This is a genomic window from Amaricoccus sp. W119 (assembly GCF_047275745.1).
GTDB lineage: Bacteria > Pseudomonadota > Alphaproteobacteria > Rhodobacterales > Rhodobacteraceae > Amaricoccus.
The window spans coordinates 1-43484 of the sequence record NZ_JBKQWU010000029.1 but is presented as its reverse complement, the minus strand read 5'-3'; the positions used below and the strand labels follow the sequence as shown (position 1 = coordinate 43484).

Genomic DNA, 43484 nt, shown 5'->3' with positions numbered 1-43484 from the left:
CCCTTTCATCGGCAGTGAGGTGGGCATAATCTGACATGGCAGCACCGTTATCTGTTTGGCGACAGACGGATACCTCATCCGTCAACGGTGTTGCACTTCACGATGGAACTCACCCGGTACCGCGCATACCGCCCATATCACAAACTAGCGCGCGATGGAGGTGTTCCTGTCGTGTATCTTGACCTTATGGATTCTGTCGTGCATCTTGCGCCCGTAGGGTAAAAATAGCCATACTATTATAAATATTTGCTGATCGATCAGTGCTGATCGCAGTGGAGGAAGTTAATGGTCAAGAAATTCGTGGCGTCGGGCGCTCTGCTCATGGCGCTCGCCAGCTCAGCTGTCGCGCAGCCCGTGAGCGGAGAAGACGGAACGACGCAAGGCCACGGCTGCGAATTCTATTCGGACCCAGGCTTCGGCGGTAGTGCGATGAAGATCAACGGAGGCGAAGGAATAGCGTTCTTCGGCCAGTCCTCGATTGCCGGAATGGAGATGACCGTCATCCAGGAAGCCACACGTCTCGGCGTCGCCTCCGTGGCCTCGCTGGCGAACTGCGAGGCCAACGTGGAGTACACCTCCGATGGCCAGTATGTCCCCGACGGCCCGACCGAGACGGTGAGCTACACGAACAACAACGACCTGATCGGTAGCGCCGTCATGGATAAGGAGATCGCGCTCTACTGCACCTGCAACTGATGTCGGAGAGCTGGCGCGAAACTCTACGCCGTACCAATACCTTGCGAGGCGCCTGGCCAGGACGCGGATTTGGGCGATGAATCTCCACGCTTCGACGGAAGCGATAGATTTCTCCCAGTCCTTCGCCAGTCGGCAGCCGGTCGTCGCGATATAGAGGATCGCGTTCAGCACCTCCCGAAGATCCGTCGCCCGAGGGCGACCTACACGACGCGGCGACGGCGGAAGCGTTCCGATCAGCGCCCGGTCCGTCAGATCACTTGCATACCGCGGCCCCCGGCGAGCATAATCACGCCGAGCGGTACCATTCCAGGGCATCCGATCTCCGTCAGTCGGACGGGGCGCCATCTGGAAGGACAACTGGAAGCTGGCCTTCAGCGACCACCCTGGGGGACGGGCGCCTGGGAGCTTTTCGATCTCGCCGAGGGCCCGAACGAACGGGCCGACCTCTCGTCCGGGGAAAGCGAAAGGCTGGCCGAGCTTGTGGGGGATTGGGAGACTTGCGCGGCGCGCAATTCCATCGTCTGGGACCCGGAACTCGCGACGAGCATGGTCTACACCAGCAAGGCTTCCTATCTGCTCCCCGCCCCATTGAAGTGAGTGTCCCTGGGAACAGGGCCGGAGGCCGCGCGCGGCCTCCGCTGAACTCTCCCGGAAGGAGATTTCTTGGAGGGTCAATGCTACCTTGACGAGCGTGTGATCAACTGAAAGATTAAGGTCCGGTGGGTTGCGGATCTATTCTCTGATGGCGGCGAAGGCTCCAACGGATCACGGCACCCATATGTTTGACCGATTTCACCACGCTGCTCCGGCCTCCCCGGAGGAAGTGGCAAGAATATTCAACCTCATCGAGGCGAAGCGGCCCAGCAAGGCGCAGCTGAGGGAAAGGACCGGGCAGCCGATCGACGACATTCTTCGGCGCGCCCTGGGGAGCAGGTTCTTCGCGGAAAGGAAGATACTTCCCCTCTTCCTGTCGGGTGAGCGGGGGAAGGACGAGATCCAGGTTCCGGAAACCGCCATTCGCGATCTCGCCGCGGTGCTGCGCGGCGAGGAGCGGCCCGCCGTGCCGGAGGCGGCGGAAGCGGCGATCCTCTGGGACTGGCGCGAGGCGTTGCGGGTCTTCTTCGAACTGGGCGACGCGGCCGGGAAGGCGCTGCTCCGCGAGAGCGTCGCCCGGTTTCCCGCCGCCGCCGGACAGGTCGGCGCGTTTCAGGACGCGCTCGCGCGCCTGGCCGGGATCGACGCGCATGTCGCGGCCGGCGAGGCCGTGGCCGCCTTCATCCTGGCGCGCGAGGCGGTGGAGGGCGGCGGGGCGTCTTGCACCGGGCGCTACCTCCGGCTTCTCGCCGCGCTCTGCCCGGACCCGGCGCGGATCGAGGCGGAGGCCGAGGCGCGGGGGGAGACATGCACGCCCCGGTTCCTCGCCATGCTGCGCGCCCTGACGCGGGGAGGCGAGGCGCGGTTCGAGGGCATGCTTCCGGCCTGCTACGACGCGCTGCCGGCCCGGGCGGACCCTTCGCCGGCCGGCGCCGCGCTCTGGCACGCGCTCGCGCGCCCCGGGCCTCCTCCCCGGCTTCCCGGAGGGCGGCCGGCCGGCGGTGATCCTCGCCCGGGACGGAGCGGTGGTAATCCCTGCGCGGGACGGCGCGGCGGTGGAACCCGATGGCGCCGCGGCGCGGGAGGAAGCTGGCGGGCCAGTCCTCGTGCTCGACCACGAGGCCGAGATTCCGCCGCTCTGGTTCGAACTCGTCGCGGGCCTCGTCAGCGCGCCCGAGGAAGTGCCCGAGAAAATGTCGGGGGAAGCGCCGGCGGCGGCCTCCGGTGAACGTCACGAGGCGGGGGAGGCGTCGCCCTCGCAGGCCGCCGGGCGCCCGGCCCCGGTCGAGGTACGCCCGGCCGAACTGCTTCCGGTCGAGGCGCTGCCCGTCCTGTTCGAGACCCGGGCGGACTGGAACGCCGGGGTCGCGCATCTGATCGGGCTCGAGGTCGCGCCCATCGGCTTTCTCGCCCGCGACCGGGCCACGGCCCGGGCGCTGCTCGGCGAAGGGGAACGGGCGGCGGCCGTGGCCTGCCGGCTCGCCACCGCGCATGATCCCCTGCGCCTGTTCGGAACCCGGGCGGCGGAGGACAGGATCGCGGCCTTCGCCCCGGTCTCGATCGTCATCGCCCCGCCCGGCGCGGCGGAGACGCGGGACCATCCGGGGCGGCGGGTGCTCGGCCTGCCCGGTACCGCGGGCGCCGCCGAGGTGGCCGCCGCGCTCGAAGCCATGCTCGGCCAGCCCGGGGTCGAGGCGGAGACGCCGGTCGTCCTGATGCGCGCCGACGTTCCCTATCCCGAGGATTACGCGGCGCGGATGATCGGGCGGCACGCCGCGCGGGGCGGCCGTATCCCGATCGCCGCGCGCGGGCTCGTGATCGATCCGGGTGACGGGCGCGTGGCGCTGCGCCGGGGCGGCGAGGGCGGCTTTCACCGGGTGGCACCGCTCGGCCTCGCCTGCCTCGGCCTCACGGAAACCGTCGCCGCGCTCCGCGCGGACCCGGGTCATCCGGCGGAGGATTGCGTCGTCCGCTTCGCCCCCGCCGCCCTCGCCTGGGATGCCGGCGCCTCGAACCTCGGCGGGATCTGGTCCCGGGTTCTCGCCCGCTACGACGCCGATCCGGCGCGCGCGCAGCGCATCCACATGGCGGGCGCGCGGCCGCTCTCCGAGGCGCTGATCTCCGAGTCACTGATCTCCGGGGCGCTCATCTCCGGGGAGCGGCGCGGCGGCACGCCGCCGGCGCCCCATGCGAGCCATCTCCGCGCCCTCGAGACCGCGCGGGCCGCCGCGGCCGCCGCGCTCACCGAGGAGGACCCGCGCGCCGCCTTCGAAACCTTCCTTCCGGCGGGGGCGGAGGCGCTCATGGAGGACGGGCGGGCGGAGGAGGTGCGCGACTTCCTGCTCGGCTTCGCCCCGCGCCTGCCCAGGGTGGTGGAGGCCGAGCCCGAGGCACTGCTGGCCTTTCTCCACCTGCTCACCGACTGCGGCGTCCAGGACCGCTACGGCCCGCTCGTCGCCGCGGTCTTCCCGAAACTCGCGGCCCGGAGCCCGCGGCTCATCCATCCGGCCGCCCAGGTCATGATCAGCGGCGCGCCGACGGCCATGCTGGTCACCGCGCTCACCACCGCCTTTCTCGACCTGATCCGCCGCCGCCGGCGCCCGGTGCGCCAGCTCGCGCGGATCGCCGAGATCCTGGCCGCGCAGGCGGACCCCGAAACCCTGCTCTTCGTGCTCCGGCTCTGCGGCGTCTCCGGCGGCGGAAACGGTGGCGGGGACCTCGGCGGCATCCGCGAGACGCTGCGCCCCTTCGCGCGCCGGCTCGTCATCGACCAGGCGGTACCGACGGAGGAATTCGAGGGCTGGGCCGATCCCGCGGGGCTGCGCGCGGCGCCCGCGCCCAGGGACTGGCTCGTCCGCGCGCTGCGCCTCGGCGACAGGCCCGGCGCGATCCGGGCGCTGCGCGAGATGGTCTCGCACCATGCGCGCCTGCCCGAGCTGCTCGAGACGCTGCGGGTCCTGCCGGCCGAGACGCGCGCGCTCGCGCTCACGGCGCGCGACTGGACCTACCCGGCGCATCTCGGCCCGGAAGAGATCGTGCTGGTCGCAACCCTGCTCGGCGACCGGGAGGTGCTCGCGAGCCATATCGGCCATGCCTCGGACCCCGAGATCCACGCGGTCGCGGCCTCCGCGCTCGGCGATCTCGGCCCGCTCAACGCGCTTTACGCCGGCTGGGCGCGGGCCGAGGGGCTGTCGCCGCTCACCTTCGCGGGATCGGACATCCACGCGCTCTTCGCCGGGCTCGCCGCCTCCGGCCCGGCGCCGGCCAGCCTCCGGGGAGGCCCCCTCGTCTCGGTGCTGATGTCGACCTACGATGTCGATCCGGGGCTTTTCGAACTGTCGCTCGCCTCGCTCGCCGCGCAGAGCTGGGCCGAGGTCGAGATCATCATCGTCGATGACGGCAGCGCCGAGGAAAACCGCGCCGCGGTCGAGCGCCGCGCCGCCGCCGATCCGCGCATCCGCTTCATCGGCCTGCCCCGAAACCAGGGGCCCTACATCGGCCGGAACGCCGGCATCGCCGCCGCCAGGGGGGCCTATGTCGCGATTCAGGACGCGGATGACGTGTCCCATCCGGAGCGCATCGCCTACCAGGTCGCCCTGCTCGAGGCCAATCCCCGGGCGCGGGCCACCGCCTCCGATCATCTGCGCGTCGACCGGGGCGCGCGGCTGCAGTTCCAGCCCGGCTTCGGCGCGCTGGCGGATGGCACCATGACCACGCTCTACCGCCGCTCCGTCTTCGAGGAGCTCGGCGGCTTCGCGCCGGTGCGCTCGCGCGGGGATGTCGAGTTCCGCGCCCGGGTCCGGCAGGCGCTGGGGCCGGAGGCCTATCGCGAGACGCGCTGCCCGCTCGTCGCCTGTTTCGCGGATTCGGGCACGCTCTCGCATGCCACGAAGCGGGACAAGGCGGCGGCGCTCCGGAGCTTCCGCGCGAGTTTCACGCGGCGCCGCTGGATCGGCCTCGATACCCCCCACCCCCGGCCCGTCGGATCGCTCTCGATCCCCGAGCAGCTCCGGCCCTGAGGCGCGCCCATGAAACATCCCCGGATCACGATCAGCCTGACGAGCATCTCGGGCCGGCTGCCGAGCCTCGCGGCCACGCTCGGCTCGCTGCTCGGCCAGGACTATCCCGATTTCCTCATCCGGCTCTATCTCTCGCACGAGCCCTTCCTGCTCGACGAGGGCGTGCGCGTCCCCCCGCCGGATCTCGAGGCGCTCGCGACGGCGGACGACCGGATCGAGATCCGCTTCGTGCCCAATATCGGGCCCTACCGGAAGATCCTGCCCTTCCTCGCGGAGACGGCCGGGCGGCGCTGCCTGGTCGCGACGGCGGACGACGACACGATCTATCCCGCCGACTGGCTCTCCGGGCTCTACCGCGCCTTCCGGGAGCATCACTGTGTCGTCTGCTACCGCGGCCATTTCATGCGGCGCGAGGGGACGCGCTTCGCGCCGTACCGGAACTGGATGCGCAACGCCGTGCCGCGCAACCCCGATCTCTTCAACCTGCCGACCGGCAAGGACGGGGTGCTCTACGACACGGCCCAGTTCCATCCCGATGTGCTCGACCATGCCACCGCGCTCCGCCTCGCGCCCACGGCCGACGATCTCTGGCTGAAATGGCACTATTCGGCGACGGGCAAGATCGCGACCTACATCATCAACGACGACTACAGGACGCTGACCTTCGAACATGCCGACGCCGATGGCGGGCTCTACAGGAACTTCAACAAGGATGGCGGCAACGATGCCACGATCCTGAACCTCGAGCGGCATTTCAAGACGAGCTTCGGCGGAACCTTCGCCTCGCAGTGAGGCGGAGCCCGCTCCCCTCCCACGCCCGCGCCCGCTCCCGCCCGCGCTGACCGGACCCGAGACCATGACGAGACACCAGCAAAGCCCCCTCCCCTCGCTCTACGACATGCTGGAGGATGCGATCCCGAACGATCACGCCCGCCAGTCCTCGGCCCCGGAGGAACTGCGGGCGCGGGTCGCGGCCGGGTTCCGCCCGGACCGGGTGCTCGACCTCGGCTGTGGCGACGGGCGCGGCATCGACCTGTTCCGTTCGCTGCTGCCCGGCGCCGCCTGGACCGGGGTCGATATCGAGATCAGCCCGGAAGTGCTGACCCGGGGACGCACGGACGGAACCTTCGTCACCTTCGACGGCGTAAACCTGCCTTTCGGCCACGGCGCCTTCGATCTCGTCTACAGCTACCAGGTCTTCGAACATGTGCGTCACCCCGAGGCGCTGCTCGCCGAGACGCGCCGCGTGCTCGCGCCGGAGGGGCTCCTGATCGGGCAGACCTCGCAGCTCGAGCCCTATCATTCCTTCAGCTACTGGAACTACACGGTCTTCGGCTTCCGCCGGCTGCTCGAGACGGCGGGGTTCCGGCTGCTCGCGCTCCGGCCGGGGATCGACGGTCCGACGCTGATCGAACGCGCGATCCTGGGGCGGCCGAAGGACTGGTCGAAGTGGTTCTCGCAGGAATCGCCGCGCAATCAGGAGATCGACGCCGGCCCGGCACGCCATCGCTCATGCCGGACGCGCAATTTCCGCAAGCTCATGTTCTGCGGCCAGTTCATCTTCGTCGCGGCCCCTTCCGACGCGCCCCCGCCCGCCTGAGACGCCCCCCGAGACGCCCCCTGGGGCCCCTGGGACGCCCGGGAGCGGCTTCGGAGCCCCGCCAAGGTCGGCGCGGGTCTCAGCCGGCGGAGGGTCCTCCGAGGCGCGCGTCGAGGAAGCCCAGGACGGCCTCGGCGATCCGCCGGGCCGCGGCCGGGTCGAGATGGAAATGATGGTCGCCGGGGAGCTCCATCGTCTCGTAGGTCGCGATCAGCTCGCCCCCGAGCCGGGCCAGATCCGCGACCCCGGGCCGGCTCCGGATACCCTCCGTCGCCCAGATGTTGAGCACCGGGCATTCGATCGATCGCAGCACCGCCTCCACATGCGCCCGCGTCAGCCTGACGGCGGAGCTTGCGAAGAGGCGCGGGTCGGCGCGCATGCGAAATCCGCCTGGAACCTGTTCGAGCGCCCGCTCCGAGAGCGCCTCCGAGGTCCGCCGCGAATTGCCCTGCGCGCTCCGGCGGCGGGCATAATCCTCGATGCTCCCGAAGGTTCTCGGCGGCCCGGCCCTCCGCTCACGGGTCTGCTCGATGAAGGCGCGCAGCGTCGCGACGAAATCATCCGCGGTCGGCTCGGGCGCCAGCGAGTCGAGCGCCACGAAGGCGCGCGCCTTCTCCGGCTGGGCGGCCGCGAACAGGGCCGCGATATTGGCGCCCCGCGAATGCCCGAGGAGCACGCAATCCTGCCATCCGAGCCGGTCCAGCAGCCCGGCGATCTGCGGCAGGTCATCCCAGATATTGTAGGTCGCATGCGCCGCGCGATGCGCGCTCAGGCCCTGGCCGCTGAGGTCGAGTGCGACGACATCGCAGCCGCCGAGCCTCGGGGCCAGTTCGCGGAAGCTCGCGGCATGGTCCATCCAGCCATGCAGCGCCAGGACCGGTCTGCCCTCTTCCGGCCCCCATCTCAGCCCCGCGAGACGCAGGCCGTCCACGTCCCACCGGCATTCCCGCGGAGCCGATTGCTCGATCGCATTCATTCGCATACCCCGGAACCTGCCCCGCGCGGCCTTTCACGCCACCCGGATGGAAGGAGGGCATATTCCGCTTTCGCCGCCTCTCCGACAAGTGCCTCGCCCCGGTCAGGATGCCCGGCCAGAATGCCCCGGTCAATATATCGCGCGGGTGTAGCCAGAGTGACCTGCCGCATGCGATAGTATCAGCCGCGCGCGAACGATTGATGTAATCGGCGGCCATACATGAATCGCGCCCGGCGTCGCCGCTTTTCGGGAGAGGATTCATGCGAGAGTCTTTCGAGCAGGGCGCTTTGACGATCATCAGGCCGGATGCGTTCCAGAGATACGAGACCGATTATTTCTCCCCGCCGATCCTCGCCTACTGGCTCCAGCTGTCGCAGGTCGATCTCGACGCGGGGTCCTCGGGCTTCGAACTGGCGTTTTCCGACATCTCCCAGAACCGCTACGCGCTCCAGACGCTGACGGCGACGGATGATGTCCTGTCGCTGAACGCGCGGGGCATCTTCGGGACCGGCGGGGGCGACGACCGGATCGAGATCCCGCGTCTGACCCTCTTCCCGCCCTCCGAACTCGTGCCCATCACCGTTCTCGCCGGCGCGGGCGACGACGCGCTCCAGGGCGACAGCGCCCGGGCGGGGACGTTCCAGATCCCCATCATCACCGCCTATGGCGGAAGCGGCAACGATACGATGATCGGCGGCACGCAGGATGATCATCTGGAGGGCGACGGGTTCGATTCCGTCATCCAGAACGGCGCGGCGGGCTGGTTCTTTCCCGATGCCCCTTCGCCCGCGGCGGGCGACGACAAGGTCTTCGGCGGGCCGGGAGCGGACACGCTCCTCGGCGGAGGCGGGAACGACCTGCTCTACGGCGGCCCGCGCGCGAGCGGCGATCTGGACCTGCTGACCGGTGGCGAGGGGGCCGATCTCTTCCTCGCGAGCTACAGCCCCGATCAGGGCGCGGTGGGGAGCGAGTTCTGGGGCGCCTATGCCGCGCATGTCGCGGGCAGCCAGGCGGGCGATGACACGCCGCTGCTGATCCAGGAGATCCTGCGCGGCGCGGCCTTCGGCGGCGGCTTCTTCGTTCCGGGGCTGAGCGCCCTCGCCTCGGGGCTCATCCCCGCCTTCCTCAATTCGCTGACCGCGACGGTGGGGGCCGAGAGCGCGGCCGATATCCAGATCGTCACCGATTTCGACCCGACCGAGGATGTGCTGGTCATCCCCTTCGGCGCCTCCACCCTGATCAGCTACGAGGTGGCCTTCGAGGCGAGCGACCCGGATGGCCTGACCGGCTATTACGCCTCCTTCACCACCGCGACGGCCGGCAATCCGGAGCAGGAATTCCTGCGGGTCTTTCTCGACCAGGGCTATCTCGCGCTGATGGGTATCGACGCCGACCCGTCGGACCAGGATGCCGGGGCCGCGATCATCGAGAGCATCCTGGGCCAGACCGTCACCTTCTCCGGCAATGGCGATCTGAGCGGGCTGGTCGCCGCGGATGTCCTCGACGCGCTCGGCGGGCCTTACACGGCGCCCTCCGGCGTCTCGATCCCGGCGGGCAACGCGCTCGTCTACGGCGCCTTCGCCCCCGTCGCCAAGACGCAGAGCGGCGACGACGCGAACACCTATGTCTCGGGCACCGTCTACAGCGACGTGCTGTCGATCAACGAGATGATCGTGGACCCGCTCACGATCACCACCGGCCAGATGAACGACCGCGAGGCCTATCTGCGCGGCTTCGCCGGCGCCGATCTGCTCTACGGGACCGACCAGGCCGATACGCTGATCGGCGACGAGGGCGACGACGCCCTCCATCTCTTCACGACCGGGGTCACCTCGACGGGCTATGTGACCGAGACCGCCGAGGGCGGGGCCGGCGACGACACGATCTACGTCGGCGAAACGGCGGCCACGATCGACGGCGGCGCGGGCACGGATACGCTGGCCTTCCAGTGGGGCGTCTATGGTACGCCGAGGGCCGTCGAGGTCGATCTCACCGCCGCCGAACCGGTGGCGACGGAACTCGACGCGGATGGACAGGCGAGCGGCTTCGTCTATCGCCTCACCGGCATCGAATCCGTCACCACCGGCGATCTCGCCGACACGATCACCGGGACCGGCGGCACCTATGTCGGCAATGGCGGGAACGACACGATCACCGCGGGCGAGGCCGCCCCCGCCCAGAACGCTCCCGGCCCCAACACTCATGGCCGGAAAGCCGACGCCTGCCGTGACGGCGACTCGAACACCGATGCCCCGAACACCAGTGACCCGGGCGCTACCGGCCCCGCCTATGTGATCGAAGGCGGGGCCGGCGACGACCAGCTCAAGGGGACGAGCGACGGGACGATCTCCGGCGGGCCGGGCGCGGATGTGATGACCGTGAGCGGCACGGGCAACCTGCTCGACTATTCCGACTCCCCGGCCGGCGTGGCCGTCAATCTGGTGACCGACACGGCCGCGCGCGGCGACGCGGAGGGCGACCAGATCTCCGGCTTCACCCATCTGACCGGATCGGCGGGCGACGACACCCTCACCGCCGGGAACGGCGCGCGCATCGACGGCGATGGCGGGAGCGACGTCTACGCCGCCGACCTGCGCGGGTCGAACGCCTCGGAGAACACGGTCGACCTCGCGGATTTCACGGCGGGCGATGACCGGATCGACCTCAGGCCCGTCGGCGTCACCGCCTTCTCCGATCTCGATATCGACCCGGAGACCAGCGTCTCCCTCACCACCGCGACCGGGCAGGCGCTGACCTTCGCCTTTCTGCCCGGCACGGAGCCGGTGGGCGCGTTGACAGCCGGCAACTTCATCTTCGCCACCGCCGGCGCGGGCCGCCTCGACGCGAAACCGGCGGGCGACGGTCTCGTCGGCGGCGACGGTCGGGATGTCCTCCGCGGAGGTACCGGCGACGATTTCGCCTTCGGTGGCGGCGGGGATGACCGGCTGGCCGGCGCGGGCGGGAACGACATGCTCCAGGGTCAGCGGGGCTGCGATCTGCTCCGGGGCGGCGCGGGGGACGACCATCTGGTCGGCGGCGCCGGCGACGACCGCCTCCTCGGCGGGCCCGGCGACGACGTGCTCGCGGGGGGAGGTGGCGAGACCTGCCGGGATGCCGGGATCGACCGCCTGACCGGCGGGGCCGGCGCCGACCTCTTCATCCTCGCGGCATCGGGCCTGAGCGTGGTCACGGACTTCCGGCCGGGCAGCGATCGCCTCGGCCTTCCCCCGGCCATCGATCCGGGCCGGGTCTCCCATTCGGGCGACGAGGTGCTGCTCGCCGGCAGGACCATCGCGGTGATTGAAGGGGTCGATACGGCGAGGCTCACCGGGGACGACGTGCTGATCCTCGCCTGACCGGCGCCGCCCCGGCCGGAAGCCCTCCCCGGCCCCTCCTCCGGACTCGGGCGCGTCGCGAGATGCATGGCGCGCGCGCGGGACGCCACCGCCTTCGCCCCATCTCGTCAACCCCCGGCCCATCAAACCCCGTCTCGTCGGGATCGCCTCTCGCCCGGGAGAGCCCCGAGTTGACGGCTGTCAACGTCCCGCGCCGCCCATGCATCTCACGGCGCGCCATGCCTCGAGAACCACGAGGCGCAGAAGCTGGTGAAATGCTTGCCCGGGCGTTTCGGCACAATCTCCTGCTGCCCGCACCAGCGGCGCCATTCGCCTTCGAGATGGCGTACGTCCCAGCCCGGGGCGGCGGCGCGCGCATCCGCGTAGGCCTCCGGGTCGAGCGCGCCCTCGTAGATCTCCTCCGCCGCCGGGACCGAGCCGCGCGAGCGGAAGATCACCGTGTCCTCGTCGAGCTCGATCCCGTAGTCGGGCATGTGGCCATGGGCGCGATCCTCGGTGATGATCGCGCTCAGGAGCCGGCGGAATTCCTTGTCGGTCGAATAGGAGCCGCATTTCGACTTCAGCTTGACGAGCGAGATCCTCCAGGAGGCCGACTGGCCGCAGTGCTTGCGCGCGATCTCGTAGAGCCGCCGTTCGAGCGGCTTGCGCAGCCGGAAATAGTTCCGGTGCAGCGTCAGCACCTCGCGCGCGGTCACCGCGTTCAGCATCCAGTCCGAGAGCGTGATCTCGATATCCTGCATCCGCCCGTCGCGGGTCTCGCGCACGATGCGGAAACTGTCGATCAGGCCGAAACCGTCCAGCACCTCGACATCGCCCGTGGTCACGTTGGTGGTGATCGTCGTGCCGCGCAGCCGCTCCATCGCGGCGCGGAGCTGCTGGTAGCCCCGGCCGTCGGTGCCGCGGTTGGTGGCGGTCAGGAGATCGAAGGCCTTGAAGCGGATCGCACGGCTGACCCCCCTCCCCTCGTTCTGCGCCGCCATCAGCTGGCTGATCACGAAGATCAGCACGTCGCGGTCATGCACGGTCGCGAGCCCCTTCACCGAGGGCGTGATCTCGACGAAGTTCCGCCCGTTCTCGTAGCGGCGCACGTTCCGGTCGGGCTTGGTCGCGATCGAGAAGACCGGATGCTCCATCGAAGCCATGTCCCCCTTGGGCGCCGCGTCGAGGATGTCGCAGACGAAGAAATCCGCCGTCGCCATACGGTCGGGCAGCAGGGGCGAGCGCTCGCGAGCGCTCTCGGCTTTCGTGTTATCACCCACCAGACCGCGCCAATCGTGCTTTCACACACCGCCCTCCCGCGATTCGAGTTTCGCACATCCGTCACAAAGGCTTTCGTGTTATCACCCACCAGTCAAGCGTTTCGTGCTTTCACACACCATCTTTCGTGTTATCACCCACCATTTATCGTGTTATCACACACCGGCAGATCCGGAAACCCGTTTGTTTTCAGGAGGATGCAGATGGTTATCCACAGCTTAACACCTATTTAACCCTTATTAACACCCGCGACCCCCTGTTGACCGCTGTCAACCCTCCGACTCGCGGCCGCTCCTCAGCCAGTTCCGATGGATCTCGGCGAGGTTAGAAGCGAGCCAGTCTCCGAATGCACCGGACCCCTCGCCCCGCAGTTTCAGCATCAGACCGTCACGGCTCCGGGTCACCACGGCGAGCGGCGTCCCATCCATCCCGTTGAGCGTTTCGCTTCGGCTCACCGCCGCGGGAGACCCCCCTGCCCGCCTGTTCCGGCCGTGAAGCCAGTTCCAGAGCGCCTCGAACCGCGCGTCCGACTCCATCGTGCCCGAGATCGCCAGAATGTCGCGCGCATCATCGGGGTCCACCGGCGCGGCCGCATAGAGATCCGCGAAGGCGAGCCAGCGGTCCCGGCCGATGGAAGACGCGGAACCGACCGCGGCGATGACCTCGGCCGGAACGCGGTCGGTGATCGAGAGCATCCGGCTCAGCACCGTCTTGTCGATCGTCAGCGCCTCCATGATCGGCTTGCGCTCGAATCCGGCCTCCGCCATCTGACGGGCGAAATTGGCCTTCTCGATGAAGCTCAGATCGCGCCGGGCGCTGTTCTCCTGGCCCTGTGCCATGACGAGCCCGGTCTCGTCGAGATCGCGCACCAGCGCCTTCACCGGCTGGCCGAGGTCGCGCATCGCCAGGACCCGACGGCGCCCGTAGACGATCTGATAGCGGTCCGGATGACCGGGGCGCGGCCGGACCAGGATCGGCACCTGCTGGCCGTGGATACGCAGCGATTCCATCAGGCGGGCATGATCGGCCTCGTCGTGTTCGAGCCGGTCGGTCAGGCCGCCGGCGTCGATGAGATGCGGATCGAGATCGACCAGCGCGCGCGCCCTGAGATCGGCGATCGACCGGCCGACGGCGCCGATGGCACCCTTGGCCGGTCGGCCCCCGGGTTGACGGCTGTCAACCGCGTCCTCGGGAACCGGGGCGATCGGGGCGGGATTTCGCGGCGCCGGCCCGTCGAGTTGACGGCTGTCAACCCGGGGCGTCTCGGCATCGGCGGGCGCGAGAAGATCGCGGAGCAGGTTCTTGCGGGCCATCAGCGGTTCCAGCCTCCCTGGATCAGACCTTCGATCTCGCGGTTCACCGCGTCGAGCGACTCGATCGCCCGGTCATAGGTCGCGCGGGTGAACTGCCCGCGCTCGACCTCGTAGAGCGTCTGCTTGGTGATGCCCGCGTCCGAGATCGCGGTCGATTTCAGCGCGGCATGGTTCAGCACATGCGCGCCGAAGAGCGCGCGCATGAAGCCGACCATCTGGTTCTGCGGCCCGTCGCCCGGCTCGTAGCGGGTCACGACATAGCGCATCCAGTCGTAGCTCATGTCGCCGCCGGCCTCGGCGACCACGCCGAGCAGGTTCGAGGTCATGAGCAGGAACTGGCACATCGACATGACGTCGAGCATCTGCGGATGCACGGTGACGAGCACCGCCGTCGCGGCGGAGAGCGCCGAGATCGTCAGGAACCCGAGCTGTGGCGGGCAGTCGATGACGACGATGTCGTAATCCGCCTCGACCTCGGCGAGCCGGTCCGCGACGCGGGCGAAGAAGAGCTGGCCGGGATCGTTCGCGCCGGAGCGGTCGGCGAGGATGCGGGGCGTCTCGTGCTCGAATTCCATCAGGTCGAGATTGCCCGGGATGATGTCGAGCCCGGCGAAATAGCTCCGCCGGATCACGGCGGAGAGGGGCAGGGGGTCCTCGTAGCGGATCGCGTCGTAGAGCGTGCCGCCATCGGCGAGGTCGAGCTCGGGCTGGAACCCGTGCAGCGCCGAGAAGGAGGCCTGCGGGTCGAGATCGATCGCCAGCACCCGGTAGCCGTCGAGCACCGCCTTCTGCGCGAGATGCGCCGCCGTCGTGGTCTTGCCCGAGCCGCCCTTGAAATTTATGACGGCGATCACCTGCAGATGATCGCCGTCGCGCCGGCCGGGCAGGTAGGTCCCCGGCACCTTCGCGCCCGCCTCGAGATGGGCGCGGAGCGCGTGGATCTCCTCGAGCGCGTAGAATCGCCGGCCGCCGCGGGTCTCGGGGGAGGGGCCCTTGCCCTCGAGATGCAGCTTGCGCAGGTAGGCGTCCTTGACGCCGAGCAGGGCCGCTACCTCGCCGGAGGTGAATTTCCGGAGCGTCTTCAGGGAATGTGGAGGGAATAGCTGAGTCCGGTGCGCCTCCAGCCGCGCGGATAACCGCGCGGCATGGTCACCGACCAGCTGGTCGAGCCGTTGATGCCTGGTCATGCCTGCCTCTGTCTCGCAGCGTTTCCACCGTAGTTACGGCGCGCGGCGTTATTTTCGGTATTTTCCGTAATTGGATACCGCGGCCGGCGCGGAAAGCAAGCTTTCAGAGCGCCCGAGGCGGCATGAGATGCCCCGACTGAGCGCCCGGATGGCGGGCAAAAACCCGCCATCTGAACCAACCTATTAATATAAAATAACAATCCTGATCGACGACCGGGGTAGGGAGCAACCTGACGATCCCCCACGCTAATCGTCAGCCGAGTGTAAGATTGGCTGTGCGAAGTCGATGGTGCGCCGCAACAAGGACGCGGCCCAGCCCTCAATGGCCCATCGGGCCCTCGACACCGAAGGAAACCTCATGCCCGACCTTCTGAAAGGCATCTCCAGCTTTCGCGGCGGCGTGTTCCCCCACCACGCTTCCCTCTATGCCCGGCTCGCCCGCGAGGGCCAGAAGCCGCAGGCGCTGATGATCTCCTGCGCGGACAGCCGCGTCATGCCCGAGACCATCACCCAGTCCGGCCCGGGCGAACTCTTCGTATGCCGCAACGCTGGCAATATCGTGCCGCCTTTCTCGACCGCGAACGGTGGCGTCTCCTCGGCGATCGAATACGCGGTCGTGGCGCTCGGCGTGCGCGACATTGTCGTGTGTGGTCATTCCGACTGCGGCGCGATGAAGGGGCTCTGCTGTCCGGACCTGCTGGAGCCCATGCCCAATGTCGCGGCCTGGCTCCGTCACGCCCATGCCGCCCGGTCCGTGGTGGCCGAGGCCTATCCCGAGACACTCAGCGAGAAGGACCGGATCCGCGCCGTCGCACTCGAGAACGTGCTGACGCAACTCGACCATCTGCGCACCCATCCTTCCGTGGCCGCCCGGCTCGCGGCGGGAGAGATCACGCTGCACGGCTGGTTCTTCGACATAGAGACCGGCGGCGTGCTGGCCTACGATGGCGCGGCCCAGGCCTTCACCGAGCTGCGCGAAGGCGAGGCCTTGCCGGTCGCCGTGACCGGACGCGGCCGTTCCGCCCTCGCGTTCGCGGCGGAGTGAGCGCCATGCGGTTGCGTGAAACCCTCCCCCGCGATCTCGCCGCCTCGCTCGTGGTCTTCCTCGTTGCCATCCCGCTCTGCCTCGGCATCGCGATCGCCTCCGGCGCGCCAGTCGCCATGGGGCTGATCTCGGGCATCGTGGGCGGCGCCGTCGTCGGCCTGATCGCCGGGTCGCCGCTTCAGGTCACGGGTCCGGCGGCCGGGCTCGCGGTGATCGTCTTCGCCTTCATCCAGGAGCACGGGGTCGCCATGCTCGGTCCGGTGCTGGTGGCCGCGGGAGTCCTGCAGATCCTCGCGGGTCTCCTCGGAATCGGCTCCTGGTTCCGGGCGATCTCGCCCGCCGTGGTGCACGGAATGCTGGCGGGGATCGGCCTGCTCATCATCCTCGGCCAGGTCCATGTGCTGATGGGCGCGCGCCCGGCGGCCGGCGCGATCGAGAACGTGGCGGCGATGGGCGAGACGCTCGATCACCTCGTCGGCGCGGGGAATTCGGCGGAGGGCGCGGCGCTGCTCGTGGGCCTCATCTCGCTTCTCGCCATGCTCGGCTGGGAGAAGGTCCGGCCCGCTGCCCTCACCCTCATGCCCGGCGCGCTGATCGGCGTCGCCGCCGGCACGATGCTGACCGCCGCGCTCGACCTGCCGATCCCGCGCGTCGATCTGCCGGAGTCGCTCTTCGCCGATCTCTCCCTGCCCGGAGCGGCGGATTTCGCGGGCTTGCTCCAGCCCTCGATTCTGATCGCCACGCTGGTGATCGCGGTCATCGCCAGCGCCGAGACGCTGCTCTCCGCCGCCGCGGTCGACCGGATGCACGACGGGCCGCGCACGCGATTCAACCGCGAATTGTTCGCCCAGGGCGTGGGCAACGGCGTTTGCGGGCTGCTCGGCGGTCTGCCGATCACGGGCGTGATCGTGCGATCCTCGGCCAATGTCCAGGCGGGCGCGCGCACCCGGGCCTCGGCGGTCCTGCACGGGATCTGGATCCTCGCGCTCGTCGCCCTCGCGCCGGCGCTTCTGGAACTCGTGCCGCTGACCGCGCTCGCCGCCGTGCTGCTCGTCACGGGCTGGCGGCTCATCGCGCTGCGCCATGTGCGCGAACTCCTGAGCCATCACGGCTTCGTGCCGGTGGCGATCTGGGGCGCGACGGTCACGCTGGTCGTGGTCGAGGATCTGCTCATAGGCGTCGGCGTCGGTCTCGCACTCTCGCTCGTCGAGATCCTGCCGCATCTGCGCCGCCGGCTTGCCATCCGTCACGCCGAGCGCGACGGAGCGATCCGGCTTGGACTGCGCGGCGCCGCGACCTGTCGCGACGTGCCGGCGCTCCTCGGCGCGCTCGAGAGCCTGCCGAAGGGACGCAGGGTCCGGCTGGTCGACCAGGGGCTGCGCTATATCGATCATACGAGCGCGGAAACCATCAGCGAATGGCTCCGTCGCGAGGCGAAGGCGGGCCGCCCGATCGAGGTGGAGCCGCGGCGGACCCGGTCTCACCCCCGCGTTGGACCGGTCTTCGCCCGGCTCTCGTCGGAACTCGCATGAGGGGTGGGCGAAGAGCGGCCTTGCCAGGTGCTCAGTATCTAGCTAGCTATTCAGCTAGCTAGAAGGGTTGAAAGCCATGTGGACGCTTCAGGATGCGAAGAACCAGTTCAGCGCCGTGGTCGCGGCGGCGCTGGCGGGGCAGCCGCAGCGGGTGACCCGGCGGGGCAGGGAGGCGGTGGTCGTGGTCTCGGCCGCGCAGTTCGACCGGCTGCGCCGCGCGGCCGGAGCGGGCGAGGGGTCCTTCGTCGATCACCTCCTCGCCATTCCGTCCGGGGAAACAGTGGCGGGCGACGCGGAGGCCGAGGCGCCCGCCAGGGTCACGCCGCGCGACGTCGCGTTCTGAAATGTACCTGATTGATACCAATGTGCTCTCCGCGCTGCGCCGTCCGGAGCGCAACCCCGCGCTGGTCGCCTGGCTGCGGAACCAGGATGAGGCGCGGCTCTACCTCTCGGTCGTGACGCTCGGCGAGATCGAGCGGGGCATCGCCTCGCAGGCGCGGCGGAATCCCGTCTTCGCCGACGACCTCCGGGCCTGGATCGACCGGACGGTGGCAATCTTCACCGACCGCCTGGTCCCGTTCGGTGCCGGGGAGGCGCGGATCTGGGGGCGGCTCTCGGCCGAGCTCGGCCATGACGGCGCCGATCTCCTGATCGCCGCCACCGCGCTCGCCCGCGGCTGGACCGTCGTGACCGGCAACCGGCGCCATTTCGAGCCGACCGGTGTCGCGCTTCTCGATCCGTTCATCGGCTGAGATGGGTTCGGGCGTTCGCCTGGCACAGAGCACGTGGGCGACGAGGCCAGGTCCGGGCTTGCCGCGCTCGCTGAAGGTCGAACTCGTTCACCAACGGCGATGGATGACCCGCGAAGAGGCCAGACGCGATCTGTTCGACTACATCGAAGGCGATTACAATCGCCGGCGGATCCACTCCGCGCTCCGATACAGGACCCCGGAACAAGCCGAGCGACAATTGCCCAGATCCCTTGTCCACCAAACCGGGGGACCATCATTCCTTCGCCATCTCGCTGCTATCGAACGCGGCGCTCCGAGGCCTTTCGGTCACCCCCATGAAGGCTGATGGATCTCGCGCGCCAAACGAAAACGGCGCGCCCTGGCGCCCCTCCGCGGCTTGTCATCGCCGGAGACGACAGACGCCGCTGGCCCGTCGGCGCTAGCTTCCGATCGATGGCGCCAATGGCCTCCGCGAGAACGGATGGCTTCCGGTGCCTTGGAAAGCGCGACGCGGATCGGGGAAATCGGATGACAGAGACGAAGGACGAGTTTGACGTGATCGTGGCGGGCTCGGGCGCCGGCGGTCTTTCGACCGCCATCACGGCCGCCTATGAGGGCCTCTCGGTACTGGTCATCGAGAAGGCGGAGCAGTTCGGCGGGACCACCTCGCGCTCGGGCGGCTGGATTTGGATTCCGAACAACAGCCAGGGCAAGCGCGAGGGCATTCAGGATTCGCCCGAGAAGGCACGTGCCTACATGCAGGCGGAAGCGGGCAACCAGTTCGACGCCGAGCGGGTCGATGCCTTCCTCAGGCACGGGCCGGAGATGCTCGATTTCTTCGACGCGCATACGCAGGTGAAGTTCACGCTCGGCAGCTATTTCTCCGACTACCATCCCGAGCAGCCCGGCGGGCTCGAAGGCGGGCGGTCCCTGAACGCCGATCCGGTCGACCGTTCGATCCTCGGCAAGGAAGCCGACCGCCTCGCGCCGCCGCTGCCGGAGGCGACCTTTCTCGGAATGATGGTCGGGTCGAACAAGGAGCTGAAGCATTTCTTCGAGGCGACCCGTTCGGTGAAGTCCTTCGGCTATGTCGGCGCGCTGCTGGCCCGCTACGGCTACGAGCGTTTGCGCTACGGCAAGCCGATGCGGCTCACCAATGGCACGGCGATGGTCGCGCGGCTCGCCCGGTCGGCCTTCGATCTCGGCGTGGAGATCCGGACCGGGACGGAGCTTGCCGATCTCATCGTCGAGGATGGCCGGGTGGCGGGCGTCGAGGTCCGGACGGCTTCGGGCACGCGGACCCTGAGGGCCCGGCGCGGCGTCGTGCTCGCGACCGGCGGGTTCCCGTTCGACATGGAAATGCGCAAGAAGCTCTACCGCCACGCGCCGACAGGGGAGGGGCACTATTCCCCGGCGAACCCGCTCAACACCGGCGATGCGATGCGGATCACGTCCCGGCTCAACGCCGCCATCGCCAGCGGCTACCAGCAGCCCGCCGCCTGGGTGCCGGTGTCGCTGGTGCCGCGCAAGGGCGGCGGCCACGGTCCGTTCCCGCATTTCGTGGACCGGGGCAAGCCGGGCGTGATCGCCGTGACGAAGAACGGCCGGCGCTTCGTCAACGAGGCCAATTCGTACCACGACTACGGCTCGGCCCTGATCGCCGCGCATGAGGGCGAAGGCCCGGCGGAATCCTGGCTCATCGTCGATCATCCGACGCTGCGCCACTACGGGCTCGGGCATGTGAAGCCCTATCCGATCCCGCTCGGTCCGGCGCTCCGCTCGGGCTATCTGATGCGCGGCGCGACGCTCGCGGAACTGGCGCGGAATACCGGGATCGACGCGGGTGGCCTCGAAGAGACGGTGGCGAATTTCAACCGCCATGCGAAGGAGACCGGCGAGGATCCCGAGTTCGGCCGGGGCACGACGGGCTACAACCGCTACCTCGGCGATCCGGATCACAAGCCCAACCCCTGCGTGGCACCGATCGAGACCGGGCCGTTCTATGCGATCCGCGTGGTGCTCGGCGATCTCGGCAGCTTCATCGGCCACCGGACCGATGCGACGGCGCGGGTGCTGACCGAGGAGGGCGCGCCGATCCCGGGGCTCTACGCGGTCGGGAACGACGCCGCCAGCATCCTCGGCGGCAATTACGCGGGCGGCGGCGTGACATTGGGGCCGGCGATGACCTTCGGCTATATCGTCGGACGCCATCTCGCCGAGGAAGCGAAGCGGCAAGCGGCCTGAACGATGCGCCGCGCGAGGCCGCGCGGCGCGCATCCGGCATCCGATGCTTCATCCAAGGACAAGCGGAATGATCAAGCGCGTTACCCTGCTTCGCCGCCGCGAAGACCTTTCCGTCGCGGAGTTTCGCGACCACTGGGCCAATCCCCACGCGGCGATCGCGCGGGGATTTCAGGGCCTTCGCCGCTACGATCAGAACCGGGTGGACCGGTGCCTCTGGCGGACCGAGGGCGCCGGGTTCGAGGTCGATGGTATCGTCGAACTCTGGTTCGAGTCGGAGGAAGCCGTGGCCAGTAACGCGACCTCCGGGACTACCAGGGCGCTGATCGAGGACGAGCCGCGCTTCCTCTCCGGACTGACCGCGCTCGCGGTCGGGCCGGCCCCGCTCCCCGACCGTGATCCCGCCCGGCGGAAGGTCATGATCCTGGCACGCGCGGCGGACGCCGATCGTCTCGCGCGCCGCCTCGCGGAACGCGCGGACGACGCCACGATCGAGACCGCGACGCCGGCCTTCACCCGCGACGCGCTCTGGTCGGAGCCCGCGCCGCCGAACCTGATCGCGACGCTGTGGCAGGACGGCTCCGCCGATGCCGAAGCGGGGCTCCCTGGCTTCTTCCGGGACGCCGGAATCCCGGCGGCGGCCTACGCGGTCGACCCGCTCCGCATCGTCTGATCCCTTCGCGCATCGCTCCAGGCAATCCAGAGAGAGTCCAATGGCCAGCACAGTCTTCTCCCCGTTCACCCTGCGCGGCATGACCGTGAAGAACCGGATCGTCATGTCGCCGATGCTCATGTACCGGGGCCAGGACGACGGCATGCTGAACGAATACGTCTACGCCCATTACGCCGCGCGCGCGCTCGGTGGCGCCGGCATGATCGGGACCGAGGTTCTCGCGGTCGAGCCGCGCGGCCGGATCAGTGCGAAGGATCTCGGCATCTGGTCGGACGAACAGGCGGCGGGCCTGCGGCGGCTCACGGATTTCGCCCATGACTGCGACGCGAGGATCTTCGCCCAGCTCGCTCATGCCGGCCGGAAGTCGCATCTGACCGGGACCGCGATCGCGCCTTCGGCGATCGCCTATGACGAGACGCTCGGCGCCCCCGCCGAGGCGACGATCGAGGATATCGAGGCCCTGATCGAGAACTACCGCGCCGCCGCCATCCGCGCGGTCGAGGCCGGATTCGACGCGGTCGAGATCCACGCCGCCAACGGCTATCTGCTGCACGAGTTTCTCGCTCCGGTCTCGAACACGCGCACCGATGATTATGGCGGGTCGCTCGAGAACCGGATGCGGCTGCCGCTCAGGGTGGTCGAGGCGGTGCGCGAGGCCATCCCGACCGGGATGCCGCTGCTCTACCGGATCGTCGCGAGCGACTTCGGCACCGATGGCGTGACGATCGACGAAGCATCGCGGCTCTCGAAGGAGATCCGCGACCGCGGCGTCGACCTGATCGACGTGCAGACCGGCAACATTCTTCCCGGTTACGAAGGGCCGGTCTATCCCGGCTACCAGGCGCCCTATGGTACGCGGATCAAGGCCGAGACCGGGCTCGCCATCGGTGCGACCGGGTCGATCGCCTCGCTCGACCTCGCGGAATTTCTCCTCGCCAGCGGACAGGCCGATCTGGTGATGATGGGCCGCGCGCTGCTGCGCGATCCGTTCTGGCCGATCCGTGCCGCGAAGGAAGCCGGGGTCGAGGTCGATTTCCCGATCCCGACCTATGCCCGCGCCACCGGACCCTTCGAGCGCGGCTTCTGAGCGGCAAACCGGGCCAGAAAAACCGGTCAGAAAAGGCGGCGCCGCATGCGGCGCCGCCTTTTCGTGTTCTGCGCGGCGCCATCGCGCCCGCGGCTTCCCTCAGGTCGCGAGATAGCCGCCGTCGACGGGCAGCATCACCCCGGTCACGTAGGAGGACATCGGTGAGGCGAGGAAGAGCACCGGGCCGATCAGTTCCCCGGCATCGCCGAAGCGGTTGAGCGGGATGCGTTCCAGGTACTTGTTCGCCGTGCCGGCATTGGTGCGCGTCGGCTCCGTCATCGGGGTTATCATCACGCCCGGAGCCACGCCGTTGACACGGATGCCGAAGGGCGCGAGCTCGGCCGCCAGCGTCTTCGTCATCATCAGGACGCCGCCCTTCGAAAGCCCGTAACCGACCCCACCGGTTGTCGCCGAGAAGCTCGCGATGGAGCCGACGTTGATGACGCGACCCTTCGTGCGCCGAAGCTGGGGGAGAAAGGCGCGCACCACATGGGCGGAGCCGAGCGCGTTGATGGTGAACTGGCTCTCGACCGAGGCGACGAACTGGTCCTCCTCGATCCCGACCCGGCGCACGATGCCGGCGTTGTTCACGATCACCGAGACCGGGCCAAATCGCTCCTCGACTTCGCCGGCGGCGCGCTCGCAGCTCGCGAGATCCGCGACGTCGATCCCGAAGCCCGCGATCTCGCCGCCTTCCGCGCGGATCGCCTCCACCGTCGAGGCGAGCGCGGCGGTGTCGCGGTCAGCGGCGGCGATGCTGGCACCGCTCGCCGCGAGCCCGCGCGCGATCGCCGCGCCATTCCCCATCGCCGCGCCGGTGACGAGCACGACCTCGCCCGCCATCAGGCGCGGCGTGGAGGCGGGTTCGAAGCGGGGGGATTCAATACCGGATTCGGTTGTCATCCGTCGGGATCTCCTTCTCGGTTTCGGCGTCCGGGAGACCACGCGGATCTCCCGGACGCGCCGGGGGTCATTCGTCGACGCCGTAGACGGCGGGATCGACCTTGCTCATCAGGTGCTCGTCCACGACGGCGAGCACCGCCGCCTCGTTCTTCCGGTCGACGGTCGCGAGCAGCCCGGTCCACTTCTCCTGAAGCGCCGCGTATTCGTCGGCGAGGCCCCTCGCATCGGGCACGAGCCTGGGGTTCACATTCGCCACGAGAGTGTCGACGTAGCGGGCCTGGATCTCGGCGACATGCTGGGCGAGATCGGGTTCGGGCTCATGGACCTCGATGCCGCGGGTCGCGGCGTCGGCGAAGGTTTCCTCCACGCTCGCCGTGAACTGCTGTTGCTGCCGGATCAGACTGAGGGCCATCTCATCGAGAAACAGGGTCCGCTGCTCGGTGGTCAGCCCGGTCCAGAAGTCCTCGGAATAGGCCCAGGTCGCGCCGGGGACGAGGCCGACGTTCACCATGGTCACATCCGTCACCACGTCGCGAAGCGAGGCGGTCAGCATGTTCGTCGGATCGGCGATCGTGCATTCGAGCGACCCGCGCTGCATCCCGCTATAGGCGTCGCCGATCGGCACCGACACCGCCGTCCCGCCGAGCGAGGTGACGAGCCCGGTGAAGGAGCCGCCGGCGGTGCGCATGCGCTTGCCCCTCGCCTGCGCGAGATCGGTGACGGGGGTGTTGCACAGAAACTGATAGGCCGGCGTGGCGAAGGCGCCACCGAAGACGATGTTGAAGCGGTGCCATTCCTCGCGGAGCGCGGCGCTCGTGTAGTTGATCTCGGTATAGGCGAGCGCCGCGACCAGCGAGTCCGAGCTCTTGAAGCTCAGGTTGCCGAGGAAGTCGCTGATCGGCAGTTCGGCGGGCGTATAGGGCGGGTAGACGATCCCGACCTCGGCGACCCCGAAACGGATGCCGGTCAGAGTCGTGCGTCCCGGCAGCAGCGAGCCGCCGAAATGCGTCTCGAACTCGAACGCGCCATTCGTTGCTTCGCGGATCCGCTCGAACATCTGGGTGTAGCCCTGTTCCGGCTGCGGATACGGCGGTGGCAGGTAGGAGTTCGCGATATAGAGGTCCGCGAGGGCCGCGCCGGGGCTGAGCATGAGCGCGGCGGCGGCGAGGCCCCGGGTCAGGCACCGGGTCTTGAGCGTGCGTTTCATCTGTTCCTCCATCGGTTCAGCTCGCGAGCTCCGGCAACCAGAGCGACATGATCGGGAAGGCGATGATGAGGCCGAGCGTCACGAAATCGGACATCAGGAACCCGAAGGTCCCGCGGAAGACCTGGCCGAGCGACACCCTGTCGCCAAGCGCCCCCTTCACCACGAAGACGTTCATCCCCATCGGGGGCGTGATCATGCCCATTTCCAGGAGCTTCACGGTGATGACGCCGAACCAGATCAGGTCGATCGAATAGTGCCGCAGGATCGGCGTGATGACCGGCAGCGTCAGCAGCATGATCGAGATGCCGTCGAGGAAGCAGCCCATCACGAGGTAGAGCGCGGCGATGGCGATGAGCACGCCAAGCTGCGTGTCGATATTCGCCGCGACGAGATCGGTGAAGGCCGAGGCGACCCCGGTGAGGCCGAGCAGCCGCTGGAAGAGCCCGGCGCCGACGACGATGATGAAGATCGAGGCGGTGCCGTTCGCGGTCCTCACGAGCGCGTCCTTGAAGCCGGGCCAGGTGAAGGACCGGCGCAGGATCGCGACGAGGATCGTGAGCCCGGCCCCGACGGCGCCCGCTTCCGTCGGCGTGAAGAGCCCGGCGAAGATGCCGCCGATGACGCCGAGGATGATGACCGGCAGCGGCCAGACGTCACGGAACGCTTCCCGCCGCTCCTCGGGCGAGACATCCTCGTGGACCGCGGGCGCCAGCGAAGGTGTCACCGCGCAGCGGACCGTGATGTAGATGATGAACATCAGTGCCGAGACGATCCCGGGCAGCACGCCCGCGAGGAAGAGGCTGTTGATCGATTCCGACATGGTGATGCCGTAGACGATCATCAGGACCGAGGGCGGGATCAGCGCGCCGAGGGTTCCGGCGGCGGCGACGGCGCCCGTCGCGAGGCCGGGGTGGTAGTTCGCCCGCAGCATCTCGGGGACGGCGGTCCGCGCGAAGGCGGCGGCGGTCGCGATGCTCGACCCGCTCGCCGAGGAGAAGAGCGCCGCGGAGATCACCGTCGCCGAGGCGAGGCCGCCCGGCAGCCAGCTGAGCGTGATACGGGCGGAGCGGAAGAGGTTCTTGGTGAGCTCCGCCGATGCCGCGACATAGCCCATCAGCAGGAACATCGGGATCGCCGAGAGATTCCAGTCGCCCACGATCTCGAAGGGGATCGCGGTCAGGACGCCGAGCCCCGCCTTGATGCTCACCGCGGCCGAGATGCCGCCGAAGGCGACGATCCCCATCGCGATTCCGATCGGCACGCGGATCGCGACCAGGAGCAGGACGATTCCGACGCTGAGCGCGCCGATGATTTCACGTTCGCTCATTTCAGAAGGTCCCTGTCGTATGGTGGGAAGGCGGCTTCGACCCGGCGATGAGCGCGCGGAGCGAGACGAGAAGCTTCGTCCCCGCGGCGAGGGTGGCGACGAGAAGGCCGATCGGCATGATGATGCGCGCGGGCCAGATCGGCACATCCCAGGTGCCGGTGACGAACTCGCGGATCTCGAAGGATTCGAGCGCGACATGCACATAGAGCCAGGCGAGCAGCCCGTAGAGGATCGTCGTCAGCAGGCGTCCGATCACGTCGAAGACGTCCTTCACGACATCGGGCACGTGGTCGCGCAGGATATCGACGCTGATGTTCTCCTCGAGCATCTCCAGCATCGCGAGCGGCAGGAAGATCGTCGCGACCATCAGATAGGCCGCGACGACGGTGTCGATGCCGGGGATCGCGATGTTGAGAACCGCGCGCGAGATCACGTCGCCCGCGACGAGCACCAGCATCGCGACGATGCTGAACCCCGCGATCGCGACCATGCCGCGGCTCAGGGCCGTTGCGAACCTTTCCATATCCTCCCTCACTTTTCCGCATTGGTTCCGTGTTCCGCGAAGTCTGCGGCTTTCGTGGATTTTTCGCTGTACTCAGCGAGAACGACACGGGCCGCCCGTGATCGGGGCGCGCGCGGCGGTTCGCGGACCCGCGAGAGTCCGCGTTGCCCGCCCATGGAGGGCCGGTGTTCGATTGTCGCGTGGGCTTTCGTTGTCTCCGCGCGGAGACCGGCGCCGGGCTTCGCCGCGCCTTTCACGGGTGGCCCGCGGGTTGAGCCGCTCCGGCCGCCCGCGGGTTCAGGTCAGGCGGGCCGCCGCGGGCGGGCGATCCGCAGCGCCTCTTCGAGCGCCTGCTGGTCGCCGACATGGTTCGCGAGCGTCAGGATCAGCCGCGCGTTCAGCGCCATGCTCTCGTCGTCGGAGAGACCCTCGTGCGCCGCGATCAGCTTCGCGTAGAAGTCGTCGGCCCGTTCGAAATTCGGGCGGGTGGTGAGGCTTGCCATGGCGATCACTCCTTACCGCAGGCCTTGCGCAGCGCGGCGCGGATCTCGGTCTCGTCGAAGCTGTCCCAGCGGGCCGCGACGTGCTGGTCCGGGCGGATCAGATAGACGCCGGAGACGGCGTCGCCGGTGTAGCGTTCGGCGAGCACACCCGAGGGGTCGTCCGCGGCGGAGACGGCGATGCGCTCCGCGCTCACCCCGTCCTCGGTGACGGTTTCGGGCGCCTCGGCATCGATCGTCATGAGCCGGAACCCGTTGCCGAGCCGGTCGAGCAGGAAGCCGTCGCCAAGCGGCGCGTCGGGGCAGGGGCTGCCCGGCCGTGTCCGCGCCGGGGCGTCGGGAAGCGCGTCGGGACCGTTCAGCGAGAGCCCGTCATAGACGCAGGGCACCGAGAGCCGCCCGGAGTTCACGATCGACCGCGCGAATTCGTTGCCCTCGGCGAGATCGAGCACCGCGTCGCGGAAGATCCGGCTCACCTTCGATTTCGGCGTGATGAAGTCGGTGGAGCGGGTGGAGTTCAGGATGTTCTCGTCCGCGCCATGGACGCGCTCCTCGTCATAGCTGTCGAGCAGGCGTTCCGGCGCGTCGCCACGCACCACCATGCCGAGCTTCCAGCCGAGGTTGTCCGCGTCCTGGATCCCGGAGTTGGCGCCGCGGGCGCCGAAGGGCGAGACCTGATGCGCGCTGTCGCCGGCGAAGAGCACGCGGCCGTGGCGGAACTTCTTCATGCGCCGGCACTGGAAGGTGTAGATCGAGGACCAGACGATGTCGTATTCGACACCCTCGCCGAGCATCGCATCGAGGCGGCGGCGGATGTTCTCCTCCTTCATCTCCTCCTTCCGGTCCACGTCCCAGCCGATCTGGAAATCGACGCGCCAGACATCGTCGGGCTGCTTGTGGAGCAGCGTCGAGGCGCCGGACTTGAACCAGGGATCGAACCAGAACCAGCGTTCGGTCGGGAAGGCCGCGGACTTCATCCGGATGTCGGCGATCAGGAAGCTGTCCTGAAACACCCGTCCCTCGAAATCGAGCCCCATCATGCCGCGCGTCGGCGAGGAGGCGCCGTCGCAGGCGACCAGCCAGTCCGCTTCCAGCTGGTACGGGCCCTCCGGCGTCATCACCTCGAGCGCGACATGATCGCCCCGGATGTCGAGCGCGTCGAGGCGGTTCTTGCCCCGGATCTCGATCGGCGCGCCCTTCTTCCGTTCCTCCACGATCTGCTCGAACAGGAAGCGCTCGAAATAGGGCTGCTGGAGGTTGATGAAGGCGGGGTACTTGTGGCCGCCCTCCGGCAGCAGGTTGAACGAGAAGACTTCGCGGTCGTCGTGGAACACCTTGCCGACGTTCCACACCACGCCCTTCTCGACCAGCGGCTGGCCGCAGCCATAGCGGTCGGCGATCTCGAGCGTCCGCTTGGCGAAGCAGATCGCCCGGCTGCCCATGCCGATCCCCTCGTGGTCGTCGAGCAGGACCACCGGCACCCCCTGCCGGCCCAGATCCAGCGCGGTGGCGAGGCCGATCGGCCCCCCGCCGACGATCACGACCGGGTGGCGGACCGGCGCGTCCGCGTCCTGGTCCGCCGAGCGGGCGTAGGGGTAAAGCTTGAACGCGAGGCTGTATCTGTCCAGCAGCACGACTGAATTCCTCCCATTGGGTCGCCGCGCCCCGTGAGCGCGGCCAAGAACACCGGTCAGCCCTGCAGGGCGTCCCACATCTCGCGGTCCCGCTCGGCGGTCCAGATCCGCGGCGTGTCGATGCCACGCGCCTCGTCATAGGCGCGGGCGACGTTGAAGGGCAGGCAGTGCTCGTAGATCGCGTAGTCCGCGAACTTCGGATCGCATTCAGCCCGGACCGCGTCCCAGGCCTCCTTCAGCGTGCCGCCCCGCGCGACGATGCGGGCGACGGGCGCGTAGGTGCTCCGGATGAAATCGGCGGTATTGGCCAGCGCCTTCGCGACCATCTCACCGCCGACCAGCGCATCGCCCCGGCCCGGTGCGATCGCCCTGGGCTCGAAATCCGCGATCGCCGCCAGCGTCGCGGGCCAGTCGTTGAAATGGCCGTCGCCGCAGTAGCAGGCGGAGTGGTATTCGACGATGTCGCCGGTGAACATCACCTCCTGATCCGGAATCCAGATCACGGTGTCGCCCGCGGTATGCGCCCGGCCGAGTTTCAGGATGTCGACCCGGCGCTTGCCGAGATAGACGGTCATCGAGTCGCTGAAGGTCGTGGTCGGCCGCGTCAGGCCGGGGATTTCCTCGTGGCCCTGGAAGAGCCGCGGGAAGCGGCCGAACTCGCTGTCCCAATCCTCCTGCCCGCGCTCCTCGACCATGGCCGCCGCCACGTCGGACATGATGATCTCGCGCGCGCCATAGGCCGAGGCGCCGAGCACGCGCACGGCGTGGTAATGGGTCAGCACGACATGGCTGATCGGCTTGTCGGTCACGCCGCGCACGCATTCGATGACCTTGCGTGCGAGGCGCGGCGTCGCCTGCGCCTCGACGATCATCACGCTCTCGTCGCCGATGATGACGCCGGTGTTCGGGTCACCCTCGGCGGTGAAGGCGTAGAGCCCGTCGCCGATCTCGGTGAAGCTGATCTTCTTTTCGGTGAGGTCGCCCTGGGATGCGAATGCCTTGCTCATCCGTGGTCTCCTTGATTGCTGGAGGCTTCGTCGCTTGGAGCCCGGTGGTCAGTATCCGACCGTGAAACGCTCGCGGGAATGCTTGCCGTCCTCGATCTCGTCGAGAAATGCGACCGCGTAGTCCTCGAAGGAGATGCGACTCTCGCCGCCGGCATCGACGAGGAGCTCGTCCTTGCCGAGACGGAATTCGCCGGTGCGTTCGCCGGCGGTGAAGACGGCGGAGGGCGACAGGAATGTCCAGTCGATCCCGTCTTCCTCCCGGAGCGCGTCCAGCACCTTCCGGCCGGCCGCCGCCTCGGGCTTCGCGGCTTCGGGGAAGGCCGGCCCATCGGCGACGAGGCCGCCGGCGGGCGAGGTCAGCGAACCCGCGCCGCCGACGACGGCGAGCCGCCCGACGCCGGAGCCGCGCACCGCCGCGAGGAGCTGGCCGACATCGTAGTTCACGAAGCGGACCGTGCTCACGACCACGTCGTGGCCCGCGAGCGCGGCCGAGAGGGCGTCCGGCTCGCCGAGCGTGCCGGGTTTCGCTGCGACCTCGCCCAGCGATTCGAGCTTCGCGGCGTTCGGGCCGATGGCCGTGACCTCATGCCCGCGCGACAGGGCCTCGGAGACGAGGCGCTGGCCGACATTGCCGCCCGCGCCAATGATTGCGATCTTCATGATCTTCCCTCGAATGTGTCCGGGTTTCCGCGGCGACTATCCGCCGTCTCCCGCGCCGCCTCAGTCCTATGCCCTGACGACAGCCCGGATGGCGGCGCGCGAGGCTTCCCGGGGCCGGATGGCAATTCCGGTCAATATCCGTGGCAGGCAGGAGCAGGCGCTCCGCCACCCGCCGCGCCATCCTCGTATCCAGCAACATTATGGATGGGGAGAAAACGCGATGATCGTTTCCGACATCAAGCCGGCCCGGCCCGAGACCGCCCGCGCGGTCCTGGGGCTCTGCGACACCATCCAGGCCGTGGGGACGGACTCCTTTCCGGAGCGTTCGCGGATCTGATGTTCGACTGTTTCGGCGTTTCCGAGTTCCTGGTCTTCCAGCGTTCCGCGCCGCTCGCCCCGCCGGTCGCGCTGTTCTCGCGCAGCCTCGACCGCCGCTCGGAAGAGCGCGCGGGGTTCTACTGCGCCGATTTCTTCCGCCACGACCCGATCTTCGATGTCCTGAGCGAGGACTGCGCCGACGGCTCCTTCGCGATCCGGGTGAGCGCCGACGAGATCCGGCATCACAAGTATCGGACGACCTGCTTCACGCGCCCGGGGATCGGGGAAAAGCTGACGCTCGCGCGCCATTCGGAGGGGTTCCTGATCGCGCTCAGCGTCTACCGGCGCCGCTGCGATGGCGCCTTCGATCAGGCGTCGATCGACGAGTTGTCTCATTTCGCCAACCTGCTGCTGCCGATCCTGAGCCTGCACTACCGCCTGGCGGTGAGCTCCGCGCGGCAGCGGCGCGTGTCCTCGGCCGAGATGGAGGACTGCGTCGCCTGGGCCTTCCCGGAGCTGACCGAGCGCGAGGTCGCGGTCTGCGCGCGCTCGATCCTCGGTGTCACCGCCGAAGGGATCGCGCTCGACCTCGGCATCAAGCAGACCAGCGTCCTGACCTACCGGCGGCGCGCCTATGCGCGGCTGAACGTCAATTCGATCAACCAGCTCTCGACCATGCTGATCCAGTCATCGGCCGCGCGGCAGCTGGCGGCGGCCTGAGTCGCTCAGCTCTGGCGGATCGAATTCGGCGTGACGCCATACTTCCGCGAGAAGGCGCGGCTGAAGTGGGAGGCGTCCTTGAAGCCGAAGCCGAAGGCGGCTTCGGTCACGTTGCGGACCCGCGCGTGGATCAGCGCGTCGCGCGCCATGCCGAGCCGCTGCTCCCAGACCCAGCGCATCGGCGTCGTCCCCTGCGCGGCGAAGGCCCGGTTCAGCGTGCGCGCCGAGACGCCGGCCACCTCCACCAGCCTCTGGAGGTCGAGGTCGGTGTCGTCGATGTTGCGCTCGACGTAGGCCGCGAGCTTCTCCACGAGCCAGCGATGCTGGGTATCCAACTCGGCGGCACCCGCCGGAACCGTGGTCTCGATCACATCGAGCGTCGCGCGCACGAGTTGCGCGGTCTGGGCCGCGCGGCGCTCGATCGTGCCGAGGCAGAGCTCGCGCAGCATCATCAGCGCGAGATTTCCGTTGGTCGTCGCGGAACCGAGAAGCATCGGCCCGCCGTTGACCGCCGCCGGGCTGTGCCGCGACATCATCTCCGGTTCGACCCAGAGCGACAGGGCGCGATACTTGCGCGGCAGGTCCAGTTCGAAGGGCGCGCCGTGGCGATAGAGCAGCGCCTCGCCCCGCCGCGCCTCCAGCCGCTTGTCCCCCTGTGACAGCCGCAATTCGCCGTCGAGGCTGACCAGAAGCTGGAACCCGTCGAAATTGTCGCGCCGGATCGCCTGCGAATCGCGCGAGAAGCGCCCGGAGGAGGAATGGATGCGCGACATCCTTGTGGCGCCGTGGTTCACATAGGTGAGCTCGCCCCGGAACCGGGTCTCGGCGTCGGGCGCGAATTCCGTGGGCGCGAACCTTTCGCAGAGCACGTTATGCCATGCCTCGCGGTCGCTCATCCTGACGTATGAGACGGGAGGCATGTCATCGGGTTTCTCGGCCTGACCCACCGTGGCGCCTTCTCCCAGCAAGTCGAGATCAGCGAGAGGTTCTGGTGCGCGGCGGCCTCATGTCAAGGCGCGCCGGCTCACTCGGCGTCCGGCTGGGCGGAAGGATGCGCGGCCTGAAACGGCGCGAGCGTCGCGCAATGCGCCTCGACCGCCAGAACGCGCCCGAGCCCGTCGAGCGGAACGCCGAAGCGGCGGGCGTTGAAGAGCTGTGGCACGAGACAGCAATCCGCCAGCGTCGGCGCATCGCCGAAGCAGAAGGGCCCGCCGGGATCGATCAGCCGCTCCACGGCGTCGAGCCCGCCGTTCAGGATCCAGTGGGCGTACCATTCCCGGACCTCGGCCTCGCCGTGGCCGAGCGGGTCCTTCAGATAATTCATGACCCGGAGATTGTTCAGCGGGTGGATGTCGCAGGCGATCGCATGGGACACCGCCCGGACCCGCGCCGCGACAAGCGGATCATCGGGGATCAGGCGCGGCCCGGGATGGGTCGCGTCGAGATATTCGATGATCGCGAGCGATTGCCCGAGGCAGGTTCCGTCGCCGAGTTCGAGCGTCGGGACCAGCCGCTGCGGATTCTTCGCCGCGTATCCCTCCGTGCGATGCTCGCCGCCGTCGCGGTACATGTGCACCGGAACCAGCTCGTGCGCGATCCCCTTGAGATTGAGCGCGATACGCACGCGATAGGCCGCCGATGAGCGGAAGTAGGTGTGGATCTTCATCTCCGGTTCCCCAATTTGTCTCGATGCGAGCCTGCGCCCTGGACCTTCTCGTCGGGTCACACTGATAGCCGCCGCCGACCGGGCAGGGTGACACCGGTGACGAAGCTCGACACTTCCGAGGCGAGAAAACACCGGCCGCCGCGATTTCGGCCGCGCCGGCCGCGCCGTTCCCTTGGCCCGCTCCGGTGACCGGGGCCGTTCTCTCCCCAAGCACGTTCGCTCCTTCGTCCGTTCCGCCTCGCGGGGCGGCCATCCCCGGGAAGGAGTACGGACGCCCCGGCCGGCTTTCTGTCCTCCGTCGGAAGGACAGCGCCCGCGCGTTCATCGCCGCAGGTTGAACCCGTGGCGAGGAGGACGGCGAATGGCGGAATCGGAATTCTCTGGAAAGGTCGCATTGGTGACCGGCGGGGCCTCGGGAATCGGGGCCGAGATCTGTCGGCTGCTGGCGGATCGCGGCGCGGTGGTGGCCGTCACCGATCGCGACGCCGAAGCGGCCCGGGCGCTCGCGGCCGAATTGTCCGGCCGGGGCGCCGCGGCGATGGGCCTCGGCATGGACGTCACCGATCCCGACGCGGTGCTGGACGCGGTCGCGCGCGTCACCGATCGGTTCGGCGGGCTCCGCATCTGCGCCAACAATGCCGGGATCGTCACCGCCCGACAGGAACTGGCACTCCTGTCCCGGTCCGACTGGAGCAGGCAGATCGCCGTCAATCTGACGGGTGTCTTCCATTGCCTTCAGGCGGAGATCCCGGCGCTGATCGCCTCGGGCGGAGGCGCGATCGTCAATATCGCGTCGATCTGCGGCCTCGTCGGCGTGCCCGGAACCGCCGCCTACGCCGCCGCGAAACACGGAGTCGTCGGGCTGACCAGGGTCGCGGCGCTCGATTATGCGACGCGAAATATCCGGGTGAACGCCCTGGCGCCCGGATATGTCGACACGCCGCTCATCGCCGACCGGCCGGCGGAGGAGCGCGCGACCATCGCCGCGCGCCATCCGATGGAGCGCATGGCGCGGGCGCGCGAGATCGCCGAGGCCGCCTGCTACCTGCTGAGCGACCGCGCCAGCTTCGTGACCGGCACGGTTCTGGCGGCGGACGGCGGTTACACGGCGCGGTGATCCCGCGCCCTGTCCGCGGTCAGGACCACCCGGCGGATCGTGGCGATATCGAGACAGGAGACAGGTGGAGAATGAACTTCGACAGCTTCCGGATGCCGGATCTGGCACGCTCCGATCAGAGCAAGCTCATGAACGGATCGGTCGTGCCGCGGCCGATCGCCTGGGTCTCGACCATCGGCGCGGCGGGTGTGAATCTGGCGCCGTTCAGCTATTTCAACGTCATCGCGGTGGAGCCCTGCCTTGTGATGTTCTCGGTCGGCGTCCCGGTCGAAAGCCGCCGCGGCACGGTGAAGGATACGATCCAGAATCTCGCGGAAGTCCCGGAATTCGTGTTGCATCTGGTCGACGCCGAACTGGCGGAAGCGATGAACGCGACCTCGGGCGAACATCCGCGGGGCGCGAACGAGCTGCGGCTCGCAGGACTGACCGAACTCGCGTCCACCGCCGTCCGCCCGCCCCGGATCGCCGAGGCACGCATCCAGATGGAGTGCCGGGTTCAGGAGACGCTGACGCTGGGGCAGGTGCCGTATCACATGTTCATCGGCGAGGTTCTGGTCCTGCATGCGCGGTCAGGGACCGTCAGCGACCGGTTTCACGTCGACCCGGAGCTTCACGCGCCGGTCTCGCGGCTCGGGGGCGGCGGGCTCTACTCGCGGCCGACGGATCGATTCACGCTGAAACGGCCCGGCTAGATCCGCGCCCGACACACTCCGCACTCCAAAGAAGCGAGGACCAGGGATGGCACAGTTTCTCTACTTCCTCCGGGCCAATCCCGGCACGTCGGACGCCTACCAGGCGTGGTGGCGCGATGATCTCGGACCCCGCGTCGCCGCTTCCGGCGATTGCACCGGCCTTTGCGTGAACCTCGCAGTGCCGGGACCGGGGGTTGAGCTCTATCGCGACGAAGCGCGCGTCGGCGAGGGCTATGACGTCACGCTCGACCTCGACTGCCCCGACGGGGCGGCGCATGATCGGCTGATGGCGGCGTTCGGAGACGAAATCGCCGCGCGGACCGAGATCGACTTCGGCTATGAGGTGGAACGGAGCGTCGAGCAGGACGATGCCGTCCGTCTGGCGGGCAATCCGACGCCGGGCCTCAAGCTCGTGCGCGGCTTCTTCGCCCATGCCGACCTTTCCCCGGCCGCTTTCCGCCGCTCCTGGGACAATCACGTGGGATGGGCGAGGAAGATTCACGGCTTCGCCCGCTACGTCCGGTATTTCGTCATCCGCCCGGTGACCAAGGGCGCGCCGGAGATCCAGGGCGCGACCAATCTCCATTTCGCCACCGACAGGGACGTCGTGGAGCGGTACTTCACCGTCGATGGAGGGCGCGAGATGATCGCGCAGGACATCCGCCACTTCATCGACAGGGGCATGGCCCGCGTCTTCACCGTGGAGCACCGGCTGAAATGAGCGGCCCGCGTGCGTGCCGGGCTTGACCGGCGCGCCGACATCTTCCTCGCCGGGATGCGAGCCGGCACCGACGCCCGAATGAACGCGGAACATCGGCCGGACGGTCGAACATCGTGCATGGGTCATCGCGTATCTTGGCCCACACCCGGTGCGATGCCGGGAGATCCCGCCGCCGGGGTCGAAACACAGAAGGGAGGACCGCGATGTCCGTCGATCCGAAATCAACGCTGCGGCTCATCATGCCGCAATGGCAGGGGGGCAACGATCCCGCCTACCGCGTCGGCGCCGGTGTCCTGGCGGCGATCCTGCCGCCGCCTGAAGGTCCGGTGGAGACCATCGCCGTGGCCGAGGCGGCGCAGGACGCGCGCCCGGAGGAGCGGGGCATCGTCATGCGGAGCGCGTTGCTCGACCTGCTCGATCAGGCGCGCGCCGCGATCGCGCGGCACACCCCGGAAGCGATCGTCACCGTCGGGGGTGATTGCCTCGTCGATCTCGCGCCGATCGCCTATCTCGGCGAACGTTACGGCGACGACCTCGCGGTGATCTGGGTCGACGCGCATCCCGATGTGATGAGCGCGCGGGAGTTCCCGCACGCGCATGCTCATGTGCTGGCGATGCTGATGGGCGACGGCGATCCCGATTTCGTCGCGGCGGTGCCCCGGCCGATCGAGCCCGCCCGGGTGCTCCACGTCGGTCTCACCGAGACCCTGCCGCATGAGGAAAGCTACCTCCGCGACCGCGGCATGGCCCGCCTGTCGCCCGAGGATCTCGGCGGCTCGGCCGAACCCGTGCTCGACTGGCTCCGCGGGTCCGGAGCCACGAAGGTCGCGGTGCATTTCGACCTCGACGTGCTGTCGCCGGCCAGTCACGACTACCTCCTGTTCAACAAGCCGGGGCTCCCCGAGGGCGCCTTCGACGGGGTGGCCAAGGGGCGCATGGGCTTCGCGGAGGTCGCCTCGATCCTTGAGGCCGTCGCCCGGGAGTCCGACGTGGTCGGGCTCGCGATCACCGAATTCCTGCCCTGGTCCATGATCGACCTCGGCCGGAACCTCGCGACCCTGCCGCTCCTCTCGAAGCCGGGAGAGATCGCCGGATAGCCGCGGCGAACCCGCGCGATTGGCCGCCTCGGTCAAGCGATCGGCCGGGCGAGCAAAGCGGCCGGGGTGCGACGCGGACTAATGTGACGCGAACGGCGGGTACCCCCGGTGCCCGGCCAACAGCTCACAGGGAGAGAACCGATGGAACTCGCAGGCAAGGTCGCCGTCGTCACCGGCGGCGGAAGTGGTATCGGGCGCGGCTGCGCCCTGGCGCTCGCCCGGCACGGCGCGGATGTGGTGATCGCCGATCTCGACATCGACGCCGCCGAGACCGTCGCGGGTGAAGTTCGGGCGCTCGGCCGGCGCGCGGCCGCGCTGGCGCAGAACGTCGGCGAGATCGGGTCGCACCAGCGCGCGCTCGACGCCGCGGTCGCGGCCATGGGCGGTGTCGACATCCTCGTCAACAACGCCGGCGTCGCCAGCCAGGCGAAGTTCGACGAGGTGGGCGAGGCGGACTGGGACCGGATGAACGACCTGAACGCCAAGGCGCTGTTCTTCTCGTCCCAGGCCTATGGCAAGTATTTCGCCGGCAAGCGCGACGGCAAGATCGTCAATGTCACCTCCTTCTGCGGCAAGGAGGCGATCGTCGAATATTCAGCCTATTGCGCGTCGAAATTCAGCGCCACGGCGATCACCCAGTCGCTCGCGCGGGAACTGGCGCCCTTCAACGTCAACGTGAACGCCGTCTGCCCCGGGATCGTCAGGACCCGGATGTGGGACGGGCTCGCCGACCACCAGTGGAAGCTCCAGGAAGAGCGCGTGCCGCTCGGCCGCGGCCAGACGCCGGAGGACATCGGCGAGGCGGTCGCGTTTCTCGCCTCGGACCGGGCGCGGAACATCACCGGCGCGAGCCTGCCCGTCACCGGCGGATTGTCGATCTGGTAACAACCCGCGTCGGCCCCGGCGTCCGCCCCCCTGTCAGCCCCGGCGCCGATCCAAGGCACCGGCTCCCGCGGGAACCATCCTCGAGGAAGCAATGACCACATATTTCGATCCGCTCGTCATCGGGGATCTGACCCTGCCGAACCGCGTCGTCATGCCCGCGCTCACCCGCGCCCGGGCGACGAAGACCGGCGTCCCCGTCGAGATCATGACGCGGTACTACCGGCAGCGCGCGACCGCGGGCCTGATCATCAGCGAGGGCACCTACATCAACGCCGATACCTGCGGCTTCGAACACGCGCCCGGGATCTTCACGGCCGGGCAGGTCGAGGCGTGGAAGCCGGTCACCGAGGCGGTCCATGCCGAGGGCGGGCGGATCTTCTGCCAGCTCTGGCACTGCGGCCGCGTCGGCGCGCAGGGCCTGCAGGGCGGCAAGGAACCGCTCTCGCCGAGCGGGGTCAACGACGATCCGGGCATGATCGACGTCTATGGCAAACTCGACAACGGGCGGTATGTGAAGCTCATGCCGTCGCAGTCGCGGGCCATGTCGCATGACGAGATCAGGCGGACGATCGCGGATTACGGCCGCGCCGCCGCGAACGCCGTCGAGGCGGGTTTCGACGGGGTGGAGATCCACGCGGCCAACGGCTACCTGCCGCATCAGTTCCTGTCGCCAACGCTGAACCGGCGCGACGACGAATACGGCGGTTCGATCGAAAACCGGTCGCACTTCGTGACCGAGGTGATCCAGGCGGTCGCGCGGCATCTTCCCATGGGCCGCGTCGGGATCCGCGTATCGCCCTACGCCGTCTACAACAACACCCGCGATCCCGACAGCCACGCGACCTATTCCCATCTCGCAAGCCGTCTCGATCAGCTGGGCGTCGGCTATGTCCACTTCGCCGACATGAACGGCTGGTTCGGCAATCCGTCGCGCGACAAGATCGTCGCGGCGCTCAGGCCGGGCTACAGCGGTCCGATCATCGCCAACGGCGGGCTCACGGTCGGGGGCGGTGCGGAGCTGCTCGCGGCCGGAGAGGTCCAGGCCATCGCCTTCGGCCGCGGCTTCCTCGCGAATCCCGACCTCGTGACGCGCATCGCGCGCGGCGCCGAGATCGCCACACCCCGCTACGACGGTTGGTACGCGACCGGCGAGGCCGGCTACACCGACTATCCCGCCCTGGGCGACGCCGCCTGAGGATAAACCAAATCCAATCAATATCTTGTACGGAGGAATGACGATGACGACGCAGGATGCCGCCGACCGCCAGGCCATGATCGAGGTTCTGGCCCGCTATGCCTGGGGCTACGACATGGCCGATTTCGCCATGCTGGCCGATACCTTCACCGAGGATGCGACGAGCGGGGGTGTCGTCACCGGCACCGATATCGCCTGGGGCCCGATGAAGGGGCGCGCGGAGATCGTCTCGGTGCTCGAGGGCATCCGCCAGGGCCAGACCGATCAGCGGCGCCACAATGTCTCGAACATCTTCTTCACCGCGCAGACCGAAACCACCGCCTCGATGACCGCGAACCTCAGCCTCGCTTCGACCGAGGGCGGCGAGACCCGGCTGCTCTCGGCCGGCTACTACACGATGGATTTCGTCAGGCAGGGCGAGACATGGCGGATGAGCCGGCTCGACGGCGTCCTCGATTCACCGTTCTGAGGGGCAGGGGGCATGGCTGATTTCAAGGGAAAGGTCGCTCTCGTCACCGGCGGCGCGTCGGGGATCGGCGAGGCGACGGCGCTGCTGCTCGCCGAACGCGGGGCGAAGGTCGCGATCGCCGACATGAACGAGACGAAGCTCACCGCGGTGAAGGCGAAGATCGAAGCTCTCGGCACGGAAGCGATCACCATCCGCTGCGACGTGACCGACGACGGCGACATAGCCAAGATGGTCGAACAGACCGTGGCGGCCTTCGGCCGCCTCGACTGCGCCGTCAACAATGCCGGGATCACCGGGCCGATCGGGCCGCTGGTCGACTATGACCTCGGCGCCGCGCGCGACATCATCGCGATCGACCTGATGGCGGTCATCGCCTGCATGCGGGCCGAGATGCGGGCGATGCTGCCGATGGGTGCCGGCGCGATCGTCAACACCTGCTCGATCTGGGGCCTGGTGGCGGGCGGGAACTTCGTCGCCTATTCCGCCGCCAAACACGGCGTGGCCGGTGCGACGCGGGCGGCGGCGCTGGAGACGGCGACGGCGGGCGTGCGGGTCAACGCGATCGCCCCGGGCTTCACCGAGACGCCGATGGTCACCGAGCAGGGTCTGAAGCTGAAGCCGGGGATGAAGGAATACGACGCGGCCGGCGCCGCGCATCCGATGAACCGGATGGGCCGGCCCCGCGAGATGGCGGAGGGCATCGTCTGGCTCCTGTCGGACGCGGCGTCCTTCGTGACCGGGACGGTGCTCTCCATCGACGGCGGCTTCGTCGCCCGTTAGGCCCGAGCGAGGGCGCGCTCTGGGGGGTAACTTGCGGGCGGAGCGTCTCCAACTCGCTCAGAGCGGCTCGGAGGCCCAATCTTCGCGTGCGTGGCGGACTCGAACCACGAAGATCGATCCGTCCGGCTGGACGAGGTAGAGGATCATATGCGAGCCGAACGGATGCACTCGAAGCGGGGGTGTCAGTTCGGGGCATTCGCGGGCCAGTTCGGGAAACTGGGCGAGAACGCCAAACGTCGCTTCCAGGCCGTCCTGGTACCGATCCGCCTGGGCGGGACCGTGACGGTCCGCCCCATGGAGCCAGATCCCGATGAGGTCTTCCTCGGCGGCCTGGCTGAGGCGCCATGTCACCCTTCGGGCAGTCCGGCCCGGCGGCGCGCCTCGGCCTTGATCTCGGACATGGAGCGACTGCCTTCCCCGCTTCCCAGTCCTTCGTCGACGAGGCCCTGCATTCGGGCGATGGCGTCCGAACGCAGCTGGTCCCGGCGGATCAGGTCCCGAACGTAGTCGCTGGCATTGGCGTAGCGCCCTTCGGCGCTTTGCCGCTCCACCCAGGTCTTCATCGGGTCTGGAAGCGAAACGTTCATCGTGGCCATGACAACCCTCCCGCGCAATGGCAAAGATTGCCATTGGCGGGCCGTCGTTTCAAGAGGCGGTTCGTGTGAGCCCCGAACCGCCGGCTGGCCCGGGCACGCCACCGGATGGCGCCGGCTCCGGCCCGCTCGCGCGCAGGCTGCTGGGCGTCACACCGAACCGCGCCTTGAAGGCGCGGCTGAAGTGCGAGAAGTCGTTGAAGCCGCAGGCCATCGCGACTTCGGACACCGACTGTCCCCGCCGGGATGCGATCGCGTCCCGCGCGGCTTCCAGCCGCCTGCTCCACATCCATTTCGCCGGGGTGATCCCCTGGCGCGCGAAGGCTCGGCTGAGGGTCCGCGCCGAGGTACCGATGAGGGCGGGGACGGTTGCGATATCGAACGCGGGGTCGAGGAGGTGCCTGAGGATCAGGTCCTGCGCCCGGGCGACGATACGCGCGTGCCGCGCCCCGTCCTCGGGATCGAAGCCTTCGTCGAAGGCGAGCCCGATCAGATCGATGAGCGGGGCGGCGAGCCGCTCCGATGCCGGTGTGTCGCCGATCAGGTCGAAGGTTGAGCGCAGCATGGTCGCGCCCAGCCGCGCGTAGCCGCCCTCACCCGCGATCCGCACCCCCGAGAGCTTCTCCGCCGCCGGCAGCCGCCGGTCGAGCTCGTGCCGCGGAACCTTGAGGTGGATCGCCTCATAGGACCCGGGACAGGTCAGCCGATAGGGCCGGCCCGTGCCGAAGAGGCAGATGTCGCCCGGCACGACCCGCGCCGCGCGTTCACCCTGTTCCAGGCGCAGTTCGCCCGATTCCAGAAAACCGATGACATACTCTCCGCGGTCTTCCTTCCGGATCGCGGCGCGGGACCGGTCGTAGGTGATCGCCGTCGAGACGACACGCGTCAATTCGACGGCTCCGAGGTCGCCGACCACCAGACTGGCCTCGAAACGGTCATCCCGGGCGATGGCGCAGTCGACCGGCGTGTAGGTCCGGCGGACCGCGTCGACCCAGAAATCCGAACCCAGCCGGCCGCGCAATCCAGCGGTGGAATATCTCCGCATCCTGCCTCCTCCTCTGGACCACTTCTCGCGGCGCTATCCTCGGCCGGAGCATAGTCCGGAATTGTCTCGCCGTCTGTCATCCTCGCGGGTGACGAACGGCGGAGACGAACCACGGACAGGCCGGGAAGCCGTTCAGCGATCAGGTGTCCCGGACACCCCCCCGGTTGCGCTGCTCGGTCATCACCGCGACCCAGAATTCGGCACTCTCTCGGCGGCCCAGAGCCCCCGGAATTTCCCGCTCGCCGTCACCGGAGATCACCAGAGGCATTCGCCGCCCTGAACCGACGGCGGCGCAATGGCTCACTCTTCACTTCATCGGATGTCCGCCACTGACAACCCCCACCGAAATTCCGAGGAACGGGTGCGACGCGCCAGTCATTCGCCTCCGAGTCCCAGAAGGCGAATGCGTGGCGGAAGCTCGGACCCACCGTACCGCCGGGGCGCGGGTCCGTGTTCGCCATGATCGCGGCCACGCGGACTACTCCCAAGTTGGGAGGGGATTTCGCAAATGCCTCGGGAAAGCCAGTTGAGGGGTGCCGCGACCGTCTTTGGGCTATCCATATAGGCGTGTGTTTCAGCATGAAAATCAATTGATCAGCGCTCCCTTCCAGAAAGCGGAGGTCGTCGTGTCATGTCGCTCATGACGGAGGCTTCTGAAAAAAAGCCCGAAGTTCGCGCGGCCATCGCCGAGAGCACGATTATCCTCGCTGATCGCCCCATCGACGCGGAACCCCGCCGGGACTCAATCCATGTCAATGCGACACGTTCGACCGCGGGCTCAATTCAGGTACCAGGTGAATCGTCTTTTCCTACACTGACCGCGAAGAAAATGGGGGAAGAGCCATGGCCTGCGATTCGAAACCCATATCCGCGGTCGGTCGCTGTCGATTGATCGCAGGTGTGATTCCGATCCTGTTCCTCGTGGCGACGCAATCATGGGCGCAAGACGGCGTGGAGGTTGTTTCGCCCGGCGGCGTGGTGAAGCTGACCCTGGAAATGCGGGATGGCGAACCGACGTATTCGGTCGAAAGGCTTGGCGCCGATATTCTTTCGGCCTCGCAATTGGGGGTCCGATTTTCCGAAGGCGCTTCCTTCGATACGGGGCTGACGCTGGCCGGCACCGAGAACGCGACTTTCGACGAGACATGGACTCAAGTCTGGGGTGAAAAGAAGGACATCAGGAACAACTACAACGAGCTTCGGGCCGCGTTGCAAACCAGCGGTGACACGCCCCGCCGGATGGACATCGTCTTCCGGGTCTACGACGACGGGTTCGGCTTTCGATACGAATGGCCCGAACAGGAGCATCTCGGGACGTTCGTGATCGCGGAGGAACTGACCGAGTTCAATATCGCGGGCGACCCCAAGGTCTGGTGGATCCCGGCCTATGGACGAAGCCACTACGAATATGTCTGGCGCGAAGATCCCCTGAGCGGAATCGCCCGGAATCAGGCCGTCCACACGCCGCTGACGATGGAGACCGCGGACAGGCTTTACCTTTCGATCCACGAGGCGGCGCTGGTCGACTATTCCTCCATGTCGCTGATCCCGGACGGCGACGGCGGCCTGAAAGCGGATCTCGCGCCATGGGGCGGCGACGATGGCTTCACGCTGGTCAGGGGGCGAACCCCGCTGGTGTCTCCCTGGCGCACGGTGCAGATCGCCGATACGCCCGGCGGGCTGATCGAATCCTACCTGATCCTGAACCTGAACGAACCGAACGCGCTCGACGATACGTCCTGGATCAAGCCCGCCAAGTATATCGGCATCTGGTGGAGCATGCATCTGGGCGACTGGACCTGGGAGACCGGTCCGAACCACGGCGCGACGACGGAGCATGCCAAGCGATACATCGACTTCGCGGCCGAGCATGATCTGCCAAATGTGCTGATCGAAGGCTGGAATGCCGGATGGGACGGCCGCTGGTGGGGCGATGGCGTCAACATGAACTTCACCCGGCCGACGGATGACTTCGACCTCGACGAGGTCATGGCATATGCCGCCGATCGGGGCGTGAACATCGTTGGTGACCTGCCCCCCGGAAACTCCCTCGCTCTGATGTAGGGTCTGCTCGACCTCGAAGGAGCAGACGAATGAGAAAGAGCCGATTTTCCGAGACGCAGATCATTTCGATGATCA

40 protein-coding genes and 3 pseudogenes are annotated in these 43484 nt (G+C 68.4%); 24 read left to right on the top strand and 19 right to left on the bottom strand.

Annotated elements, in window-relative coordinates; translation table 11 throughout:
- Positions 1 to 285: 285 nt before the first annotated feature.
- Positions 286 to 696, top strand: coding sequence for a hypothetical protein (locus ACLJK8_RS14485; protein ID WP_413151013.1), 411 nt, complete (start codon positions 286 to 288; stop codon positions 694 to 696).
- A gap of 42 nt (positions 697 to 738) precedes the next feature.
- Here ACLJK8_RS14485 and ACLJK8_RS14480 read toward each other — a convergent pair.
- Positions 739 to 828, bottom strand: a pseudogene (locus ACLJK8_RS14480) (IS5/IS1182 family transposase); the annotation flags it as partial.
- Positions 811 to 1011: pseudogene (locus tag ACLJK8_RS14475) on the bottom strand (IS5/IS1182 family transposase); the annotation flags it as partial. The pseudogenes ACLJK8_RS14475 and ACLJK8_RS14480, both read right to left, overlap by 18 nt.
- 508 nt (positions 1012 to 1519) lie before the next feature.
- Between ACLJK8_RS14475 and ACLJK8_RS14470 the strand changes: the two are divergent.
- The 4 genes from ACLJK8_RS14470 to ACLJK8_RS14455 all read left to right on the top strand — a co-directional run bounded on the left by ACLJK8_RS14470 (position 1520) and on the right by ACLJK8_RS14455 (position 6909).
- A complete protein-coding gene (locus tag ACLJK8_RS14470) occupies positions 1520 to 2518 on the top strand; it encodes a hypothetical protein (protein ID WP_413151011.1) in 999 nt (332 codons plus the stop codon).
- A complete protein-coding gene (locus ACLJK8_RS14465; RefSeq protein WP_413151012.1) occupies positions 2484 to 5309 on the top strand; it encodes a glycosyltransferase in 2826 nt (941 codons plus the stop codon). Before ACLJK8_RS14470 ends, ACLJK8_RS14465 begins: the two co-directional genes overlap by 35 nt.
- A gap of 9 nt (positions 5310 to 5318) precedes the next feature.
- A complete protein-coding gene (locus ACLJK8_RS14460) occupies positions 5319 to 6101 on the top strand; it encodes a glycosyltransferase family A protein (protein WP_413151010.1) in 783 nt (260 codons plus the stop codon).
- A 64-nt stretch (positions 6102 to 6165) separates the two neighbouring features.
- A complete protein-coding gene (locus ACLJK8_RS14455) occupies positions 6166 to 6909 on the top strand; it encodes a class I SAM-dependent methyltransferase (protein WP_413151009.1) in 744 nt (247 codons plus the stop codon).
- Between the two features lie 79 nt (positions 6910 to 6988).
- Here ACLJK8_RS14455 and ACLJK8_RS14450 read toward each other — a convergent pair whose 3' ends face one another.
- On the bottom strand, positions 6989 to 7885 hold the full coding sequence (locus ACLJK8_RS14450; RefSeq protein WP_413151008.1) for an alpha/beta fold hydrolase: 897 nt from the start codon (positions 7883 to 7885) through the stop codon (positions 6989 to 6991).
- A 260-nt stretch (positions 7886 to 8145) separates the two neighbouring features.
- On the opposite strand from ACLJK8_RS14450, the gene ACLJK8_RS14445 reads away from it, so the two are divergent.
- Positions 8146 to 11241: a calcium-binding protein gene (locus ACLJK8_RS14445; protein WP_413151007.1), complete on the top strand. Its 3096-nt coding sequence runs from the start codon at positions 8146 to 8148 to the stop codon at positions 11239 to 11241.
- A 206-nt stretch (positions 11242 to 11447) separates the two neighbouring features.
- Here the strand turns inward: ACLJK8_RS14445 and ACLJK8_RS14440 are convergent, their stop codons facing one another.
- The 3 genes from ACLJK8_RS14440 to repA form a co-directional block, all read right to left on the bottom strand.
- Positions 11448 to 12500, bottom strand: coding sequence for a replication initiator protein A (locus ACLJK8_RS14440; RefSeq protein ID WP_413151006.1), 1053 nt, complete (start codon positions 12498 to 12500; stop codon positions 11448 to 11450).
- Between the two features lie 267 nt (positions 12501 to 12767).
- A complete protein-coding gene (repB, locus tag ACLJK8_RS14435; protein ID WP_413151005.1) occupies positions 12768 to 13811 on the bottom strand; it encodes a plasmid partitioning protein RepB in 1044 nt (347 codons plus the stop codon).
- Positions 13811 to 14998, bottom strand: a complete 1188-nt coding sequence (gene repA, locus ACLJK8_RS14430; protein ID WP_413151004.1) for a plasmid partitioning protein RepA — start codon at positions 14996 to 14998, stop codon at positions 13811 to 13813. The genes repB and repA overlap by 1 nt, the downstream gene beginning before the upstream one ends.
- Positions 14999 to 15356: 358 nt before the next feature.
- Here repA and ACLJK8_RS14425 point away from each other — a divergent pair, with 358 nt between their 5' ends.
- From ACLJK8_RS14425 to ACLJK8_RS14390, 8 genes and pseudogenes are all read left to right on the top strand, one after another.
- Positions 15357 to 16043, top strand: coding sequence for a carbonic anhydrase (locus ACLJK8_RS14425; RefSeq protein ID WP_413151003.1), 687 nt, complete (start codon positions 15357 to 15359; stop codon positions 16041 to 16043).
- Between the two features lie 5 nt (positions 16044 to 16048).
- Entirely contained in the window at positions 16049 to 17575 is a 1527-nt protein-coding gene (locus tag ACLJK8_RS14420; protein ID WP_413151002.1) for a SulP family inorganic anion transporter, read from the top strand.
- Positions 17576 to 17651: 76 nt separating this feature from the next.
- On the top strand, positions 17652 to 17918 hold the full coding sequence (locus tag ACLJK8_RS14415; RefSeq protein ID WP_413151001.1) for a type II toxin-antitoxin system Phd/YefM family antitoxin: 267 nt from the start codon (positions 17652 to 17654) through the stop codon (positions 17916 to 17918).
- Between the two features lies 1 nt (position 17919).
- Complete coding sequence (locus ACLJK8_RS14410) at positions 17920 to 18327, top strand: type II toxin-antitoxin system VapC family toxin (protein WP_413151000.1); 408 nt, start codon at positions 17920 to 17922, stop codon at positions 18325 to 18327.
- A 67-nt stretch (positions 18328 to 18394) separates the two neighbouring features.
- Positions 18395 to 18541 (top strand): annotated as a pseudogene (locus ACLJK8_RS14405) (IS3 family transposase); the annotation flags it as partial.
- A 293-nt stretch (positions 18542 to 18834) separates the two neighbouring features.
- A complete protein-coding gene (locus tag ACLJK8_RS14400) occupies positions 18835 to 20550 on the top strand; it encodes an FAD-dependent oxidoreductase (protein WP_413150999.1) in 1716 nt (571 codons plus the stop codon).
- A 67-nt stretch (positions 20551 to 20617) separates the two neighbouring features.
- Positions 20618 to 21220: an EthD domain-containing protein gene (locus ACLJK8_RS14395; RefSeq protein ID WP_413150998.1), complete on the top strand. Its 603-nt coding sequence runs from the start codon at positions 20618 to 20620 to the stop codon at positions 21218 to 21220.
- Between the two features lie 40 nt (positions 21221 to 21260).
- The gene (locus tag ACLJK8_RS14390; protein ID WP_413150997.1) at positions 21261 to 22307 is read left to right on the top strand and encodes an NADH:flavin oxidoreductase/NADH oxidase; all 1047 of its coding nucleotides are present in this window, start codon (positions 21261 to 21263) and stop codon (positions 22305 to 22307) included.
- 99 nt (positions 22308 to 22406) lie between these two features.
- Here the strand turns inward: ACLJK8_RS14390 and ACLJK8_RS14385 are convergent, their stop codons facing one another.
- The 8 genes from ACLJK8_RS14385 to ACLJK8_RS14350 all read right to left on the bottom strand — a co-directional run bounded on the left by ACLJK8_RS14385 (position 22407) and on the right by ACLJK8_RS14350 (position 30047).
- Positions 22407 to 23210 (bottom strand): SDR family NAD(P)-dependent oxidoreductase, encoded by an 804-nt coding sequence (locus ACLJK8_RS14385; protein ID WP_413150996.1) that lies wholly within the window; start codon positions 23208 to 23210, stop codon positions 22407 to 22409.
- 67 nt (positions 23211 to 23277) lie between these two features.
- The gene (locus ACLJK8_RS14380; RefSeq protein WP_413150995.1) at positions 23278 to 24417 is read right to left on the bottom strand and encodes a C4-dicarboxylate TRAP transporter substrate-binding protein; all 1140 of its coding nucleotides are present in this window, start codon (positions 24415 to 24417) and stop codon (positions 23278 to 23280) included.
- A gap of 16 nt (positions 24418 to 24433) precedes the next feature.
- Positions 24434 to 25744 carry a TRAP transporter large permease gene (locus tag ACLJK8_RS14375; protein ID WP_413150994.1) on the bottom strand — a complete coding sequence of 437 codons (1311 nt, stop codon included), beginning with the start codon at positions 25742 to 25744 and terminating at the stop codon, positions 24434 to 24436.
- 1 nt (position 25745) lies between these two features.
- Positions 25746 to 26267 carry a TRAP transporter small permease subunit gene (locus tag ACLJK8_RS14370; protein ID WP_413150992.1) on the bottom strand — a complete coding sequence of 174 codons (522 nt, stop codon included), beginning with the start codon at positions 26265 to 26267 and terminating at the stop codon, positions 25746 to 25748.
- Positions 26268 to 26548: 281 nt separating this feature from the next.
- On the bottom strand, positions 26549 to 26749 hold the full coding sequence (locus tag ACLJK8_RS14365; RefSeq protein WP_413150991.1) for a DUF2783 domain-containing protein: 201 nt from the start codon (positions 26747 to 26749) through the stop codon (positions 26549 to 26551).
- Between the two features lie 5 nt (positions 26750 to 26754).
- A complete protein-coding gene (locus ACLJK8_RS14360; protein ID WP_413150990.1) occupies positions 26755 to 28380 on the bottom strand; it encodes an FAD-dependent oxidoreductase in 1626 nt (541 codons plus the stop codon).
- A gap of 56 nt (positions 28381 to 28436) precedes the next feature.
- A complete protein-coding gene (locus ACLJK8_RS14355; protein WP_413150989.1) occupies positions 28437 to 29387 on the bottom strand; it encodes an MBL fold metallo-hydrolase in 951 nt (316 codons plus the stop codon).
- Between the two features lie 48 nt (positions 29388 to 29435).
- Positions 29436 to 30047 (bottom strand): NAD(P)-dependent oxidoreductase, encoded by a 612-nt coding sequence (locus tag ACLJK8_RS14350; RefSeq protein WP_413150988.1) that lies wholly within the window; start codon positions 30045 to 30047, stop codon positions 29436 to 29438.
- A 336-nt stretch (positions 30048 to 30383) separates the two neighbouring features.
- Between ACLJK8_RS14350 and ACLJK8_RS14345 the strand changes: the two genes are divergently transcribed.
- Positions 30384 to 31085 carry a helix-turn-helix transcriptional regulator gene (locus ACLJK8_RS14345; protein ID WP_413150987.1) on the top strand — a complete coding sequence of 234 codons (702 nt, stop codon included), beginning with the start codon at positions 30384 to 30386 and terminating at the stop codon, positions 31083 to 31085.
- A gap of 5 nt (positions 31086 to 31090) precedes the next feature.
- On the opposite strand, the gene ACLJK8_RS14340 is transcribed toward ACLJK8_RS14345, so the two are convergent.
- Together ACLJK8_RS14340 and maiA are read right to left on the bottom strand one after the other, a co-directional pair.
- Positions 31091 to 32005 carry a helix-turn-helix domain-containing protein gene (locus ACLJK8_RS14340; protein WP_413150986.1) on the bottom strand — a complete coding sequence of 305 codons (915 nt, stop codon included), beginning with the start codon at positions 32003 to 32005 and terminating at the stop codon, positions 31091 to 31093.
- Positions 32006 to 32109: 104 nt separating this feature from the next.
- Positions 32110 to 32751, bottom strand: coding sequence for a maleylacetoacetate isomerase (gene maiA, locus ACLJK8_RS14335; RefSeq protein WP_413150985.1), 642 nt, complete (start codon positions 32749 to 32751; stop codon positions 32110 to 32112).
- A 361-nt stretch (positions 32752 to 33112) separates the two neighbouring features.
- Between maiA and ACLJK8_RS14330 the strand changes: the two genes are divergently transcribed.
- The 8 genes from ACLJK8_RS14330 to ACLJK8_RS14295 all read left to right on the top strand — a co-directional run bounded on the left by ACLJK8_RS14330 (position 33113) and on the right by ACLJK8_RS14295 (position 39707).
- The gene (locus ACLJK8_RS14330) at positions 33113 to 33868 is read left to right on the top strand and encodes an SDR family NAD(P)-dependent oxidoreductase (protein ID WP_413150984.1); all 756 of its coding nucleotides are present in this window, start codon (positions 33113 to 33115) and stop codon (positions 33866 to 33868) included.
- Positions 33869 to 33939: 71 nt separating this feature from the next.
- Positions 33940 to 34560 (top strand): flavin reductase family protein, encoded by a 621-nt coding sequence (locus tag ACLJK8_RS14325; protein WP_413150983.1) that lies wholly within the window; start codon positions 33940 to 33942, stop codon positions 34558 to 34560.
- 46 nt (positions 34561 to 34606) lie between these two features.
- The gene (locus ACLJK8_RS14320) at positions 34607 to 35281 is read left to right on the top strand and encodes a hypothetical protein (protein WP_413150982.1); all 675 of its coding nucleotides are present in this window, start codon (positions 34607 to 34609) and stop codon (positions 35279 to 35281) included.
- A gap of 203 nt (positions 35282 to 35484) precedes the next feature.
- The gene (locus tag ACLJK8_RS14315) at positions 35485 to 36378 is read left to right on the top strand and encodes an arginase family protein (RefSeq protein WP_413150981.1); all 894 of its coding nucleotides are present in this window, start codon (positions 35485 to 35487) and stop codon (positions 36376 to 36378) included.
- 141 nt (positions 36379 to 36519) lie between these two features.
- The gene (locus ACLJK8_RS14310) at positions 36520 to 37263 is read left to right on the top strand and encodes an SDR family NAD(P)-dependent oxidoreductase (protein ID WP_413150980.1); all 744 of its coding nucleotides are present in this window, start codon (positions 36520 to 36522) and stop codon (positions 37261 to 37263) included.
- A gap of 91 nt (positions 37264 to 37354) precedes the next feature.
- Entirely contained in the window at positions 37355 to 38458 is a 1104-nt protein-coding gene (locus ACLJK8_RS14305; RefSeq protein WP_413150979.1) for an alkene reductase, read from the top strand.
- Positions 38459 to 38501: 43 nt separating this feature from the next.
- A complete protein-coding gene (locus ACLJK8_RS14300; protein WP_413150978.1) occupies positions 38502 to 38927 on the top strand; it encodes a nuclear transport factor 2 family protein in 426 nt (141 codons plus the stop codon).
- Between the two features lie 12 nt (positions 38928 to 38939).
- Positions 38940 to 39707 carry an SDR family NAD(P)-dependent oxidoreductase gene (locus tag ACLJK8_RS14295; protein WP_413150977.1) on the top strand — a complete coding sequence of 256 codons (768 nt, stop codon included), beginning with the start codon at positions 38940 to 38942 and terminating at the stop codon, positions 39705 to 39707.
- A gap of 57 nt (positions 39708 to 39764) precedes the next feature.
- Here the strand turns inward: ACLJK8_RS14295 and ACLJK8_RS14290 are convergent, their stop codons facing one another.
- From ACLJK8_RS14290 to ACLJK8_RS14280, 3 genes are read right to left on the bottom strand one after another with little or no spacing between them, the layout of a single operon-like run.
- Positions 39765 to 40058 carry a type II toxin-antitoxin system RelE/ParE family toxin gene (locus ACLJK8_RS14290; protein WP_413150976.1) on the bottom strand — a complete coding sequence of 98 codons (294 nt, stop codon included), beginning with the start codon at positions 40056 to 40058 and terminating at the stop codon, positions 39765 to 39767.
- Positions 40055 to 40303 carry a type II toxin-antitoxin system ParD family antitoxin gene (locus ACLJK8_RS14285; protein ID WP_413150975.1) on the bottom strand — a complete coding sequence of 83 codons (249 nt, stop codon included), beginning with the start codon at positions 40301 to 40303 and terminating at the stop codon, positions 40055 to 40057. The genes ACLJK8_RS14290 and ACLJK8_RS14285 overlap by 4 nt, the downstream gene beginning before the upstream one ends.
- Before the next feature lie 49 nt (positions 40304 to 40352).
- Entirely contained in the window at positions 40353 to 41345 is a 993-nt protein-coding gene (locus ACLJK8_RS14280; protein ID WP_413150974.1) for a helix-turn-helix domain-containing protein, read from the bottom strand.
- 888 nt (positions 41346 to 42233) lie between these two features.
- On the opposite strand from ACLJK8_RS14280, the gene ACLJK8_RS14275 reads away from it, so the two are divergent.
- Entirely contained in the window at positions 42234 to 43409 is a 1176-nt protein-coding gene (locus tag ACLJK8_RS14275; protein WP_413150973.1) for a glycoside hydrolase family 97 N-terminal domain-containing protein, read from the top strand.
- Positions 43410 to 43484 lie beyond the last annotated feature (75 nt).

Bases quoted from the DNA above. Each gene is read 5' to 3' on its own strand.
- ACLJK8_RS14295 (WP_413150977.1), top strand. From the start codon at position 38,940: ATGGCTGATTTCAAGGGAAAGGTCGCTCTCGTCACCGGCGGCGCGTCG.
- ACLJK8_RS14310 (WP_413150980.1), top strand. From the start codon at position 36,520: ATGGAACTCGCAGGCAAGGTCGCCGTCGTCACCGGCGGCGGAAGTGGT.
- ACLJK8_RS14340 (WP_413150986.1), bottom strand. From the start codon at position 32,005: ATGCCTCCCGTCTCATACGTCAGGATGAGCGACCGCGAGGCATGGCAT.
- ACLJK8_RS14355 (WP_413150989.1), bottom strand. From the start codon at position 29,387: ATGAGCAAGGCATTCGCATCCCAGGGCGACCTCACCGAAAAGAAGATC.
- ACLJK8_RS14455 (WP_413151009.1), top strand. From the start codon at position 6,166: ATGACGAGACACCAGCAAAGCCCCCTCCCCTCGCTCTACGACATGCTG.
- ACLJK8_RS14325 (WP_413150983.1), top strand. From the start codon at position 33,940: ATGAACTTCGACAGCTTCCGGATGCCGGATCTGGCACGCTCCGATCAG.
- ACLJK8_RS14315 (WP_413150981.1), top strand. From the start codon at position 35,485: ATGTCCGTCGATCCGAAATCAACGCTGCGGCTCATCATGCCGCAATGG.
- ACLJK8_RS14450 (WP_413151008.1), bottom strand. From the start codon at position 7,885: ATGAATGCGATCGAGCAATCGGCTCCGCGGGAATGCCGGTGGGACGTG.
- ACLJK8_RS14370 (WP_413150992.1), bottom strand. From the start codon at position 26,267: ATGGAAAGGTTCGCAACGGCCCTGAGCCGCGGCATGGTCGCGATCGCG.
- repB (WP_413151005.1), bottom strand. From the start codon at position 13,811: ATGGCCCGCAAGAACCTGCTCCGCGATCTTCTCGCGCCCGCCGATGCC.
- ACLJK8_RS14300 (WP_413150978.1), top strand. From the start codon at position 38,502: ATGACGACGCAGGATGCCGCCGACCGCCAGGCCATGATCGAGGTTCTG.
- ACLJK8_RS14425 (WP_413151003.1), top strand. From the start codon at position 15,357: ATGCCCGACCTTCTGAAAGGCATCTCCAGCTTTCGCGGCGGCGTGTTC.
- ACLJK8_RS14345 (WP_413150987.1), top strand. From the start codon at position 30,384: ATGTTCGACTGTTTCGGCGTTTCCGAGTTCCTGGTCTTCCAGCGTTCC.
- maiA (WP_413150985.1), bottom strand. From the start codon at position 32,751: ATGAAGATCCACACCTACTTCCGCTCATCGGCGGCCTATCGCGTGCGT.
- repA (WP_413151004.1), bottom strand. From the start codon at position 14,998: ATGACCAGGCATCAACGGCTCGACCAGCTGGTCGGTGACCATGCCGCG.
- ACLJK8_RS14285 (WP_413150975.1), bottom strand. From the start codon at position 40,303: ATGGCCACGATGAACGTTTCGCTTCCAGACCCGATGAAGACCTGGGTG.
- ACLJK8_RS14460 (WP_413151010.1), top strand. From the start codon at position 5,319: ATGAAACATCCCCGGATCACGATCAGCCTGACGAGCATCTCGGGCCGG.
- ACLJK8_RS14415 (WP_413151001.1), top strand. From the start codon at position 17,652: ATGTGGACGCTTCAGGATGCGAAGAACCAGTTCAGCGCCGTGGTCGCG.
- ACLJK8_RS14395 (WP_413150998.1), top strand. From the start codon at position 20,618: ATGATCAAGCGCGTTACCCTGCTTCGCCGCCGCGAAGACCTTTCCGTC.
- ACLJK8_RS14280 (WP_413150974.1), bottom strand. From the start codon at position 41,345: ATGCGGAGATATTCCACCGCTGGATTGCGCGGCCGGCTGGGTTCGGAT.
- ACLJK8_RS14400 (WP_413150999.1), top strand. From the start codon at position 18,835: ATGACAGAGACGAAGGACGAGTTTGACGTGATCGTGGCGGGCTCGGGC.
- ACLJK8_RS14365 (WP_413150991.1), bottom strand. From the start codon at position 26,749: ATGGCAAGCCTCACCACCCGCCCGAATTTCGAACGGGCCGACGACTTC.
- ACLJK8_RS14390 (WP_413150997.1), top strand. From the start codon at position 21,261: ATGGCCAGCACAGTCTTCTCCCCGTTCACCCTGCGCGGCATGACCGTG.
- ACLJK8_RS14410 (WP_413151000.1), top strand. From the start codon at position 17,920: ATGTACCTGATTGATACCAATGTGCTCTCCGCGCTGCGCCGTCCGGAG.
- ACLJK8_RS14485 (WP_413151013.1), top strand. From the start codon at position 286: ATGGTCAAGAAATTCGTGGCGTCGGGCGCTCTGCTCATGGCGCTCGCC.
- ACLJK8_RS14350 (WP_413150988.1), bottom strand. From the start codon at position 30,047: ATGAAGATCGCAATCATTGGCGCGGGCGGCAATGTCGGCCAGCGCCTC.
- ACLJK8_RS14465 (WP_413151012.1), top strand. From the start codon at position 2,484: ATGTCGGGGGAAGCGCCGGCGGCGGCCTCCGGTGAACGTCACGAGGCG.
- ACLJK8_RS14320 (WP_413150982.1), top strand. From the start codon at position 34,607: ATGGCACAGTTTCTCTACTTCCTCCGGGCCAATCCCGGCACGTCGGAC.
- ACLJK8_RS14375 (WP_413150994.1), bottom strand. From the start codon at position 25,744: ATGAGCGAACGTGAAATCATCGGCGCGCTCAGCGTCGGAATCGTCCTG.
- ACLJK8_RS14445 (WP_413151007.1), top strand. From the start codon at position 8,146: ATGCGAGAGTCTTTCGAGCAGGGCGCTTTGACGATCATCAGGCCGGAT.
- ACLJK8_RS14305 (WP_413150979.1), top strand. From the start codon at position 37,355: ATGACCACATATTTCGATCCGCTCGTCATCGGGGATCTGACCCTGCCG.
- ACLJK8_RS14420 (WP_413151002.1), top strand. From the start codon at position 16,049: ATGCGGTTGCGTGAAACCCTCCCCCGCGATCTCGCCGCCTCGCTCGTG.
- ACLJK8_RS14330 (WP_413150984.1), top strand. From the start codon at position 33,113: ATGGCGGAATCGGAATTCTCTGGAAAGGTCGCATTGGTGACCGGCGGG.
- ACLJK8_RS14380 (WP_413150995.1), bottom strand. From the start codon at position 24,417: ATGAAACGCACGCTCAAGACCCGGTGCCTGACCCGGGGCCTCGCCGCC.
- ACLJK8_RS14385 (WP_413150996.1), bottom strand. From the start codon at position 23,210: ATGACAACCGAATCCGGTATTGAATCCCCCCGCTTCGAACCCGCCTCC.